This window comes from Micromonospora purpureochromogenes (assembly GCF_900091515.1).
Taxonomy (GTDB): Bacteria; Actinomycetota; Actinomycetes; order Mycobacteriales; family Micromonosporaceae; genus Micromonospora; species Micromonospora purpureochromogenes.
In genome coordinates this window covers 2,708,771-2,765,374 of sequence record NZ_LT607410.1, presented here as the reverse complement: position 1 = coordinate 2,765,374, position 56,604 = coordinate 2,708,771, and the positions used below count along the sequence as shown (strand labels likewise).

The 56,604-nt window shown below is 73.5% G+C and carries 51 protein-coding genes (1 of these 51 running past the window's edge); 20 read left to right on the top strand and 31 right to left on the bottom strand.

What is annotated here, in order from left to right; translation table 11 throughout:
• A protein-coding gene (locus GA0074696_RS12870; protein ID WP_157745878.1) for a hypothetical protein crosses the window boundary here: on the bottom strand, positions 1-96 show its start. Its footprint begins 798 nt before the window's first position; the window shows 96 of its 894 coding nt (coding positions 1-96); its start codon is at positions 94-96; its stop codon lies beyond the left edge, outside the window.
• A gap of 37 nt (positions 97-133) precedes the next feature.
• Entirely contained in the window at positions 134-1,006 is an 873-nt protein-coding gene (locus tag GA0074696_RS12865) for a hypothetical protein (protein WP_088961333.1), read from the bottom strand.
• 87 nt (positions 1,007-1,093) lie between these two features.
• On the opposite strand from GA0074696_RS12865, the gene GA0074696_RS12860 reads away from it, so the two are divergent.
• A complete protein-coding gene (locus GA0074696_RS12860; RefSeq protein WP_231925348.1) occupies positions 1,094-2,062 on the top strand; it encodes a hypothetical protein in 969 nt (322 codons plus the stop codon).
• 36 nt (positions 2,063-2,098) lie between these two features.
• On the opposite strand, the gene GA0074696_RS12855 is transcribed toward GA0074696_RS12860, so the two are convergent.
• The gene (locus tag GA0074696_RS12855) at positions 2,099-2,884 is read right to left on the bottom strand and encodes a poly-gamma-glutamate hydrolase family protein (protein WP_088961332.1); all 786 of its coding nucleotides are present in this window, start codon (positions 2,882-2,884) and stop codon (positions 2,099-2,101) included.
• On the bottom strand, positions 2,881-4,227 hold the full coding sequence (gene murD, locus GA0074696_RS12850; RefSeq protein ID WP_088961331.1) for a UDP-N-acetylmuramoyl-L-alanine--D-glutamate ligase: 1,347 nt from the start codon (positions 4,225-4,227) through the stop codon (positions 2,881-2,883). Before murD ends, GA0074696_RS12855 begins: the two co-directional genes overlap by 4 nt.
• A 92-nt stretch (positions 4,228-4,319) precedes the next feature.
• On the opposite strand from murD, the gene GA0074696_RS12845 reads away from it, so the two are divergent.
• A complete protein-coding gene (locus GA0074696_RS12845) occupies positions 4,320-5,669 on the top strand; it encodes a hypothetical protein (protein ID WP_088961330.1) in 1,350 nt (449 codons plus the stop codon).
• A gap of 23 nt (positions 5,670-5,692) precedes the next feature.
• Here GA0074696_RS12845 and GA0074696_RS12840 read toward each other — a convergent pair whose 3' ends face one another.
• The 4 genes from GA0074696_RS12840 to GA0074696_RS12825 all read right to left on the bottom strand — a co-directional run bounded on the left by GA0074696_RS12840 (position 5,693) and on the right by GA0074696_RS12825 (position 9,562).
• The gene (locus GA0074696_RS12840) at positions 5,693-7,426 is read right to left on the bottom strand and encodes a PucR family transcriptional regulator (protein ID WP_456238174.1); all 1,734 of its coding nucleotides are present in this window, start codon (positions 7,424-7,426) and stop codon (positions 5,693-5,695) included.
• A 71-nt stretch (positions 7,427-7,497) separates the two neighbouring features.
• Positions 7,498-8,076 carry a hypothetical protein gene (locus tag GA0074696_RS12835; RefSeq protein WP_088961328.1) on the bottom strand — a complete coding sequence of 193 codons (579 nt, stop codon included), beginning with the start codon at positions 8,074-8,076 and terminating at the stop codon, positions 7,498-7,500.
• A gap of 38 nt (positions 8,077-8,114) precedes the next feature.
• Positions 8,115-8,924, bottom strand: a complete 810-nt coding sequence (locus tag GA0074696_RS12830) for a TrmH family RNA methyltransferase (protein WP_088964527.1) — start codon at positions 8,922-8,924, stop codon at positions 8,115-8,117.
• A 68-nt stretch (positions 8,925-8,992) separates the two neighbouring features.
• Positions 8,993-9,562: a dihydrofolate reductase family protein gene (locus tag GA0074696_RS12825; protein WP_088961327.1), complete on the bottom strand. Its 570-nt coding sequence runs from the start codon at positions 9,560-9,562 to the stop codon at positions 8,993-8,995.
• Positions 9,563-9,682: 120 nt separating this feature from the next.
• Here GA0074696_RS12825 and GA0074696_RS12820 point away from each other — a divergent pair, with 120 nt between their 5' ends.
• Positions 9,683-10,297 carry a dTMP kinase gene (locus GA0074696_RS12820; protein WP_088961326.1) on the top strand — a complete coding sequence of 205 codons (615 nt, stop codon included), beginning with the start codon at positions 9,683-9,685 and terminating at the stop codon, positions 10,295-10,297.
• On the opposite strand, the gene GA0074696_RS12815 is transcribed toward GA0074696_RS12820, so the two are convergent.
• Positions 10,294-10,773, bottom strand: a complete 480-nt coding sequence (locus tag GA0074696_RS12815; protein WP_088961325.1) for an SRPBCC family protein — start codon at positions 10,771-10,773, stop codon at positions 10,294-10,296. The genes GA0074696_RS12820 and GA0074696_RS12815 overlap by 4 nt on opposite strands.
• 158 nt (positions 10,774-10,931) lie before the next feature.
• Between GA0074696_RS12815 and GA0074696_RS12810 the strand changes: the two genes are divergently transcribed.
• Positions 10,932-11,351, top strand: a complete 420-nt coding sequence (locus GA0074696_RS12810; protein ID WP_088961324.1) for a GNAT family N-acetyltransferase — start codon at positions 10,932-10,934, stop codon at positions 11,349-11,351.
• Between the two features lie 62 nt (positions 11,352-11,413).
• On the opposite strand, the gene GA0074696_RS12805 is transcribed toward GA0074696_RS12810, so the two are convergent.
• The 4 genes from GA0074696_RS12805 to GA0074696_RS12790 all read right to left on the bottom strand — a co-directional run bounded on the left by GA0074696_RS12805 (position 11,414) and on the right by GA0074696_RS12790 (position 16,381).
• The gene (locus GA0074696_RS12805) at positions 11,414-13,579 is read right to left on the bottom strand and encodes a transglycosylase domain-containing protein (protein ID WP_088961323.1); all 2,166 of its coding nucleotides are present in this window, start codon (positions 13,577-13,579) and stop codon (positions 11,414-11,416) included.
• Positions 13,580-13,850: 271 nt separating this feature from the next.
• Positions 13,851-14,642, bottom strand: coding sequence for a hypothetical protein (locus GA0074696_RS12800; RefSeq protein ID WP_088961322.1), 792 nt, complete (start codon positions 14,640-14,642; stop codon positions 13,851-13,853).
• A gap of 153 nt (positions 14,643-14,795) precedes the next feature.
• Positions 14,796-15,902, bottom strand: a complete 1,107-nt coding sequence (locus GA0074696_RS12795) for an SPFH domain-containing protein (RefSeq protein ID WP_088961321.1) — start codon at positions 15,900-15,902, stop codon at positions 14,796-14,798.
• 5 nt (positions 15,903-15,907) lie between these two features.
• Positions 15,908-16,381, bottom strand: coding sequence for an NfeD family protein (locus tag GA0074696_RS12790; RefSeq protein WP_088964526.1), 474 nt, complete (start codon positions 16,379-16,381; stop codon positions 15,908-15,910).
• A 90-nt stretch (positions 16,382-16,471) separates the two neighbouring features.
• Between GA0074696_RS12790 and GA0074696_RS12785 the strand changes: the two genes are divergently transcribed.
• The gene (locus tag GA0074696_RS12785; protein ID WP_088961320.1) at positions 16,472-17,785 is read left to right on the top strand and encodes a serine hydrolase domain-containing protein; all 1,314 of its coding nucleotides are present in this window, start codon (positions 16,472-16,474) and stop codon (positions 17,783-17,785) included.
• Between the two features lie 67 nt (positions 17,786-17,852).
• On the opposite strand, the gene GA0074696_RS12780 is transcribed toward GA0074696_RS12785, so the two are convergent.
• Positions 17,853-18,665 carry a DUF3097 domain-containing protein gene (locus tag GA0074696_RS12780; protein ID WP_088961319.1) on the bottom strand — a complete coding sequence of 271 codons (813 nt, stop codon included), beginning with the start codon at positions 18,663-18,665 and terminating at the stop codon, positions 17,853-17,855.
• A gap of 382 nt (positions 18,666-19,047) precedes the next feature.
• Here GA0074696_RS12780 and GA0074696_RS12775 point away from each other — a divergent pair, with 382 nt between their 5' ends.
• Positions 19,048-19,842, top strand: coding sequence for a hypothetical protein (locus GA0074696_RS12775; protein WP_088961318.1), 795 nt, complete (start codon positions 19,048-19,050; stop codon positions 19,840-19,842).
• A gap of 64 nt (positions 19,843-19,906) precedes the next feature.
• On the opposite strand, the gene GA0074696_RS12770 is transcribed toward GA0074696_RS12775, so the two are convergent.
• The 4 genes from GA0074696_RS12770 to fabG form a co-directional block, all read right to left on the bottom strand.
• Positions 19,907-20,686, bottom strand: coding sequence for an HAD-IIA family hydrolase (locus GA0074696_RS12770; protein WP_088961317.1), 780 nt, complete (start codon positions 20,684-20,686; stop codon positions 19,907-19,909).
• 34 nt (positions 20,687-20,720) lie between these two features.
• Positions 20,721-21,752 (bottom strand): ferrochelatase, encoded by a 1,032-nt coding sequence (locus tag GA0074696_RS12765; RefSeq protein ID WP_088961316.1) that lies wholly within the window; start codon positions 21,750-21,752, stop codon positions 20,721-20,723.
• 69 nt (positions 21,753-21,821) lie between these two features.
• Entirely contained in the window at positions 21,822-22,589 is a 768-nt protein-coding gene (fabI, locus tag GA0074696_RS12760) for an enoyl-ACP reductase FabI (protein ID WP_088961315.1), read from the bottom strand.
• A 40-nt stretch (positions 22,590-22,629) separates the two neighbouring features.
• Entirely contained in the window at positions 22,630-23,334 is a 705-nt protein-coding gene (gene fabG / locus GA0074696_RS12755) for a beta-ketoacyl-ACP reductase (protein WP_088961314.1), read from the bottom strand.
• Between the two features lie 465 nt (positions 23,335-23,799).
• On the opposite strand from fabG, the gene GA0074696_RS30740 reads away from it, so the two are divergent.
• Complete coding sequence (locus tag GA0074696_RS30740; RefSeq protein ID WP_157745877.1) at positions 23,800-23,958, top strand: hypothetical protein; 159 nt, start codon at positions 23,800-23,802, stop codon at positions 23,956-23,958.
• Positions 23,959-24,021: 63 nt separating this feature from the next.
• On the opposite strand, the gene GA0074696_RS12750 is transcribed toward GA0074696_RS30740, so the two are convergent.
• Genes GA0074696_RS12750 through GA0074696_RS12740 form a run of 3 tightly spaced genes read right to left on the bottom strand, consistent with a single transcriptional unit; the run spans position 24,022 to position 27,061 of the window.
• Positions 24,022-24,972 (bottom strand): VWA domain-containing protein, encoded by a 951-nt coding sequence (locus GA0074696_RS12750; protein ID WP_088961313.1) that lies wholly within the window; start codon positions 24,970-24,972, stop codon positions 24,022-24,024.
• Positions 24,969-25,973: a DUF58 domain-containing protein gene (locus GA0074696_RS12745; RefSeq protein WP_088961312.1), complete on the bottom strand. Its 1,005-nt coding sequence runs from the start codon at positions 25,971-25,973 to the stop codon at positions 24,969-24,971. Before GA0074696_RS12745 ends, GA0074696_RS12750 begins: the two co-directional genes overlap by 4 nt.
• Entirely contained in the window at positions 25,952-27,061 is a 1,110-nt protein-coding gene (locus GA0074696_RS12740; protein WP_088961311.1) for an AAA family ATPase, read from the bottom strand. Before GA0074696_RS12740 ends, GA0074696_RS12745 begins: the two co-directional genes overlap by 22 nt.
• A gap of 238 nt (positions 27,062-27,299) precedes the next feature.
• On the opposite strand from GA0074696_RS12740, the gene GA0074696_RS12735 reads away from it, so the two are divergent.
• The 3 genes from GA0074696_RS12735 to GA0074696_RS12725 all read left to right on the top strand — a co-directional run bounded on the left by GA0074696_RS12735 (position 27,300) and on the right by GA0074696_RS12725 (position 29,813).
• Positions 27,300-27,530 carry a hypothetical protein gene (locus GA0074696_RS12735; protein WP_088961310.1) on the top strand — a complete coding sequence of 77 codons (231 nt, stop codon included), beginning with the start codon at positions 27,300-27,302 and terminating at the stop codon, positions 27,528-27,530.
• Positions 27,531-27,552: 22 nt separating this feature from the next.
• Complete coding sequence (locus GA0074696_RS12730; RefSeq protein ID WP_231925347.1) at positions 27,553-28,071, top strand: PH domain-containing protein; 519 nt, start codon at positions 27,553-27,555, stop codon at positions 28,069-28,071.
• 377 nt (positions 28,072-28,448) lie between these two features.
• Entirely contained in the window at positions 28,449-29,813 is a 1,365-nt protein-coding gene (locus GA0074696_RS12725; RefSeq protein ID WP_407940579.1) for a PH domain-containing protein, read from the top strand.
• A gap of 105 nt (positions 29,814-29,918) precedes the next feature.
• On the opposite strand, the gene GA0074696_RS12720 is transcribed toward GA0074696_RS12725, so the two are convergent.
• The gene (locus GA0074696_RS12720) at positions 29,919-31,013 is read right to left on the bottom strand and encodes a phosphatase PAP2 family protein (protein ID WP_088964524.1); all 1,095 of its coding nucleotides are present in this window, start codon (positions 31,011-31,013) and stop codon (positions 29,919-29,921) included.
• 159 nt (positions 31,014-31,172) lie between these two features.
• On the opposite strand from GA0074696_RS12720, the gene GA0074696_RS12715 reads away from it, so the two are divergent.
• Together GA0074696_RS12715 and GA0074696_RS12710 are read left to right on the top strand one after the other, a co-directional pair.
• The gene (locus GA0074696_RS12715) at positions 31,173-31,577 is read left to right on the top strand and encodes a thioesterase family protein (RefSeq protein WP_088961308.1); all 405 of its coding nucleotides are present in this window, start codon (positions 31,173-31,175) and stop codon (positions 31,575-31,577) included.
• Positions 31,574-32,404 carry an MBL fold metallo-hydrolase gene (locus GA0074696_RS12710; RefSeq protein ID WP_088961307.1) on the top strand — a complete coding sequence of 277 codons (831 nt, stop codon included), beginning with the start codon at positions 31,574-31,576 and terminating at the stop codon, positions 32,402-32,404. Before GA0074696_RS12715 ends, GA0074696_RS12710 begins: the two co-directional genes overlap by 4 nt.
• A 25-nt stretch (positions 32,405-32,429) precedes the next feature.
• Here GA0074696_RS12710 and GA0074696_RS12705 read toward each other — a convergent pair whose 3' ends face one another.
• A complete protein-coding gene (locus GA0074696_RS12705) occupies positions 32,430-32,876 on the bottom strand; it encodes a MarR family winged helix-turn-helix transcriptional regulator (protein WP_088961306.1) in 447 nt (148 codons plus the stop codon).
• A 79-nt stretch (positions 32,877-32,955) separates the two neighbouring features.
• Between GA0074696_RS12705 and GA0074696_RS12700 the strand changes: the two genes are divergently transcribed.
• Entirely contained in the window at positions 32,956-34,182 is a 1,227-nt protein-coding gene (locus GA0074696_RS12700; RefSeq protein ID WP_088961305.1) for a multidrug effflux MFS transporter, read from the top strand.
• 91 nt (positions 34,183-34,273) lie between these two features.
• On the opposite strand, the gene GA0074696_RS12695 is transcribed toward GA0074696_RS12700, so the two are convergent.
• Positions 34,274-35,206, bottom strand: a complete 933-nt coding sequence (locus GA0074696_RS12695) for a PfkB family carbohydrate kinase (protein WP_088961304.1) — start codon at positions 35,204-35,206, stop codon at positions 34,274-34,276.
• 337 nt (positions 35,207-35,543) lie between these two features.
• Between GA0074696_RS12695 and GA0074696_RS12690 the strand changes: the two genes are divergently transcribed.
• On the top strand, positions 35,544-36,665 hold the full coding sequence (locus tag GA0074696_RS12690) for a lytic polysaccharide monooxygenase auxiliary activity family 9 protein (protein WP_231925345.1): 1,122 nt from the start codon (positions 35,544-35,546) through the stop codon (positions 36,663-36,665).
• Between the two features lie 116 nt (positions 36,666-36,781).
• Here the strand turns inward: GA0074696_RS12690 and asnB are convergent, their stop codons facing one another.
• Positions 36,782-38,743 carry an asparagine synthase (glutamine-hydrolyzing) gene (gene asnB, locus GA0074696_RS12685; RefSeq protein ID WP_088964523.1) on the bottom strand — a complete coding sequence of 654 codons (1,962 nt, stop codon included), beginning with the start codon at positions 38,741-38,743 and terminating at the stop codon, positions 36,782-36,784.
• Between the two features lie 110 nt (positions 38,744-38,853).
• On the opposite strand from asnB, the gene GA0074696_RS12680 reads away from it, so the two are divergent.
• The 3 genes from GA0074696_RS12680 to GA0074696_RS12670 all read left to right on the top strand — a co-directional run bounded on the left by GA0074696_RS12680 (position 38,854) and on the right by GA0074696_RS12670 (position 45,160).
• Complete coding sequence (locus GA0074696_RS12680) at positions 38,854-40,335, top strand: aminopeptidase P family protein (protein ID WP_088961302.1); 1,482 nt, start codon at positions 38,854-38,856, stop codon at positions 40,333-40,335.
• A gap of 292 nt (positions 40,336-40,627) precedes the next feature.
• Positions 40,628-42,736, top strand: coding sequence for a hypothetical protein (locus GA0074696_RS12675; RefSeq protein WP_088961301.1), 2,109 nt, complete (start codon positions 40,628-40,630; stop codon positions 42,734-42,736).
• 336 nt (positions 42,737-43,072) lie between these two features.
• A complete protein-coding gene (locus tag GA0074696_RS12670) occupies positions 43,073-45,160 on the top strand; it encodes a hypothetical protein (RefSeq protein WP_088961300.1) in 2,088 nt (695 codons plus the stop codon).
• A 77-nt stretch (positions 45,161-45,237) separates the two neighbouring features.
• Here the strand turns inward: GA0074696_RS12670 and pulA are convergent, their stop codons facing one another.
• From pulA to GA0074696_RS12645, 5 genes are all read right to left on the bottom strand, one after another.
• Positions 45,238-50,736, bottom strand: a complete 5,499-nt coding sequence (gene pulA, locus GA0074696_RS12665) for a pullulanase-type alpha-1,6-glucosidase (RefSeq protein ID WP_088961299.1) — start codon at positions 50,734-50,736, stop codon at positions 45,238-45,240.
• A gap of 150 nt (positions 50,737-50,886) precedes the next feature.
• Complete coding sequence (locus GA0074696_RS12660) at positions 50,887-51,576, bottom strand: cellulose binding domain-containing protein (RefSeq protein ID WP_088961298.1); 690 nt, start codon at positions 51,574-51,576, stop codon at positions 50,887-50,889.
• 108 nt (positions 51,577-51,684) lie between these two features.
• Complete coding sequence (locus tag GA0074696_RS12655) at positions 51,685-52,353, bottom strand: cellulose binding domain-containing protein (protein WP_157745876.1); 669 nt, start codon at positions 52,351-52,353, stop codon at positions 51,685-51,687.
• A 192-nt stretch (positions 52,354-52,545) separates the two neighbouring features.
• Positions 52,546-52,935: a hypothetical protein gene (locus GA0074696_RS12650; RefSeq protein ID WP_088961296.1), complete on the bottom strand. Its 390-nt coding sequence runs from the start codon at positions 52,933-52,935 to the stop codon at positions 52,546-52,548.
• A gap of 37 nt (positions 52,936-52,972) precedes the next feature.
• On the bottom strand, positions 52,973-53,629 hold the full coding sequence (locus GA0074696_RS12645) for a hypothetical protein (RefSeq protein ID WP_088961295.1): 657 nt from the start codon (positions 53,627-53,629) through the stop codon (positions 52,973-52,975).
• A gap of 31 nt (positions 53,630-53,660) precedes the next feature.
• On the opposite strand from GA0074696_RS12645, the gene GA0074696_RS12640 reads away from it, so the two are divergent.
• Positions 53,661-53,840 carry a hypothetical protein gene (locus GA0074696_RS12640; protein WP_172894627.1) on the top strand — a complete coding sequence of 60 codons (180 nt, stop codon included), beginning with the start codon at positions 53,661-53,663 and terminating at the stop codon, positions 53,838-53,840.
• A gap of 15 nt (positions 53,841-53,855) precedes the next feature.
• On the opposite strand, the gene GA0074696_RS12635 is transcribed toward GA0074696_RS12640, so the two are convergent.
• Positions 53,856-54,236, bottom strand: coding sequence for an ArsC/Spx/MgsR family protein (locus GA0074696_RS12635; RefSeq protein ID WP_088964522.1), 381 nt, complete (start codon positions 54,234-54,236; stop codon positions 53,856-53,858).
• A gap of 101 nt (positions 54,237-54,337) precedes the next feature.
• Between GA0074696_RS12635 and GA0074696_RS12630 the strand changes: the two genes are divergently transcribed.
• On the top strand, positions 54,338-55,060 hold the full coding sequence (locus tag GA0074696_RS12630) for a dienelactone hydrolase family protein (protein ID WP_088961293.1): 723 nt from the start codon (positions 54,338-54,340) through the stop codon (positions 55,058-55,060).
• A gap of 398 nt (positions 55,061-55,458) precedes the next feature.
• Complete coding sequence (locus tag GA0074696_RS12625) at positions 55,459-56,007, top strand: DUF1062 domain-containing protein (protein WP_088961292.1); 549 nt, start codon at positions 55,459-55,461, stop codon at positions 56,005-56,007.
• Positions 56,008-56,604 lie beyond the last annotated feature (597 nt).

The window sequence follows — 56,604 nt, the reverse complement described above, 5'->3', positions numbered from 1 at the left end:
CGGCAGGCTGTAGACGAACGCCCGCAGCCGGACCGAACGGATCACGCTGACCGCCCAGACCACGGCCGTCACCAGGAGCACGGCACTCCACGTCATGGCTGGCCCATCTCCGCTCCACCGCCCGCCGGCACGGTCAGTCCTGGAAGGTCGCGACGTTCGCGCACAGGTCGAACACCCGGGTGAGCCGGTCGATGTCGGCGCGGTTGACCGAGAACTGGTTCTCGCTGATCTCACCGTGCGCGCTCATCCTGGCCTCCCAGCAGCTCGAGCCGTCCCAGAGTGTCAGATTGACGTGCAGGTGCGGGCTGACGACACCCAGTGGCAGCAGCCCCACCCGGACCCCGGCCCGGCGCTGCTTCTCCACCAGCTCGACCAGCTGGTCGGAGAGCGTGGCGTAGGCGAAGACCCGGGTGATCCGCACCCCGCGGGCCAGAGCCGCCAGGTTCGCCTCCCAGTAGCGCCGCCCGATCTCGCTGCGCCACCAGCTCAGCTCGCCGCTGGCCCGCGGCGTCAGGTTGGTGAGCCCCTGCAGGCTCCGGGTGCAGTCGCGGGTGGCGCCGATCAGGTCCTCGTCGTCGTCGCCCCGCCGGACCACCCGCCCCACGGCGAGCTGCTCGGCCTCGATCCGGAACTGCTCGTAGCGGCGCTGCGCCTCCTCGGCGACCCGGGTGCCCGCGTGCCGCTCGACCGCCTCCCGGACGGCGACGACGATCTCCGGCGCGCCCTGCACCAGCCAGGGTGGCCCGTCCAGCAGCGTACGCAGGTGGAACCGGCGCTCCGCGCGGGCCAGCGAGTCCACCAGCAGCGAGATGGTGATGCCCATCAGCCCGGCCAGCAGCGACTCGACGCCGCTGGCGGCGTTGGTGAGGTCGAGCGTGACGGAGAGCGCGATCGACAGGGTGATGCCGATCAGCGCCACCGGGTCGGTGTGCGCCACCAGCCGGACCAGTCCACTGGCCGACCCGGTACGGCCGGTGGAACGTCGACGGAGCACGTCGCCAGTCATCGGCAGCCCCCGATCTCGTCGGTGCGCCCAGCGTAGTGCCGATCCACAAGAGCCCCTCGGGGCCACGGCCGTCGGTACGATCCGCTGGTGCGGATCGCGGACGTGGCGCTGCCGAACTGCCCGGCGGACGCATCGCCCGCGCAGCTCGCCCGAGGGGTGCGGGCCTGGGTGGAGTCCCCGCCGCTGCGGGCGCTGGTCGCCCGGTTCGGCGGCGAGTGGCCGGCCGGCGACCTGGCGGCCGTGCTGGCCGGGCTGGACGACTTCTCCGCCCGGCACTGGGATTTCCGGGGCGGCCGGGAACGCCCCGAGGCGCGGGAACCGACCCTCGACCCGAGCACCGCCGCGCTGGTGCACGCCACCGCCGAGGCGCTCGGCCTGGTCCGCCCCGTGCGACCGGCCCGCCCCCGGTACGCGCACCTGGTGGTCCTGGGCGGGTTGGCGCACGCCTGCCTGCGGCGCGTGGCGTACGCGGCCCACCTGGTGCGGCACGGGCCGGCGGTGGACGGGGAGGTGGCCGTGCTCGGCAGCTTCCGGCCGCTCTCCGAGGTGGAGCGGGGCGTGCTGGCCGGGGCGGGGATCGCCGCCGACACCGAGGTGGACGCGCTCGACGCGGCGGTCCGCGCGGTCCTCGGGGTGGCCGCGCCCGACGAGGAGGACGGGCACGACGCCGGCCACCCGCACCACTCCTGGTCCGCGCGGACCTACCGACGGGACGGGCTGCCGCCGTTCCGGGTGCTCGCCGCCCCGTCCAGCGAGCCGGAGCGGCGGCGCGCGCACACCGCCGACACCCAGCGGTTCTGGGCCGGGCACGTCCGGCTCTCCCCCGGCGACGCGCTGCTGGTGGTGACCGCGCCGATCTACGTGCCGTTCCAGCACTGCGACGCGCTGCGCACCCTGGCGGTGCCGTACGGCTGCGCGGTCGACACCGTCGGCGTCGACCCGGCCCTACCCGACCTGGTCCGGCTGCCCGAGCCGACCCTCACCCCGGGGCGCTACCTCCAGGAGATCCGTTCGGCGATCCGCGCGATGCGAGCCCTGCACGAGGTGCTCGGCTGACCTATGCCGAGTACAGGGCCGCTCGGATCAGGGACGTCAGGCGTCGGCGTGCAGCGCGAGTGCCGTCCGGGTCGCGGAGACGAAGTCCCAGAACAGCGGCCGGGTGGTGTGCTTGCGTCCGTCCCAGGTGTTGGTGCGGAACATCGCCTCGCGCAGCGGCGTCGTCAGCTCCAGTTGCGCGCCCGCCCGGGACGCCGTCCGGTTGCAGATGTTCTGCGGGCTGGACCCGTCGATGGCGCGGTTGACCCGCCGGGCGACGGCGATGTTCACCTTCGCCAACTCCCGGCGCAGCAGGTCCCGCAGCCCGGCGTCCAGCCCGCCGATCACCACCGCCCCGGTCCCGTCCGGCTCACCGGCCTGCCGGGTCGTGCAGCCGTGCAGGGCGACGGCGTGGCGGACCCCACCGCAGATCGACTCCGCCCACGGGTCGTCGCAGTTCGCCGAGGTCACGTGCAGGGCGGCGTTGCCGGAGTCGAGCAGCCCCTCGAACATCCAGTAGTGGTGCCACCCCTTGCCGTCGGTGCTCGGCTCCAGCGTCGCCGGGTGGTAGCCGGCGACCGCGAGGCACAACTCCGACGTGCCCACCTCGATACCGCCACCGTGCGGCGCGAGGACCGCCGTCCGCGTCGTCCCGGTCGCGCAGCCGGGCTGCTCGTCCGGGGCGCATCGATGGCAGCAGCGCACGGCGTACTCGACGCCCTCGACGAGACCCGCGGTGGCGTACAGCTCGGTGTTGGAACCGTACCGGTCGGTGGGGTGCGCGGTGGGCCGGCTCGGGCGGGGACGGTCGGGATCCCCGGTCCGGTCCTCGGCGGAGGTCACCGCGCGGTGTCGGCGACCGCTTGGGCGAAGACCTCGGAGCGGTGCTCGAAGTTGCGGAACCGCCCGTAGCTGGGCGCGGCCGGCGAGAGCAGCACCACCCCGCCGGGCGGGGTCAGCTTGCGGGACAGCCCGACCGCCGCGACCAGGTCCTCGGCGAGCTCGGTCCGCACCGCCGGCAACCCGGCCAGCGCCTCGACGATGCGCGGGCCGCTGTCCGGGATGCCGATCACGGTGATCTCCCGTTCGGCCAGGTGCGCGGCGAGTGGGCTGTAGTCCAGCCCCCGGTCGGTGCCGCCGACGATCACCGTCAACGGCCGCCCCTCGTACGCGTCGATCGCGTGCATTGCCGCGTACGGGCTGGTGGCGAGGGTGTCGTCGACGAAGGTGAGCCCGGACGGGTCGGCGATCTCGGTGAGCCGGTGGGCCAGCCCCTGGAACTCGGCGACCGCCACGGCGAGGGTGTCCTTGCGGGCCACCACGTCCACGTCGAGCGCGTCGAGCACGGCCAGCGCCACGCAGAGGTTGCCCTCGTTGTGCCGGCCGACCAGCGGCAGCACGGCGCGCGGGAAGAGCGGCTGGTCACCGAGGTGGAACCAGGGCGTGCCGTCGGGGCCGCTGGCAACGTTGGCGGTGTCCGGCCGGCCGGCGCGCACGGCGGCCCGGTCGCCCAGTTCCAGGGCCAGCCGCGGGTCGGCGCCGTTGACCACCACGGTCCGCGGGCCGTACGCCAGCAGGTTGAGCTTGTCCCGGTAGTACTCGGCCTCGCCGCCGTGCGCGTCGAGGTGCTCGGGGAAGAGCGCGGTGACCACGGCCACCCGGGGCGAGTCGGTCAGGTCGGTGCACTGGTAGCTGGAGAGCTCCAGCACGTACAGGTCCGCCTCGGGCAGGTCCAGGGTGGGCACCCCGATGTTGCCGCCGAAGACGTTCGGCCGGTCCACCGCGGCGAGCAGGTGGCTGATCAGGCTGGACGTGGTGCTCTTGCCCTTGCTGCCGGTGACCCCGATGGTCCGCTCGGCGTGGTCGGCCATCCAGAGCGCGGTGCCCTGGGTGATCGTGGCCGCCCGCGCCCGCAGCTCCACCATCCACGGGTGGGTGTTCGGCACGCCCGGCGAGCGGACCACCACGTCGGCGGCGGCCAGCCGGTCGAAGCCGGCCTCCCCGGTGATCAGCGGCGCGGCCTCGGCGAGCGGACCCTCCCAGGGCAGGGTGAGGAAGTTGGCGCTGTCGTCCACGGCGACCAGGCCGGCGGGGCCGTGCGCGGCAATGGCGGTCACGGCGGCCCGGCCCTCGCGGCCGGCCCCCCAGACGGCGACGGTACGTCCGCGCAGGTCAGACAGGCGCACGGGCTCTCTCCTCGAGGGTCTCGACGGCGTGGCAGGGGGCACGGTCCGGCGCAGCCGGACACGGCCGGACGAACCAGGGCCTAGTATGGCGTGTGCCCAACGAGCAGCTCCGGCGGATGGACGCCTTCACCTTCCCGTCCTACTCGATCGACCTCGCCACCGGCGAGGCGTTGTTCGACTACAAGCTGACCGGTCCCGACGGTGAGCAGCGGTTCACCGAGGTGATCACCCTGCCGCTGCCCGCCGATCCGCCGTCGGACGAGACCGTGGCCACCCTGGGTCGGGTCCTGGAGCTGCTGCACGTGGTCGCCGGGGTCAGCTACTACAAGGCCGCCGCGCCGCGCCGGCTGGTGCTGCCGGCGCCGCTGGGCGCAGCCGCCGCCGAGCTGGTCACCGCCGTCTACACCAAGGGCCTGGCCGAGTACGCCTACCGCAACCAGCTGCCGCACGTGCTCGAGCTGCGCCCGGAGCTGCCCTCCGGCACCGTCTCCCCGGCGCGCGAGTACGACGACTCCGACCGTCGCCCGCTCTCAGCCGTCGGCGGCGGCAAGGACTCCATCGTCAGCCTGGAGGCGCTGCGCCGGGCCGGCTTCGACCCGGTGCCGTTCTCGGTGAACCCGAACCACGTGATCGTCTCGGTGAACGAGGCGTCCGGGCTGACCCCCCTCGCGGCCCGCCGGCGGATCGACCCGGTGCTGCTCGACCTCAACGCGGCCGGCGCGCTCAACGGCCACATCCCGGTCACCGCGATCAACTCGCTGATCGCGGTGGCCACCGCCGTGCTGCACGGACTCGGGCCGGTGGTGATGTCCAACGAGCGCTCCGCGTCCGACCCGAACCTGATCTGGAACGGTCACGAGATCAACCACCAGTGGTCCAAGGGCGTCGAGGCGGAGGGGCTGCTGCGGGCGGCGCTGGCCGAGCACGCCGGTCTCACCGAGCCGTACTTCTCGCTGCTGCGCTCGCTGTCGGAGCTGCACATCGCCCGGCTCTTCGCCGGCATCGACCGGTACGACGCGGTGGTGACCAGCTGCAACGCCGCGTTCAAGCTGCGCGACGCGAGCGAGCGCTGGTGCCGCGACTGCCCGAAGTGCCGGTTCGTCTTCCTCGCCATGGCGCCGTTCATGCCGCGCGAGCGGGTGGTGCGCATCTTCGGCGGCGACCTGCTGGCCGACCCGGCGCAGATCCCCGGCTACCGGGAGCTGCTCGGCGTCGACGGGCACAAGCCGTTCGAGTGCGTCGGCGAGGTCGAGGAGTCGGTGGTGGCGCTGAGCCTGCTCGCCGAGCAGGAGCAGTGGCGCGACGCTCCGGTCGTCCGCGCCCTGGTCGACGCGGTCCCGGAGACCGCCTGGTCGGCGGCGGCGGGCTCGGACGTGTTCACCCCCGGCGGCCCGAACTTCGTCCCCGCCCCGTACGCCAAGGCCCTCACCGCCCTGACCTGACCCCATACCCCCGGCTGCCCGGTTCAGGGGGTGCGGATGGCGTCGAGGGCGAGCAGGGCGACGTGCAGGGAGAGGCAGGCCTCGACCGAGTCGAGGTCGACGTCGAGGATGCGGGCGATGCGGGCCAGCCGCTCGTAGAACGCCGGCCGGGACAGGTGCGCCGCCGCGGCCGCCGCCGACTTGTTGCGGCCCTGTTCGAGGTACGCCCGCAGCGTGCCGAGCAACTGGTCGCGGGGGTGCCGGGCGTCGTGGGCGAGCAGCGCGCCGAGTTCCCGCTCGACGAAGGTCTGCACCCGGGGCTCGTCGCGCAGCAGGTGCAGCAGCCCGGCGAGCCCGACGTGGGGTAGCCGGAAGATGGGCAGGTCGCGGCGGTCGCGGCGGGCCGCGTCGGCGATCTGCCGGGCCTCGATCAGCGACCGCCGGGCCTCCCGCAGGCCGCCCACCCCGGACCCGGCGGCGACGATCACCGCGTCCGGCGGCACGGCGCCGGCCACCGCGGGACGGGCCGGGGCGGCGTCGAGCCGGATCCGGCGCAGGGCGGCGGCGAACGCGGTCAGCGCCCGCTCCTCCGCGGCCGGGTCGGGCAGGGCGAGCAGGGCGCCCACCGCCTGGTCGTCGACGGCGCTGGTCAGCCCGGTCAGCTTCGCCTCCCGCAGCGCCTGCCCCACCGCCTCGGCGAGATCCCGCAGCCGCGCCGGGCCGGCCTCCGGGGACTCGGCCGCCACGGTGCTCTCCCCGGCGCCCTCGGCGGGGTCGTCGAGGCGGTGCCGGACCACCACCCCGACCAGGTGCCGGCGTTCCAGCGTGACGCCGAGCGCCCGTGCCCGCAGCGCGACCTCGTCGACCGGGCGGGAGTGGTCGAGCAGCGCGGTGAGCAGGGTGCGGTGGATCTGCCGTTCCAGGCCCTCGGCGTCGCGGCGGATCAGCCGGCCCAGCGCCAGGGTGGAGGCGGCCCGCTCCACCAGGATCGTCAGCCGGGTCGGCGGGGTGCCCGCCGGCCGACCGCCCAGCGTGCTCCCGGCGGCCAGGTCACCCCCACCGGGCCAGCGCAGCAGCAGCCGACCCCAGTCCTGCCCCCGCGCGCCGACGGTGGTCACCAGCCAGCCGCTGTCGGCGTCGTACGCGGTGCGCCCGGCGGGACGGATCCGCCGGGAGTGCTGCTCCCAGCCGTCCAGCAGCAGCTCGGCGCTCTCCCCCGCCGGGTCGTACGCGAGCACCTGCCGGGACAGGTTCTCCAGCACCAGCGGGCAGCCGGCCAGCTCGGCCGCCTGCCGGACCACCTCGGCGGGGCCGGCGCCCTCGACCGACAGCTCGGTGAAGCGCTGGTGGATCTCCTCGGTGGCCCGCAGCTCGGTGAGCTGGGCGTCGACGATCAGGGCGTGCACCGCCTCGGTGATCCGGACGAACGGGGTGGCCCGGCGCAGCTCGACCAGGGGCAGGCCGCGCCGCTCGGCGGCGGCCGCCATCACCCGGGGCACCCCGCTGACGTACCGGCGGCCCAGCTCGACCACCAGCCCGGAGACGCCGACGTCGGCCAGGTCGCCGATGAAGGCGCGCAGGCCGGTGTCGTCGGCGGGCAGCCCGATGCCGGTGGTGAGCACCAGCTCACCGCCGCCGAGCAGGGTGGCGATGTCGGGCACCTCGGCGACGTGCACCCAGCGGACCGGCGCGTCCAGGCCGGCGTCCCCGGCGACCAGGCGCGGCGCGCCGTGGCGGACGGGATCGAGGGCGAGGACCTCACGGACGGTAGGGAACACGCGCGACACGCTACCGTCCGTGACCCCGGTCCCGATACCTGCTGGTCAGCGGGGCGGCAGGCCCCCGACGGTCACCAGCTCGCGGTCCAGCCGTACCAGCCACCGCCGAGGGGCCAGAACATGGGCGACTCGAAGGAACCGTTGTGCAGGGAGCGGCTGGGGCCGCCCGGCAGGTAGGCGAAGCCGGCGTCGTTGAAGAAGGCCCCGTTCCTCTCGTAGAAGATGACCCCGCCGGGCACGAGATAGGCGGTGGTGATCCGGTAGCTGCCGATCCGGGCCGGCGCCTCCACCCGGTCGAACCTCGTCGCCGCAGTCGACTCGGGGAGGCGGGTCACGACCGTCTCGAAGGCGCCTCGGCTCAGCTCCCAGCGGGAGTGCAGCGGGGCCCGCGTCACCAGCAGCGCCAGGGTGACGGCCGCCAGCACCGGGGCGACGAGCAGCCACCACGGCCACGTCCGGCCGGCCCGGTGTGACAACTGCGCCCCGACGGTCCAGAGCACTGCCGCCACGGCGAGCACGGTGAGGGCGATCAACGCGACGATCACCGAGAAGCCAGGAACGCTGAACGCCCAGAGCAGGGTCAGCGCCCCGCAGCCCCCGACGGCGTGGGCGGCCCACACCACACCACGGGTGCTCGCGGCCAGGCTCACGCCGCGACCCTACCGGCCCGGTGGCCGGCGGTGGGGGCTCAGAGCGGGTCGTCGCGGCCCAGCTCCCAGCAGGCCACCGCCGTGGCGGCGGCGACGTTGAGGGAGTCGACGCCGCGGCGCATCGGGATCACCACCCGGGCGTCGCTGGCCTCCATCGCGGCCCGGGTCAGCCCGGCGCCCTCCGCGCCGAGCAGCAGCGCGGCGCGGGCCCGCTGGGCGGCGTCCAGGCGCTGGATGGGCACCGCGTCCGGGGCCGGGGTCATCGCCAGCACGGTGAAGCCGGCCGCCCGTACCTCGGCCAGCGCGTCGGGCCAGGGCTCCAGCTTCGCGTACGGGACGGCGAAGACCTCACCCATGCTGACCCGTACGCTGCGCCGGTAGAGCGGGTCGGCGCAGGTCGGCGAGAGCAGCACCGCGTCCACGCCGAGCCCGGCCACCGCCCGGAAGATCGCGCCGAGGTTGGTGTGGTTGTTGACGTCCTCCAGGATCACCACCCGGCGGGCGGTGGCCAGCACCTCGGCGGCGGCCGGCAGCGGCTTGCGACGGAACGAGGCGAGCACGCCCCGGTGCACGTGGAAGCCGGTGGCCCGCTGGAGCACGTCCGGGGTGGCGGCGTAGACCGGCGCGTCGCCGGTGTCGAGGTCGGCGAGCTGGTCGACGCGCTTGGCGTCCACCAGGTACGACCGGGCCGGGTAGCCGGCGCGCAGCGCCCGCCGCAGCACCAGCTCCCCCTCGGCGATGAACAGCCCGTGCGGGGGCTCCCAGCGGGTACGCAGCTCGACGTCGGTCAACGCGCGGTAGTCGGCGATCCGGTCGTCGTCGGGGTCGGTGATCTGGTGGACGGGCACGGCGACGATTCTGCCGGGTGCCCGTGCTGCGGCGGCCGGGGCGGTCGCCGGGGCGACCCGGGCCACGCTCACCCCGCCGCGGGCGCGTAGCGCAGCAGCACGCTCCGGCCGTCGAAGACGCGCGACCCGGCCAGCCGCAGGTCCAGGCGCTCCGGGCCGCCGGGGAAGACCGGCCGGCCGCCGCCGAGCACGACCGGGTGCACGATCACCTGGTACTCGTCGATCAGGCCGAGCGCGGTCAGCGCGGCGCCGGCGCCGGAGCCGCCGGTGAGCAGCAGGTCCCCGCCCGGCTGCTCCTTGAGCGCGGTGATCTCCTTGGCGAGGTCGTCGCCGCCGACCACCCGCGCGTCCCACTCGGCTCCGGTGAGCGTCCGGGAGACGACCACCTTCGGGGTCCGCCGCCAGATCGGCGCGAAGGCCAGGTCGTGCGGGTCCGTCGACATCGACTCGGCGCGCGGCCAGTACCAGGACATCATCTCCCAGACCTTCCGCCCGTAGGCGAAGGCGCCGGCCCGCTCGGTCAGCTCCAGGGAGTACGCGGACAGCTCCGGGCCCATCGACGGCCAGTCGAACTCGCCGTTCGGGCCCTCGATGAAGCCGTCGACGGACTGGTGGACCCAGTAAACGACCTTGCGCATGGTCTCTCCTCACGTCCGGGCGCCTCCGGTGGGCGCTCTCACCGGTGGGTCGGAGCGGAGCGCCGGTTCCCGACAGCCCGGCGGAGAATTTCTTGCCCGGGCCGGCTAGCGTGCCGGGGCATGGCCCGTCCCGTGATCATCGCGCTGCTCGGGGTCGACGGCTCGGGCAAGTCGACGCAGGCCCGGGCGCTGGCCCGGCGGCTGTCCGAGCGGGGTGTCCCGGCGACGTACTTCGAGAACGCCGGCGGCCGCCCGCTGTGGAACCGGCTCGCCCACCGGCTCGGGCGGCGCGACGGCATGCACCTGTTCGGCCGGCGCCTCTACCCGGCGCTGGAGGCGGCCGTGCGCTGGCTGGCCGTGGCCCGGGCGGTCGCCGGGGTCCGGCTGACCGGCCGGGTGGGCGTGATGGACCGCTGGACCTGGTGCCAGTACGTGATCATGCGAGCCCGTGGCGACCGGGGCGTCCGGCTGGTCCGGGCGGCGTACGCGCTGTTCCCCCGTCCCGACCTGGTCTGCTTCCTGGCGGTGTCGCCCGCGCTGGCGCAGCGGCGGGTGCACGAGCGGGGCATCGACACCGAGGAGTCGGGCCACCTGGCGGCGCTGGACGCCGCCTACCGGGCGCTGCCGGAGTTCCCCGACTTCCGGGTGCTCGACGGCGGGGCCGACCCGACGGCGGTCGCCGCCGCCCTGGACCGGCTGGTCCGACCGCTGACCACCGGTACGCGACGCGGCTAGGCGATCGTCCTGCCGCCTCCCGGCCCCGGCCCGCCGCGCTCCCGCTCCAGCACCGCCTTCAGCCTGGCCAGGTCCTTTCGGTTCGCCCGGCGCATCGCCGCCGCCAGCACCGGGGCGGTCACCGTCGCGAAGCCGCGGGGCTCGCCACGGTTGCGCAGGGTCATCCGGGTGCGCGCCCGGCCCTGCGCTTCCCAGCGATAGGTCGTCTCCATGGGAAACGGGCCCTGCGCGGTCCGCATGACGAGCCGCTCGCCGGGGACCAGCTCGACGATCTCGTACGTGTAGGCCAGCCGCCGACCGAGGAAATGCGCGACGAAGGCGAGGCGGGAACCGACCCGCAGTGGCGGAGGCGTGCGCCACTCCACCGACTCGATGTTCACGTACCAGGTGGGAGCGTTGCCGGGGTCGCCGGCGTACGCCGCCACGTCGGCGACCGGCCGGTCGATCACGATCTCCGTCACCACGTCCACTGCCATGGCGGCACTCCCCTCGGCGGACATCCCTCGTCCGGGCCCACGGTGGCGGTCCGCGGCGCGGGCGGACGCCCCTCATTCTGGCCGCCCTCGGGTCACCGCGCCCGCGCTAACGGCCAACCCACGACTCGGCTGGACAGCACCCGACCTAGGCTTCGATCATGGAGTACCGACTGGTCGACCGGCTGCCCACCGTCGAGGAGTTCGTCGCGGTGACCCGCGCCGTCGGCTGGGCCGACGCGTACGACCCGGCGGCGATCCCCGCCTCGCTGGCCGCCTCGCTGCACGCGGTGGTGGCGGTGGAGGGCGACCGGGTGATCGGGCTGGGCCGGCTGATCGGCGACGGGGCGATCTACTACTACCTGCAGGACCTCGCCGTGGTGCCGGAACGGCAGCGCCGGGGGGTGGGGGCCGCCATCCTCGGTCGGCTGGAGGAGTGGATCGCCGGCCGCGCCTCGGCGCGCACCTTCGTGGGGCTCTTCGCCACGGGCGGGTCGGTCGCCCTCTACCGGCGCTTCGGCTACGCCGTCCACGAAGACATGACCGGCATGTTCCGGGTCGGCCCGCGCCGCACGTCCTGAACCGGCGACGGCCACCGTCCCCGGGCGGGAACGGTGACCGTCCACGATGGTGCGGCCGGGCGTCAGCCCCGGCGGTTCTGCAGCCAGCGCAGGATGTCGGAGGGGATCTCCCGCTCGCGCCGCGGCTCCTCCGGGCGGGGCGCCGGCTTCGGCTCGGGGCGCTGCGGGTTGCCGGCCAGCTCGCGGCTCGGCGCGGTGAAGTCGCGGACCGGCTGGCCGTCGACTGCGGCGCGGATGGTCCGGGCGACCGCGTCGATCACCTCGCTCTGCACCGCGGCGCCGACGGCGTCGCTCGGGTCGTCCGGGTTGGCGGCGATCCCGGCGACCGCCACCTGCGGAGTGAACCCGACGAAGGTCTCGGTGGCGTTCTTCTCCGAGCTGCCGGTCTTGCCGGCGACCGGGCGACCCACGATCCGGCTCACCCCGCTGGCCGTACCGCCGTTGCACTGCCCGTACGCGGACTGCTGCCCGACCGGGCAGCGCGCCGCGTCGGTGGCGGCCCGGGCGACGTCGGCCTCCAGCACCCGCTTGCAGGACGGCTGGCCGACCGGCACCTTGGTGCCGTCCGGCGCGGTCACCGACACCACCGGGGTCGGGGCGCAGTACGTCCCCTCGGCGGCCACCGTGGCGTACGCGTTGGCCAGGTCGAGCGGGGTGGTGGCGGCCACACCGAGGGTGAAGGCGCCCCAGTTGGCGGCGTCGTTCGCGGCGAAGGCGGCGTCGGACTCGGCCCGGAAGGTGATGCCCAGCCGCTGCGCCATCTCCACCACCTTGTCCTCGCCGACCTGCTCGGCCAGCCAGACGAAGTAGGTGTTCACGGAGCGGCCGAAGCCGTCCCACATCATCCGGTAGCCGTCCATCCGCTCCGGGTTCGCGTTGGCCGGGCACCACCTGCCGTCGCAGCTGCCCTCGCCCTCGGCGGCGTACCGGGTGGGCAGGCGGCTGGGGGCGTCGAAGCCGGTGGCGAGGGGCTTGCCGGCCTCCAGCGCGGCGAGCATGGTGAACATCTTGAACGTCGAGCCGGCCTGGTAGCCCTCGACGCTGCCGCCGCCGGAGATCAGCGGGTTGACCGTCTCGTTCTCCGCCACGCCGTACCGGCGGTTGACCGCCATCGCCAGCACCCGGCCGGTGCCCGGCTCGACCGCCGCGATCGGCAGCGCGCGCGCGTCGTCGTCGGCGTAGACCTTGCGGGCCTGGCTGACGGCGGTGGCCTGTACGTCCGGGTCGAGCGAGGTGACCACCCGGTAGCCGCCCCGGCGCAGCGCCTGCTCCCGCTCCTCGGCGGTGGCGCCGAACGCGGGCTGCTCCAGCCACCACCGGCGCAGGTAGTCGCAGAAGAAGCCGGCGTCGTCGGTCCGGGTGGCCACGCAGCCGTTGGGCTGGGCGGTCGGCCGCAGGGTGGTCTTCTCGGTGCGGGCCTGCGCCGCCTGGGCCTCGGTGATCGCGCCGGTGGCGACCATCGCGTCGAGCACGTACCCGCGCCGGGTCAGCGCCGCCTCGGCGTCGCCGTCGATCGGGCTGTACTCGTCGGGCGACTGGACCAGGCCGGCGAGCAGGGCGGCCTCGCCGAGGGTCAGGTCCGCCGGGGCCTTGCCGAAGTAGCGCTGGCTGGCCGCCGCGACGCCGTACGCCCCGGAACCGAAGTACGCGATGTTCAGGTAGCGGTTGAGGATCTCGTCCTTGCTGAGGGAGTCCTCCAGCGCGGTGGCGTACCGGATCTCCTGGAGCTTGCGCCCGACGGTCTGCTCGGTGGCGGCCTGCCGCTCCTCGGCGGTGCGGCTGGGATCGGTCTTGAGCACGTTGCGGACGTACTGCATGGTCAGCGTCGAGCCGCCCTGCGCCGAGCCGCCGGTCAGGTTGGCGACCACGGCGCGGGCCAGGCCGCGCAGGTCGGCTCCGCCGTGCGAGTAGAAGCGCCGGTCCTCGGCCGCGACGATCGCCTGCCGCATCACCGGGGCGATCTCGGCCAGCGGCACGTCCGTGCGGTTCACGTCGTAGAACGTGGTGAGCAGCGTCGTGCCGTCGTTGGCGTAGAGGTAGGACCGCTGCGGGGTGGCCGGCGTGCGCAGGGCCGCCGGCAGCTCGTCGTACGCCCCGAGGGCCGCCTTGGCGGTCACTCCGGCGAGCAGGTTGCCCGGCAGCGCGGCGACCGCGAGAACGAGGCCGGCCAGCAGGCCGGCGAGCAGCACGGTGAAGAGCCGCGACAGCGGCGACCGGGGTCGGGGCATGGTGTCCAGGATTGCCAGCGATTCGTGAAGCGGGCCACCCCGGCACGCGATTGTCAGCTAACTCACCGTGACCTGCCAGCCTTCTCTCCGCCCCACACCCCTCCCGTCCCCACTCGGCCCTGCCGTCCCCGCTGCACCGCCGCGCCCCCCGCGCCCCCTTGACGGCACTCCCGCCCCACCCAGCCGGCGCATTTCCGGACGCAAGCCTCTTGATCAACCCGTCGAGGCTCGTGGGCGCGGGCACGGGCGCGGAAGCGCGGGCGCGGGCGGGTCAGGCGGCGGGGAGGGGGCCCTGGGGGCCGCCGGTCGAGGTGGGGACGCTGGCGGTGGCGGCGTCGCGGGCGATCGCGGCGGGGACCAGCCGGCCGGAGCGGTAGCCGATCCCGATGCCCGAGATCAGGACGAAGATGGCGCCGAAGGTCTGCAGCGAGCCGATCAGCGCGCCGCCGAGGCCGACCAGCGGGGCGGCGATCATGAGCATCACGCCGTCACCCATCGAGAACATCCCGGAGCGGGCCACCGACCAGCCGGTGAACAGCCAGCCGGCGCTGTAGAAGGTGGCGCCGACCAGGACCAGCATCCGGGCGGTGGTGCCGAAGACCGGGGTCTGCTCGGCCAGCCCGGCGAAGGGCAGCATCAGCACGGTGCCGGCGATGCTGACCAGCAGCCCGGTGACGGCCACCTTGCGGTCGCGGGTGGCGGCGAGCAGCCCGGTCAACGCCAGCAGGGCGAGCAGGCCCAGCCAGACCGCGGCCACCCAGCCCACCAGGTAGAGCGGCCGGCCGTCGGCCGGGTACGGGTCGTTGCCCACCCCGCCGTCGCTGGCCAGCGCCACCACGCCGTACAGCACCGCGTACGCGGGCAGCAGCCACACCGACGCGCGGGCGAAGCGCCGCAGCGACCACGCCCAGCTCGCGTTGGTGGCCGGCGCCGCGGGGCCCGGGTCGCCCACGAAGGGCAGCACCCCGAACCCCCCACCGGTACGGCGGGTGCCCAACGGGCCGGCGGGATCGTGCGCGCCGGGGACGGGGGTGCTGGAGAAGAGCCGCTTCGCCGGGTCCATGGTTCACCTCGCTCGCTCCGACGGGCGGCGCGGGGACGCATCCGGCGCCCCGGCTCCTGGCCACCACCCGTCCGTCAGACCGATCGTGGCAGGCGCCGGGACGGGGCATGAGTGTTTCTCGCATTTGCCGTCCGGCTCCGGACGGCGCTTGGATCAGCCGCGTTCGCGCCGGTCGGCCGGGTCGTTGAGCAGGCTCTCCGGCGAGACCGGCTCCGGGGCGGGCAGCCCCTGCGGGGCCTTGCCGCCGGTGGCCTGCGCCTCGGCGACGCGTACCTCGTCGTGGATCTGCTGGGCGGCGGTGGCCGCCGCCTGGGCCGCCTCCGCGGCCTCGCGCTCGACCTGGCTCGCGGTGTCCGACGCCTCCGGGGTCGGCACGTCGCCGACCATCTGGCTCAGCCCGCCGAGCGCGCCGCCCATCCCCTCCAGGGCCTTGGTCAGCTCGGCCGGCACGATCCAGACCTTGTTGGCGGTGCCGTTGGCGATCTGCGGCAGCGCCTGGAGGTACTGGTAGGCCAGCACCTTCTGGCTCGGGTTGGCCTGGTGGATGGCGTCGAAGACGGTACGGATCGCCTTCGCCTGACCCTCGGCCTGGAGGATCCGGGCCTGCCGGTCACCGTCGGCGCGGAGCACCGCGGACTGCTTGTCACCCTCGGCGGTGAGGATCTGCGACTGCTTGTGCCCCTCCGCGGTCAGGATCGCCGCCCGGCGGTCCCGCTCGGCGCGCATCTGCTTCTCCATCGAGTCCCGGATGCTCGCCGGCGGCTCGATCGCCTTGATCTCCACCCGGGTGACCTTGATGCCCCAGCGTCCGGTGGTCTCGTCGAGCACCCCGGAGAGGTGTCGGTTGATCTCCTCGCGGCTGGTCAGCGCCCGCTCCAGGTCCAGCGAGCCGATCACGTTGCGCAGCGTGGTCACGGTGAGCTGCTCGATGGCCTGGATGAAGTTGGCGATCTCGTAGGTGGCCCGGACCGCGTCGACCACCTTGTAGTAGAGGACCGTGTCGATCGACACGACCAGGTTGTCCGAGGTGATCACCGGCTGCGGCGGGAAGCTGACCACCTGCTCGCGCATGTCGACCTTGGTACGCACCGCGTCGATGAACGGGACCAGCAGGTTCAGGCCCGGGTTCAAGGTGCGCTTGTACTTTCCGAGCCGCTCCACCACGTCCTGACGCTGCTGCGGCACGATGCGTACCGCCTTGACCAGCGTCACCACGACGATCAGGGCCACGGCCACCAACAGGACCGCTGCAAACTCCATACCGCTCACCTTTTCGCTTCCGGCAGCTCGCCGGGGGAGGAAATGTCGTCCTGCCACACCAGGGCGGTGGCGCCCCGGACCTTGATCACCTGCACCCGCTCACCGGGCTCGAACGACTGCGTCGCGTCGTACGCCCGGGCGCTCCACAGCTCACCGTCAATCTTGACGAGGCCGCGCCCGTCGTCGACCCGCTCCAGCACCAGCGCGGTGGCGCCCTCCAGCGCCTCCACCCCGAACGCCTGCTCGCCGCTCTCCAGCGCGCTGCGCGCGTGTCGGGCGATGACCGGTCGGACCAACGCCACCGAGAGCACCGACACGGCGGCGAACACCAGCGCCTGCACCGGGACCGGGGCGCCCAGCGCGGCGGCCCCGGCGGCGGCGAAGGCACCGGCCGCGAACATGATCAGAAAGAACGTCGTCGTGAAGATCTCGGCGACGCCCAACAGCACACCCAGTACGACCCACACCACGGCGTCCACCATTCAATCGTGACACGCCGACGCACGCCGCGCCGTCCCCCATGATCAGTAAGCTCGCCGGGTAGGCCGCGACCGACCGAGGAGAACGCCGTGCCCCTGCTGCCCGAGACCGTCCGCCGGGCCGACGCGCTGGTCGCGCAGGCACAGTCCACCGGCCGCGCGCCGTCGCTGGTGCTGGGTGTCGTCCGCGACGGGACGCTCGCCCACCTCGCCGCCGCCGGCGACCATCCGCGTCCCGACGCCGACCTGCAGTACCGGCTCGGCTCGATCAGCAAGACCATGACGGCCACCCTGGTCATGCAGGAGCGCGACGCCGGCCGGCTCGCCCTGGACGACCCGCTGGAGCGGCACCTGCCCGGCACGCCGGTCGGCGCGCTGACCCTGCGCCAGCTCCTCGGGCACGCCGGCGGGCTGCAACGCGAGCCGGACGGGCAGTGGTGGGAGCGGACCGAGGGCGGCGACCTGGCCACGCTGGTCGCCGGGCTGACCCCCGAGAAGATCGCGTACCCGCCGCACCGGGCGTACCACTACTCCAACCTGGCGTACGGGCTGCTCGGCGGGGTGCTGGAACGGATCACCGGCACGCCGTGGGCGGAGCTGACCCGGAAGCAGATCCTGACGCCGCTCGGCATGCACCGCACCACCTACGACGCCACCGAGCCGTACGCCCGCGGCTACGTGGTGCACCCCTGGCACGACACCCTCCGCGAGGAGCCGCGTACCGACACCGGGGCGATGGCGCCGGCCGGGCAGCTCTGGTCCACCGTGGCGGACCTGGCCCGCTGGGCGGCGTTCCTCGCCGACCCCACGCCGGCCGTGCTCGCGCCGGAGACGCTGACCGAGATGTGCGCGCCCGTGGTGATCAGCGACCTGGACTCGTGGACCGGCGGGCACGGCCTCGGGGTGGAGCTGTACCGGGAGGGCGACCGGGTCTACGTCGGACACGGCGGCTCGATGCCCGGGTACGTCGCCGCGCTGGCCGTGCACCGCCCGAGCCGTACCGCCGTGGTCGGCTACGCCAACGCGTACGGCCTGCGCTCGACCCACCTCGGCGGGCTCGCCCGGCAGCTGCTCACCCTGGTGCTCGACACCGAGCCGGCGCCGGTGACGCCGTGGCGGCCGGCCGCCGCGCCGCCCGCCGAGGCGGTCGCCGAGCTGACCGGCCGGTGGTGGTGGATGGGCGTCGAGTTCGAGTTCCGCGTCGACGCCGCGGGCGAGCTGCGGGCGGGCCGGGTCGGCGAGCCGGTGCTCCGGTTCACCCCCGAGGGCCCGGACCGCTGGCGGGGCCGCAGCGGCGCCCAGGACGGTGAGCTCCTCACCGTCGTCCGGGACGAGGCCGGCCGCGCGGTCGCCCTGGACATCGCCACGTTCGTCTTCACCCGCACCCCCGACCAGGAGCCCTGAGGTCGTCGGGTGTGCCGTCGCCGGCCCGGCGACACCGGCGGGCGGACGAGCGGGAGCCAGCGGGCGGTCAGCCGGGCTCGGTGACGAAGTCGATCAGGCGTTCCATCGCGTTGATCAGCGGCGTCTCCACGTCGGCGAAGCTGTCGACGCGGGACAGAATGTGCCGCCACATGTCCGCCGGCTCGGCCACCCCGAGCGACGCGCAGACGCCTTCCTTCCAGGGCCGCCCCGGCGGCACCACCGGCCACGCCGCGATACCCAGCGCCGCGGGCTTCACGGCCTGCCAGACGTCGACGTACGGGTGGCCGGTGACCAGCACGTGCGGCGAGGTCACCTTCGCCACGATCCGGCTCTCCTTGGAGCCGGGCACCAGGTGGTCGACCAGCACCCCGAGCCGCCGGGTCGGTCCGGGGCCGAAGTCGCGCACCTCGGCGTCGAGGGCGTCGATGCCGTCCAGGGGCTCGACCACCACGCCCTCGACCCGCAGGTCGTCCCCCCAGATCCGCTCCACCAGGGCGGCGTCGTGCACGCCCTCCACCCAGATCCGGCTCGCCTTGGCCACCTGCGCCCGGACGTTGTCGAGCGCGATCGAACCGGAGGCGGTCCGCCGGCGGGCCGCCGGCACCGGGGCGCGGGTCGGACGGCGCAGCGTCACCGGCCGGCCGTCGAGCAGGAACGCCGCCGGCAGCAGCGGGAAGTTGCGCCGCCGACCGTGCCGGTCCTCCAGCACCACCGCACCGGACTCGAACCCGACCACCGCGCCGCAGAAGCCGGAGTCGGCGTCCTCGACCACCAGGTCCGGCTCGGCGTCGACCTCCGGGGTCACCTTCCGCCGCCGCCAGTCTCCCGCCAGCACGTCCTCGCCGTATCGCCGCGCCATGTCGATCAAACTAACCGCCGCCCCGGCGCGCCGCCCGCCGACGCGCCGCTGCACCCGCCCGGCAGCCCCCGCCCCGCCGCACCGCCTCCGACCGACCCCATGATCGGGTCGCAATTACCTACCCGACACGCCGGCGAGCGTGTCGGAAAATGCGACCCGATCATGGGGCGGGGTGCGGCACGGCACCCCGCCGCGGTCGTGGCGACGGAGGGCGAGCCGGGTGGACCGGCAGGTGCCGGGAGGGCGGCGCGTCCAAGGCGGGGGAAGCGCCGGAGTGGCGGCGGAGCCGGGCGGGCGGGGGCGAAGCGGGCAGTTCGGGGCAGGTGACGCGGCCGGAGCGGCAGTCGAGACAGGGCAGGCGGGGACCACGTACCCTTTCGGCATGTCCTCCCCCGCAACGGGCGCGGCCACCCTTGCCCCGCGCCGGTCGAGCCGGTTCGTTGCCTGGGTACGCGCTTGGCGCGCCGGCCTGGTGCCGTACGACGAGGTCGCCGAATCCATCGCCGGCGACGAGGAGCACCTGGTCGCGGACGCGCCCGGCACCTGGACCGACGTCCCGCTGCGGGACGCGCTGCCCAGCCTGGCCAAGCTCTCGCCCGACGAGATCCGGTTGGTGCTGCCCGCACCCGGCGACCCGCGCGGCCTGCCCGGCCCCGGCGACTTCGCCGGCGCGGCGCTGCTCGCCGGCGAGGCGGTGGTCGCCGGGCCGCTGGGGCTGATCCCCGAGGTGCGCACGCACACGTCCGGTTCCGGGATGACCTGGGAGACCGTGCTCTGGCGGGTGTACCCGCTGCCGGCCGACGCGCCGAAGGCGTCGCTCGCGGCGCCCGGCGCGGCGGAGGCCGAGGCCGAGCTGGCCACCGCGCTGGCCGAGACGACCGCCGCGCTGACCCGGCTCGACGTGGCCCAGTGGCGGCCCGAGCTGGCCGGGGCCCTCGCGGCGCTGCGCCGCCCGGACGGCGCCACCGACCTGCCCCCCGGTTTCGACCCGCGCGCCCGGCGGCTCTTCGCCCGGGCGGCCGTGCTGGACCGGGTGCTCGCCCTCGCCGGGCACAGCGCGCCGGGCGGGGCGATCAACAACTACGAGGCTCAGCAGCGCGACGCCGCGCTGCGCCCGCTCACCACCGCCTGCCGGCAGGCGCTGGTCGCCGCCTGCAACGCTCCGCTGCGCTTCTGACGGCGTACCCGTGCCGGCCGACGGACGTCCGGCCGGCGTGCGGCCGGTCCACGACGCCGGCCGGTCAGATCTCGTCGATGAGGTCGGCGACCGAGTCGACGATCCGCGACGGCCGGTACGGGTAGCGCTCGGCCTCGATCCGGCTGCTGATCCCGGTGAGCACCAGGATGGTCTCCAGCCCGGCCTCCAGTCCGCAGAGGATGTCGGTGTCCATCCGGTCGCCGATCATCGCGGTGGTCTCCGAGTGCGCGTTGATGGTGTTGAGCGCCGAGCGCATCATCATCGGGTTGGGCTTGCCGACGAAGTACGGCTCCACCCCGGTCGCCTTCGAGATCATCGCGGCGACCGAGCCGGCGGCCGGCAGCGCGCCCTCCACCGACGGGCCGGTGACGTCCGGGTTGGTGCAGATGAACCGGGCCCCGTCGTTGATCAGCCGGACCGCCTTGGTGATCGCCTCGAAGCTGTAGGTGCGGGTCTCCCCCAGCACCACGTAGTCCGGCGCGAAGTCGGTCAGCACGTACCCGACCGCGTGCAGCGCCGTGGTCAGCCCGGCCTCGCCGATCACGTACGCGGTGCCGCCCGGCCGCTGGTCGGCGAGGAACTGGCCGGTGGCCAGCGCCGACGACCAGATCGCCTCCTCCGGCACGTCGAGTCCCATCCGGACCAGCCGGGCCTGGAGGTCCCGCGGGGTGTAGATCGAGTTGTTGGTCAGCACCAGGAACGGCTTGCCGGAGGCGCGCAGCCGCTTGACGAACTCCGGCGCGCCCGGCACGGGCTGGCCCTCGTGCACCAGCACGCCGTCCATGTCGGTGAGCCAGCTCTGCACCGGCTTGCGGTCCTGCATCGTCTCGTCCCAGGGGTTGTCGGGGTGGGTGGTGTCAGGGGCGGCGGGCGGCCGGCACGCAGCACGGCGTGGGACAGGTGTCCCACATCGGCAGCTCGCCGAGGCGGCGGCGCAGCCGCTCCCCGTCGGGTGTGGTGCGCTCGGCCACCAGCTCGCGGACCATCGCCACGAAGCGCGGGTCGGTACCCGGGGTGCCCGCCCGGACGAAGTCCAGGCCCAGCCGCTTTGCCGTCTCCAGCGCCTCGGTGTCCAGGTCCCAGACCACTTCCAGGTGGTCGGAGACGAAACCGATCGGGCTGACCACCACGCTGGTCACGCCGGACTCGGCGAGCGCGGTCAGGTGGTCGTTGATGTCCGGCTCCAGCCACGGCACCTGCGGCGGGCCGGACCGGCTCTGCCAGACCAGGTCGTACGGCAGGTCGGGCGCGGCGGCGGCGTGCACCAGCCGGGCGACCTCCGCCAGCTGCGCGGTGTACCGGCCGCCGTGCGGACCTGCGGTGGCCGCCGCCGAGACGGGGATGGAGTGCGCGGTGAAGACCACCCGGGTGGTGTCCCGCTTCGCCGGGTCGAGCTGGGCCAGCGCCGCCTGCACCGCGTCGACGTGCGGCTCGATGAAGCCGGGGTGGTCCCAGAACTGGCGCAGCTTCTCGATCACCGGGGCGTCGGCGCCGACGGCGGCCCGGGCCGCGGCGATGTCCTCCTGGTACTGCCGGCAGGACGAGTAGCCGCCGTACGCGCTGGTGACGAAGGCCAGCGCGCGGGTGACCCCGTCGTCGCGCATCCGCGCCACCGTGTCGGCGAGCATCGGATCCCAGTTGCGGTTGCCCCAGTAGACCGGCAGGTCGACGCCGTTCGCGGCGAAGTCCGCCCGGACCGCGGCGAGCAGCTCGCGGCACTGCTGGTTGATCGGGGAGACCCCGCCGAAGTGCAGGTAGTGCTCGGCGACCTCTTCGAGCCGCTCCGGCGGCACGCCCCGGCCCCGGGTCACGTTCTGCAGGAAGGGCAGCACGTCCTCGGGACGCTCCGGGCCGCCGAAGGAGACCAGCACCAATGCGTCGTACGCCATGGTCCCATTCTCCCCGACGGCCGTGCCGGCCCGGCGGCCACCCCGCGGGCACCGGGTTTCGCCGGTGGCTCAGGCGCCGATCGCGTGGTAGCCGCCGTCGACGTGGACGATCTCGCCGGTGGTGGCCGGGAACCAGTCGGACAGCAGCGCCAGGCAGGCCCGGGCGGCCGGTTCCTGGTCGGTGAGGCTCCAGCCGAGCGGGGCCCGCTCGGTCCAGGCGTCCTCGAACTGGTCGAAGCCGGGGATCGACTTGGCGGCGATGGTGCGCAGCGGGCCGGCGGCGACCAGGTTGCTGCGGATGCCCTGCTTGCCCAGGTGCAGGGCCAGGTAGCGGGAGGCGGACTCCAGACCGGCCTTGGCCACGCCCATCCAGTCGTAGACCGGCCACGCCTTGGTGGCGTCGAAGGTGAGCCCGACCACGGCGCCGCCGGCCGACATCAGCGGCAGCGCCGCCATCGCGAGGGACTTGTACGAGTACGTGGAGACCTGGAGCGCGGTGGCCACGTCCTCCCAGGGGGCGTCGAGGAAGCCGCCGCCGAGGCAGCTCTGCGGGGCGAACCCGATCGAGTGCACCACCCCGTCCAGGCCGTCAACGTGCTCGCGCACCTTGTCGGCCAGGCCGGCCAGGTGCTCCGGGTTCGTCACGTCCAGCTCGATCACCGGGGCCGGCTCGGGCAGCCGCTTGGCGATCCGCTCGACCAGGGAGAGCCGGCCGTAGCCGGTGAGCACGACCTGTGCGCCGTTCTCCTGGGCGAGCTTCGCCACCGAGAAGGCGATCGAGGCGTCGGTGATGACACCGGTGACCAGCAGCCGCTTACCGGCGAGCAGTCCGGACATTCGGGGATTCCTCCGTACGTTTTCTCGGGTGGGGCGGTCGTCAGTGGCCCATGCCCAGGCCGCCGTCGACCGGGATGACGGCGCCGGAGATGTAGCCGGCGGCGTCCGAGGCCAGCCAGGTGACCACGCCCGCGACCTCGTCCGGCTCGGCGAACCGGCCGGCCGGGATGGCCTTGCGGTACTCGGCGCGACGCTCGTCGGGCAGCTTGGCGGTCATGTCGGTGTCGATGAAGCCGGGGGCGACCACATTGGCGGTGATGTTGCGGCTGCCCAGCTCGCGGGTGATCGAGCGGGCCACGCCCACCAGGCCGGCCTTGCTGGCCGCGTAGTTGACCTGGCCGACGCCGCCGTAGAGGCCGACCACCGAGGAGATGAAGATCATCCGGCCCCACCTCGCCCGGAGCATCTTCGTCGACGCCCGCTTGGCGCAGCGGAAGGTTCCGGTGAGGTTGGTGTCCAGCACGCTGGTGAACTGCTCCTCGGACATCCGCATCAGCAGCGTGTCGTCGGTGATGCCGGCGTTGGCGACCAGCACCTCGACCGGCCCCAGCTCCGCCTCGACGGCGGTGAAGGCCGCGTCCACCGACGCGGCGTCGGTGACGTCACACCGGACGCCGAAGAGCCCCGCCGGGGCGTCGCCGCTGCGGTGGGTCACCGCCACCCGGTCGCCCTGCTTGGCGAACGCCTGCGCGATGGCCAGGCCGATCCCCCGGTTGCCGCCGGTCACCAGCACGGTACGGGCCACGGGTCCCCCTCTGCTCAGCTGATCTCTGCGTCGGGTCGGAGCCTAGGCGCTACCGGTAGGTAAGCGCTAACGCCCGGACCGGCGCCGACCCCGGCCCGAGGGGTGGGCACGGCGCGGCGAACCCCTCGGACGGGCCCCCACCGGCCCTTCGGCCGGGTCGGTCGGGACGCTCGGCCGGGTGCGCGGCGGCAGCGTCCCCGTTGTACGATGATCGGCGTTTGCGGGTCGGCGTCCGGCCCGCGTTCCGGGCCCCGCCGACCGCAGGAGGTGATCGCTGTGCGAGATAGCGATCCTCCCAGTCGTGGCCGGGCCCTCCGTCAGCCCCGCTGAGCCACGACTCAGTCGGTCGAGCTGACCCAGCTCCCGCTCCCCGCACCGCCCGCCCCGGCCATTGCCGGGGTGGCCGGCCAGCGCCGTCCCGCTCCCGGGCCGGCCCACGGTGGAGCCGCCCGGTCACGACTTCGTGTGCGCGTCCTGCTCAACCCCTGCGGTCCGCCCCCGCACGCGCGGACCGTCCAGCCGCCACCGGAGCCGTCCATGAGCCGTTACGTCGCCCCGCTGGGCTTCACCCTCGCCGCCGTCTGGGTGGCCGTCGTCTTCGTCCTGGCCGGCGGCGGTCACTGACCACCGCCGGCCGTCCGGCCACCCGTCCCGCCCGGGACGGCGCCCGCGCACCCTTGGCGGGTCTCAGAGCATCCGGGACGACCAGAGCAGGCTCAGCCCGCCGGCGCAGAGCGCGAGCAGCAGCGCCACCCCCGCGTACCACTGGGTGATCTCGCGCGGCGCGGTGCGGAACCCGATCGAGCTGCCCATGTCCTGGTAGACCTGCTTCAGCTCGGAGACCGAGGCCGCCTCGTAGAAATAGCCCTCGGTGGTCTCGGCCAGCTGCGCCAACGCCAGCCGGTCCACCGGCACCCGCTGCGGCTGACCGTTGATGTCGACCTGCCCCGAGTCGGTGCCGAAGGCGATGGTGGAGACCGGCACGTTGGCCGCCTGCGCCGCCGCGGCGGCCTCCTCCACCGACCGGCCCGACGTGCGGAAGCCGTCGGAGAGCAGCACGATCCGGGCCGGCGGGATGCCGGCCGCGCCGTCGGCCGGAACCGAGCGGATCGCCTCCAGGCAGGTGAAGACGGCCTCGCCGGTGGCGGTCGCCTCGGCCAGGGTCAGCCCGTCGATCGCCGCCGTCACCGCCTCCCGGTCCTTGCTGGGGGCGACCAGCACGTTCGCCGACTTGGCAAAGGAGACCAGCCCGAGGTTGTAACTCTCCGGCAGCTCCCCGACGAACTGCTTCGCCGCCTCCTGCGCGGCCTCCAACCGGTTCGGCGCCACGTCGTCGGCCTGCATGGACAGTGAGACGTCGATCGCCAGCATGACGGTGGCCCGCTCCAGGGGCTCCCGGGTGTCCATCGCCGGGCGGGCCATCCCCGCGGCCAGCGCCACCAGGGCGAGCAGGAACGCGGTGGCCGCGGCGTGCCGCCGCCAGCCCAGGCCCTTCGGCGCCAGGGTCCGCAACAGGTCCACGTTGGTGAACCGCATCGCGTACGCCCGGCGGTGGCGCTGCCGCCAGACGTAGAGCGCGGCGAGGGCCAGCACCGGCAGCAGGGCCAGCAGCCACCACGGTTGCAGAAAACGGATCATCGCGTCGTCCCCCGGGTGCGGGCGTGCCGCTGCGCGGCCACGAATCGCACCATGTCCAGCAGCCAGTCTCGATCGGTACGCAGGCGCAGGTGCCCGGCGCCGGCGGCGCGCAGCTCGGTGGCGATCGCCTCGCGCTGGGCGGCCGCCGCCTCGGCGTACCGCCGGCGCAGCCGGGGATCGGCGGTCTGCACCTCGTGCAGCTCCCCGGTCTCCGGGTCGACCACCGGCAGCACCCCCACGTCCGGCAGCTCCAACTCGCGCGGGTCGACCACCTCGATCGCCAGCACGTCGTGCCGGACCCGCAGCTTACGCAGCGGCCGGCCCCACTGCGGCGGCGGCGCGAGGAAGTCCGAGATCACCACCGCCAGGCCCCGCCGCCGTGGCGGGCGGTTGAGCAGGTCGACCAGCGCGCCCAGGTCGCTGCGCCCGGGCCGGACCGGGGTGTGCGCGACGGCCCGCAGCAACGCGTGCGCCTCCCGGCGACCCGAGCGGGCCGGCACCCGGGTGAGCACGCCCGGCCCGGCGGGCGGCGGCGGGGCGGCGCGCCAGCGGCCGGCGGGCGGCGCCGTCTCCGCGCCGGTGCCGATCACCGCGCCGATCCGGTTGCCGCCGCGCACCGTCAGGTGGGTCAGGGCGGCGGTCGCCGCGATCACCACCTCCCGCTTGAGCCAGCGCCCGGTGCCGAAGTCGAGGCTCGCCGACAGGTCCACCGCGAGCCAGGTCTCCAGCTCCCGGTCGGCCACCGTCCGCCGCACGTGCGGCATCGTCGTCCGGGCGGTGACCGGCCAGTCCATCCGGCGTACGTCGTCGCCGGGCCGGTACTCCCGCGACTCCCCCGCCTCGCTGCCGGGGCCGGGCAGCAGTCCGGCGTAGTCGCCCTGGAGCAGGCCGTCGAGCTTGCGGGTGACCAGCAGCTGCAACCGGGTCAGCACCGCCTCGGTCCGCTCGCCGCCGGCGTCGGCGGGGCGCACGGGTGAGGTCACGGCCGCTGCCCGGGCCAGCCGGCGCCGGGCGGCGCGCTGACCGGCGGCACCAGGGTCGCCTGCTGGCGGGGCGCCACCGAGGGCAGCGGGATCGTCGACATGACCCGGTGCACCACGTGGTCGGCGGGCACGTCGTCGGCGAGCGCGTCGTAGCTGAGCACCAGCCGGTGCCGCAGGATGTCGGGCGCGATGTCCTGCACGTCCTGGGGCAGCGCGTAGTCACGGCCGCGCAGCAGGGCCAGCGCCCGGGTGGCCCGGACCAGGCCGAGCGAGGCGCGCGGGCTGGCGCCGTACTGGATGAGCCGGGCGACGTCGGGCATGCCGTGCTCGGCCGGGGTACGGGTGGCCAGCACCAGCCGGACCGCGTAGTCGACCAGCGCGTTGTGCACGAAGACCTGGTCGGCCTTCTGCTGCAGGGCGATCAGGTCGTCGGTGGTGAAGACCTGCGCCGGCTCCGGCGGGGCGACGCCCATCCGGTAGACGATCTCGCGCTCCTCGGCGTCGGTCGGGTAGCCGACCACGATCTTCATCAGGAACCGGTCCCGCTGCGCCTCCGGCAGCGGGTAGACGCCCTCCTGCTCGATCGGGTTCTGGGTGGCCATCACCAGGAACGGGTTCGGCACCCGGTGCGTCTCGCCGCCGATGGAGACCTGCCGCTCGCTCATCACCTCCAGCAGCGCGGACTGCACCTTCGCCGGAGCCCGGTTGATCTCGTCGGCGAGGAGGAAATTGACGAAGACCGGGCCCAGCTCCACGTCGAACTTCTCGCTGGACTGCCGGTAGATCCGGGTGCCCATGATGTCGGCGGGGACCAGGTCCGGAGTGAACTGCACCCGGGCGAAGTCGCCGCCGACCACCTTGGCCAGGGTCTCCACCGCCAGCGTCTTGGCCACCCCGGGTACGCCCTCCAGCAGGCAGTGACCCCGGGCGAGGAGCGCGACGAACATCCGCTCCACCATCCGGTCCTGGCCGACGATCACCCGTTTGATCTCGAACAGCGCCCGTTCCAGCAGGCTGGCATCCTCCGCCGGGGTGCTCACCGGCATGGGCGTCTCGGGGGCCGCCCCGTTCGGGGTCGGGGCGTCGGGCGTGGTCGGCTGGGCCACCGGTCCTCCACAGCATGATCGGTCGTCGCGGCGTGGTGCGTATCAAGACTCGCATGCCGGGCTGAGAGCCGATGGAGGGAGAAGCCGATTTCCGCCGCGCCGTCCCGTTCGCCGAATCGCTGAACGAGGGTGGACACACAGGGGTCCGGCGCGTGTACGATTCACCCCGTCGCCGGGCGGCTCCCCCCGTGGTCGCCCGGCGCTCAAACTTCCGGCACCCCGGCCTAGACTGCCCCGGGTGACCGACTCCAGCACCGCCGACGAGGCACCGATCTGTTCGGCCCGTGGCTGCCGCGCTCCCGCCGTCTGGGCGCTGCGCTGGAACAATCCCCGCCTGCACGACCCGGAGCGGCGCAAGACCTGGTTGGCCTGCCCCCAGCACCGGACCTCCCTCGGCGACTTCCTCGACGCGCGCGGCTTCCTGCGCGAGGTCGCACCACTGCCGGGATCGCATACGCTCGAACGGTGAGCGCGCAGAGCGGATCTTCCCGGTGACCGGCGCCGAGCCACCTCAGCGTCCGGTCAGCGCCCTGGAACCCTGGCCGGACACCGTCCGGTGGCAGCGGATCTCCGGCGACCTGATCTGGGTGGAACTGCTCCGGCTCGCGATACTGCTGGCCGTGGTGCTGGCCGGTCTCGGCCTCGGCTGGGCGCTCAGCGGTCACTGGGCCTTCGGCGTCGCGTTCGGGCTGGTGCTGCTGCTCGGCGCCTGGCGGGCGGTGGCGATCGTCCGGGCCGTCCGCGCCTGGGGCTACGCCGAGCGCGAGAACGACCTGCTGGTCCGGCACGGGCTGCTGGTCCGGCGGCTCTCCATCGTGCCGTACTCGCGGATGCAGTTCGTCGACGTCAGCGCCGGGCCGCTGGAGCGGGCGTTCCGCCTGGCCACCGTGCAACTGCACACCGCCGCCGCGGCCAGCGACGCCCGGGTGCCCGGCCTGCGGCCGGAGGAGGCGGCCCGGCTGCGCGACCGGCTCACCGCGCTGGGCGAAGACCGCGCGGAGGGGCTGTGAACGACGGGCCGCGCGGGCCGGAACCGGCCCGGCCCGACACCGGGCCGGCCCCGTCGGAGCCGCCCGCGCCGGCCGCCCCACCCGGATCCGAGCCGGTCTCCGGCCCATTCGGATACGGCCCCGTCTCCGGCCCACCGGTCCACGGTGCTGTCTCCGGCCCACCGGCGCACAGCCCGACGTCCGGCCCACCGGTCCATGGCCCTACGCCCGGCCCACCGGAGCACGGTCGGACATCGGGCCACCCCGGATACGGCGCCACCTTCGGCCAACCGGTGCCCGGCCCGACACCCGGCCCACCCGGACACGGCCCAGCGCCCGCGCCGCCCGGATACGGCCCGCCGCCCGGATACGGTCCTGTGCCCGGGGGCCACGGCCCCGTGCCCGGCGCACCGCCCCACGCCCCCACACCCGGGTACGCCCCCGCGCCCGGCCCGGCCGGGGAGGAGCCGCGGCAACGGCTGCACCCGCTCAGCCCGGTGCTGCACGGGGCGAAGTCACTGGTCGTGGTGATTGCGGGCCTGTCCTGGTCGACCCTGTCCCGGGTGGGCTTCGGGGTGTTCACCGTCATGGTGGTGGTGCTCGCGCTGGGCGCGACCGTGCTGGCGGTGATCAGCTGGTGGAACACCGGCTACCACATCGTCGGGCGGGAGCTGCGGGTGCACGAGGGGCTGCTCTGGCGGCGTACCCGGGCGATCCCGCTGGAGCGGTTGCAGGCGGTGGAGGTGGTCCGACCGCTGCTCGCCCAGCTCACCGGCCTGGCCGAGCTGCGGCTGGAGGTGGTGGGCGGCGGCAAGACCGAGGCGCCGCTGGCGTACCTCGGCGTGGCCGAGGCGGCGGCGTTGCGGCAGCGGCTGCTCGCCGTGGCGGGTCGGGCCGCCGGCGGGGAGGCCGCGCCGGCCGTCGCACGCGTCGGGGTGCCGCCGGAGCCGGTCGGCCGGCCGCTGCACGCCGTCCGCAACATCGACCTGCTGGTCAGCCAGCTGCTCACCCCGCAGGCGTTCCTGCTCCCGTTCGGCCTGGCCTTCGTGGCGGGCCAGTTCCTCTCCGAGGGCTCCTGGTCGTTCATCGCGGTGGCCAGCACGCTGACCGCGATGGCCGGCGTGATCCTGCAACCGGTGCGCCGGGTGCTCGACGACTGGAGCTTCCGGCTGGACCGGGAGGAGGACCGCCTGCGCGTCCGCAACGGCCTGCTGGAGACCCGGGTGCAGACCGTGCCGCTGGACCGGGTGCAGACCATCGGGGTGACCTGGCCGCTGCTCTGGCGGATGAAGGGCTGGTTGCGGCTGCGGCTGGAGGTGGCCGGCTACTCCGGTGGCGAGCAGGACGACCGGAACCGGCCGGACCGGCTGCTGCCCGTCGGCGACCTGCGTACCGGCGAGGAGATCGTCGCCGAGGTGCTGCCCGGGGTGCGGCTGACCGCCCTGCCGCTGACGCCCCCGCCGGCCCGGGCCCGCTGGCTGCGGCCGCTCAGCGTGCGGGTGATCGGCGCCGGGCTGGGCGAGCGCGTCTTCGCCGTCCGCTCCGGGCTGCTGACCCGGCAGCTGGCGATCGTGCCGTACGCCCGGATCCAGAGCGTGCGGGTGGTGCAGGGGCCGGCGCAGCGGCGGCTGCGGCTGGCGACGGTGCACGCCGACACCGCGGGCGGTTCGGGTGCCGCGGCGCACGACCGGGACCTGGCCGAGGCGTGGGCGCTCGCCGCGGAGCTGATCGCCCGCGCGCACGCCGCACGGCGCGCCCGCTGACGATCCGGCGAGTGGTCGCGGCGCGTTCCCGCTGACAATCCGGCGAGTGGCGTGACGCGTCCCCGCTGACGATCCGACGAGTGGCGCGGCGGATTCGCCGACGGTTCAGCGGGCGGCCCGCTGCTCCGCCTGCTGCCCGGCCGACGCGCCCGCCGGCTCGGCCACGGCCGACTCGACGGCGACCGGCTCGGCCGTGGCCGAAGAGACCGCCGCCGGGGAGGCCGTGGTCGGCGGGGCCGCCAACGGGCGGCGGGCCCGGTGGGCCGCCCACCAGCGCTCGGCGAGCCCGACCACCAGGAAGGTCACCCCCACGTACGCCCAGCCGACCAGCACGTCGATCACGTAGTGCTCGCCGCAGTAGACCAGGGTGAAGGTCATCGCCAGCGGGTACGCCAGCAGCAGCGGCCACCACCGCTTCCGGGTGGCCCGGAGGAAGAACACCACGACGAACAGGGCGAACGCGGTGTGCAGCGACGGCATCGCGGCGACCGGGTTGCTGGCGATCTGCCCGGCGTTGAGCAGGTTGCCGGCGCCGTGCATGCCGAACGCCTTCCAGCCCCGGGTGGAGATCCGGGCGACCTCGGTGAGCAGGCCGTTCTGCGCCGCCCACCAGGGCGGGGCGGCCGGGTAGAGGAAGTAGGTGACCAGCCCGGCGGCGCAGAGGAATCCCCAACGCCGCATGAACGCCGCCCACCGGCTGCGGTCGCGCAGCCAGAGCACCGCGGCGGCGGCCAGCGCCACCACGAAGTGGGAGAAGTACACCCAACTGGCCAGGACGTCCCACCAGTGCACGTCGGGCCGGTAGAGGTGCTCCTGGAGCCAGACCGTCGGCACCTCGCCGCCGGTGGCCCAGCCGAACATCACCCGGTCGGCGACCACCAACTCGTAGGCGTGCGGAGTCGCCCCGTTGTCGGCGAAGCCCCGGGAGAGGTTGTACGCGGCCAGCAGCAGCACCACCGGCACCCAGTCCCGGGCGAAGTGCAGGTGGCTGCGCCACGGGCGGGACGAGTTCCAGGCGATCGTCGCCGCCCAGATCCAGACGAACGCGTACGCCGGGTCGGTCGGCAGGCCGATGGCGAGCCAGGCGGCGACGAAGGCGACGCCCCAGACCGCCATCGCGATCGCGCGGCGACGCCCGCCGTCGGCGGGCGCGGCCGGTCCGGTGGGGGCGGGGGGCTGGGGGTCAGTCACGACGTGCATCGCGGTCAAGGTTAACGGCGGCTGACGCGGACCACCGGGCCGGCTGCCTCCCCCGGCCCGGCCCGGCCACCGCGGACCACCGCGCCGGCCGCCGACGGCGGGTGGTCCGGTTCGCCGTCGTCGTCGCCGGGGCCGCCGCCGAACACCTACGCTGAGCCCATGCAGGAGCACCCGGACACCCCCTTCCCGACCGGGCTGACCGCCCGGGTGGAGCTGACCGTCACCGACGCCGACACCGCGCAGGCGGTGGGCTCCGGCGACGTGCCCGTGCTCGGCACGCCCCGGTTGCTCGCGCTGGCCGAGGCGGCCACCGTGGCGGCCACCGCCACCCACCTGCCGGCCGGCTCGACGACCGTGGGCAGCCGGGTGGAGCTGGAGCACCGCGCGGCGACACCGGTCGGGCGGACGGTGGTGGCCCAGGCCCGGCTGGCCGAGGTCGCCGGGCGGCGGCTGGTGTTCGAGGTCACGGTCACCGACGGCGACGAGACGGTGGCCGAGGGCCGGGTGGAGCGGGCGCTGGTCGACCGGCAGCGCTTCGTGGCGCGCGCGGCGCGGGTGTCATGACCCTCCGGTTCGTGGAGGTCGCCGACCGGGTCCACGTGCTGCGCGAGCCGCTGCTCGACGTCAACGTCACCCTGGTCGTCGGTGACGGGGAGGCGTTGCTGGTGGACAGCCTCTCCACCGCCGGGCAGGCCGCCGAGCTGGCGGCGGCGGCCCGGACGGTCACCGGCCACCCGTGGACGCTGGTCAACACCCACCACCACTACGACCACTGCTTCGGCAACGCCACCCTCGCCGCCGACCCGCCCCGCCCGGTGTACGCCCACGAGCTGGCCGCCGCCGCGCTGCGCGAGCGGCCGGACGCGCTGCGCCGGGAGGCGTACGAGGAGCTGCGGGGCGAGCGGCCGGAGTTCGCCGCCGAGGTGGCCGGGACGGAGCTGCTCGCCCCGACGCACACCGTGCTCACCGAGGCGGTGCTCGACGTCGGGGGTCGCCGGGTGGTGCTACGTCACCCGGGGCGCGGGCACACCGACGCCGACCTGGTGGTACACGTGCCCGACGCCGACGTGCTGGTCGCCGGGGACCTGGTGGAGCAGAGCGGGCCGCCCGCCTTCGAGGACTCGTACCCGTTGCAGTGGCCGGACGCGGTGGCCGAGCTGCTGCGGCTCACCACCCCCGCGACGGTGGTCGTGCCCGGGCACGGCGACCCGGTCGACGCCGAGTTCGTCCGGGCCCAGCACCGCCAGCTGGTCGACCTGGCCTGGCTGATCCGCGCCGCCCACACCGGCAGTGCCCCGCCCGAGCGGGTCGCCGCCGAGGCGCCCTTCGGTGCCCGCCCCGCCCTGATCGCCGCCCGCCGCGGGTACGCCCAACTCAACGGCACCCCCTGACGCCCGGCCGCGCGCCGGGCGCCGGTCAGTTCGTGGCGCGGAGGGTGGCCAGGAGGCGGTCCAGGGCCGGAACGGCGGCGCGGACGGCGGCGCGATCGGCGGGGTCGAGAGCGGCCAGGGCGGTGGTGAGCAGGTCCGTGCGGTGCCGCGCGTGGTCGGCCATCCGGGTGCGGGCCGCCTCGGTGAGGTGGAGCCGGACCACCCGGCGGTCGGCCCGGTCCCGCTCCCGCGCGAGCAGGCCGGCGGCGGTCAGGTCATGGACCAGGGTGCTCACCGTGTTCGGCGCGGTGCCGAGCCGCCGGGCGGTCTCCCGGCCGCTGATCCCGGGGTGATCGCGGACCAGCAGCAGCAGCTCGACCTGCGCCTCGGGCAGCACCGTGCGGTTGGCGCGGCGGGTGGCCGACCGGCGCAGCAGCCGGTGCAGCTCGCCCACCAGCGCGCCGAGGCGCGCCGTGCCCTCGTCGGTCGACATCCGGGTCACCCACCTCACAGGGCAATAGTTCTGAGTACAGAGCTAAGGTTACCGGGCTGCTGAGCCGCCCGGGGGGACCGTGACACACACCGCACAGCCGACCGCGCCCGCCGGGGCCGCCACCGCCGCGCCGAGCCGGCGCCAGGGCGCGATCCTGCTCGTGCTGCTCGGCACGCTCACCGCCATCGGCCCGCTGTCGCTGGACATGTACCTGCCGGCGTTCCCGGCGATGACCCGGGAGCTGGGCGCCACCCAGGCACAGGTCCAGCTCTCGCTGACCACCTGCCTGATCGGTCTGGCCCTCGGGCAGCTGGTCACCGGCCCGCTCAGCGACCGCTGGGGTCGCCGCCGGCCGGTGCTGGTCGGGGTGCTCGCGTACGCGGTGCTGGCGTTGGTCTGCGCGGTCGCGCCGAACGCCACCGCGCTGGCCGCGGCGCGCTTCGCGCAGGGCTTCGCCGGCGGCATGGGCGTGGTGGTGGCCCGGGCGGTGGTCCGCGACCGCCACGCCGGTCGGGCCGCCGCGAAGTACTTCTCCCGACTCACCCTGGTCTTCGGCGTGGCACCGGTCGCCGCGCCCGGCGTGGGCAGCCTGGTGCTGCGCGTCGGCTCCTGGCGGGCGGTCTTCGTCACCCTGGCGGTGATCGGGCTGCTGCTCGCCGCCGCCGTCGCCTGGCGGCTGCCGGAGACGCTGCCCGCCGAACGACGCAGCACCGGCGGCCTGGCCAGCACCGCCCGCACCATGCGGTCGCTCTTCGCCGACCGCGCCTATCTCGGGTACGCGCTGACCCAGGGCTTCGCCTTCGCCGGGCTGTTCGCGTACATCTCCGGGTCGTCCTTCGTGTTCCAGGACGTCTTCGGCCTGTCCGGGACGGCGTTCAGCCTGCTCTTCGGGCTCAACGCGCTCGCCCTGGTGGCGATGGGCCAGGCCAACGCCCGGCTGCTCGACCGGTTCAGCCCGCGCCGGCTGCTGGTGACCACCCTGGTGGTCGGCACGGTGGCGGCGCTCGGCGTGCTGACCGGCGCACTCGCCGGCAGCCTGGTGCTGGTGGCGGTCACCCTCTTCGTCTTCGTCGGCTCGCTCGGCATGGTGATGCCGAACAGCACCGCCCTGGCGCTGGACTCGCACGCCCGGCACGCCGGCACCGCCGCCGCGCTGATGGGCGGCATCCAGTCGGTGGTCGGCGCGCTCGCCGCGCCGGTGGTCGGGCTCGGCGGCGAGGGCAGCGCGGTGCCGATGGCGGCGGTGACGGCCGGGGCGGCCGCCCTGTCGCTCGGCGCGGTGCTCAGCCTGACCCGCTCCCGCTGAGCCACGGTCGACCCGAGCACGACGGCCGGCCCGGCCATGACCGGGGGCCGCCCCGACGTCGGGCGGCGGCACGGCGAGCGGCAGCGCCGGCTCAGTCGACGAAGCGGGCCAGCACCTCGGCGCGGGTGGGCATCGACACCGCGCCGCCGGGCGACTCGCAGACCAGCCCGGCGACCCGCAGCGCGAACGCCACCCGCCGGTGCCAGTCGGTCGGCTCGGCCGGCTCCCCGTCGACCAGCAGGTCGGCGATGAGCGCCGCCATCACCGAGTCGCCCGCGCCGGTGGCGTCGACCGCGCGCACCTTCGGCGCGGGCACGCGTACCGGGTCGGCACCGGCCGCGACGATCGCACCGGCCGCGCCCAGGGTGACCACGACGGTGCCCGCCCCCAGCTCGCGCAGGTACGCCGCGACCCCCTCGACCGGCTCGCGCGGGTAGAGCAGCGCGGCGTCGGCCTCGCTCAGCTTGACCAGGTGCGCCCCGGCGGCGAACTCCGCGACCACCTCCCGCAGCCCGTCCAGCGTCGACGGCCCGTCCAGCAGCCGAGGCCGCACGTTGGGGTCGAACACCCGCAGGCCGGTGGCGAGCGACCAGGCGCGCCGCGCGGCGGCGAGCACCGGCGGGCAGAGCAGCACGATCGACCCGCAGTAGAGCACGTCGGCGCCCTCGATCAGGGCCAGGTCCAGACTGTCGGCGGTGAGCAGACCGTACGAGGGCGGCTCGCCGTAGAAGCGGAAGTCGGGCTCGGCCCCGGCGTGCGTGGTGACCGCGAGGGTGGTGGGCACCCCGACGGCGACCGCGCCGGCCAGCCCGACGCCGGCGTCGGCGAGGAAGGCGCGGATCCGGCCGGCCAGCACGTCGTCGCCGAACGACCCGACGAACTCGGCCGCGCCGCCGAGCCGGGACACCCCGACGGCGACGTTGAGCGGGCCGCCGCCGATCTCCTGCCGGAAGACCGGCCGGCCCTCGCACTCGGCGTCGAGCAGGTCGACCAGCGCCTCACCGAGCACCACCGCGTATCCCACGTCGCCTCCCAGCGTCCGTCGCTTCGTACCAGGCTGGCACAGTGCCCGCCACGGCGGGCGCGAAGCCCCGTCTCCACGCATCGAGCAACGACTATTGCGCCGGTGGCCGGGGCGTGGTGGGATGACGCGTGCCGGGCCGGTGCGGGGGCTGCCGCACCACCGGCGTCGAGCTGGAGCCGACGCGAGGGCACCGGTCCGCGGGACGCGGACCGAGGGCGGTGCGCGGCCATCCGGCCCTCCCCGATTTCCGGGCCGCCGGCCGTGGCGCCGCGATCGTCGCATCCGCTCGTCACAGCGGGGCCGGCCGTCAGGCCGCCCCGCGGGTCAGGAGAACCTCGTGCTCCGTTCCCGTACGGCCGCGCTGCTCACCGCGGCCGCCACCCTCGCCCTGGGCGCCGTCGCCCTGGCCTCCGGTCCAGATCCGGCCGCCGCGCACGGCGCGGCGATGACTCCGGGCAGCCGGACCTACCTGTGCTGGAAGGACGGCCTCAGCCCGACCGGCGAGATCCGGCCGGTCAACCCGGCCTGCTCGGCGGCGGTCGCGCAGAGCGGCGCCAACTCCCTCTACAACTGGTTCAGCGTGCTCCGCTCGGACGCCGGCGGCCGGACCGTCGGCTTCATCCCCGACGGCAAGCTGTGCAGCGGCGGCAACCCCGGTTTCGCCGGGTACGACCTGGCCCGCACCGACTGGCCGGTCACCCACCTGACCGCCGGGGCGCGGCTGGACTTCCGCTACAGCAACTGGGCCCACCACCCGGGCACGTTCTACTTCTACGTCACGAAGGACAGTTGGAGCCCGACCCGGCCGCTGGCCTGGAGCGACCTGGAGGAGCAACCGTTCCTGACGGTCACCAACCCGCCGCAGAACGGCTCGCCCGGCACGAACGACGGGCACTACTACTTCAGCGGCAACCTGCCGTCCGGCAAGAGCGGGCGGCACATCGTCTACTCCCGCTGGGTCCGCTCCGACAGCCAGGAGAACTTCTTCGGCTGCTCGGACGTCGCCTTCGACGGGGGCAACGGCGAGGTGACCGGGGTCGGTTCCGGCGGCGGCACGACACCGCCGCCGAGCCCCACCACGCCGCCGCCCGGCCCGACCACTCCCCCGCCCTCGCCCACCACGCCGCCGCCGAGCCCGACCACGCCGCCGCCAGGCGGCGACTGCATGGCGGTCTACAAGGTGCTCAACTCCTGGCCCGGCGGGTTCCAGGGCGAGGTCATGATCATGAATCACAGCGCCCGGACGTACGGCGGCTGGGTGGCCGGCTGGACGTGGCCCAGCGGTCAGTCGATCAGCAGCCTCTGGAACGGCACGGTGAGCTCCTCCGGATCGGCGGTGACGGTCGCCAACGCGGCCTGGAACGGCACGATCGCCTCCGAGGGCACCACCACGTTCGGCTTCACCGCGACCACCACCGGCGCCAACACCCTGCCCACCGTCACCTGCTCCGGCCGCTGACCCCCGACAGGGCCGCTGAAACGATCAAGAGGTTTGCGTCGCCGGGGCGGACTCCGGTCGACGCAAACCTCTTGATCAACGGCGGTGGCGGGCGCGGGGCGCGCCGGGCCCGGCCGTCAGCGGACCATGGAGCCGACCACGGGCTTGGTGAGCAGGGCGGACTGGTTGCGCTGGATGCCGGGGTCGAGGGTCTTGGCCACGAAGATGGCGTGCCAGATGCAGAAGATCAGCACGGTCCACACCTTGCGGGAGTGGTCCGCCTCCTCCCGCTTGTGCTCGTCCAGCAGCCGCATCGCGTACGACAGGTCGATCAGGTCGCCCGCGCCGGAGGTGGCCAGCACGTGCCGGGCCCACTCGTACATCTCGCCGCGCAGCCAGACCCGGGTCGGGGTCGGGAAGCCCAGCTTCTTCCGGTTGACGATGGCCGGCGGCACCACGCCCTGCAACGCCTGGCGCATGGCGTACTTGGTGGCGTCCGAACGGGGCGGGAGCTTCAGGTCGACCGGGATGCCGGCGGCCACGTCGAAGACCGCCCGGTCGAGGAAGGGCACCCGCACCTCCAGCGAGTGGGCCATCGAGATCCGGTCGGCCTTGACCAGGATGTCGCCGCGCAGCCAGGTGTAGAGGTCGACGTACTGCATCTTGGTGACGTCGTCGAGCTCGGTGCACTCCGCGTAGATCGGCGCGGTCACGTCGGTGTAGCGGACCGAGGGGTCGTAGCGGCGCAGCAGGTGCTGCTTCTCCTCCTCGGTGAACATCCGGGCGTTGCCGTAGTAGCGCTGCTCGATCGGGGTGGTGCCGCGCTCCAGGAAGCTCTTGCCCTTGACCCCCTGCGGAATCGCCTTGGAGACCGCGCGCAGGCCCTTCTGCACCCCGCCCGGCAGGCCGTTGACGGTGCCGAGGGAGAGCGGCTCCCGGTAGATCGTGTACCCGCCGAAGAACTCGTCCGCGCCCTCGCCGGAGAGGACCACCGTGACGTGCTCGGCGGCCTTCTTCGCCACGAAGTAGAGCGGCACCAGCGCCGGGTCGGCCACCGGGTCGTCCAGGTGCCAGACGATCTTCGGCAGGGCGTCGATCATGTCCTGCGGCCCGATCTTGGTCGGGATGGTGGTCACGTCGAGGTGCCGGGCCGACTCCTGGGCCACGTCGATCTCGGAGTAGCCGGGCACGTCGTACCCGACGGTGAAGGTGAGGATGTTCGGGTTGAACTCCCGGGCCAGGGCCACCACCGCGGTCGAGTCGATCCCGCTGGACAGGAACGAGCCGACCGGCACGTCCGAGCGCATGTGCATCCGGACGCTATCCCGCAGCGTCTCCCGGATCTCCTGGTAGAGCCGCTGCTCGTCATCGACGGGGGCGGGGTGGAACACCGGCCGGTACCACCGGCGCACGTCGATGCGTCCGCCCGGGCTCCAGGTCAGGTACTCCCCCGAGCCGATCCGCCGGATCCCCTTGTGCAGGGTGCCGGGCTCCGGCACGTACTGCAGGGTCAGGTAGTGGCTCAGGTTGGCCGTGTCGATGCCGGCGTCGCCCTCGTAGTTCGAGTGCGCGAAGGGCAGCAGCGCCTTCTTCTCCGAGGCGAGGTAGAGCCCGTCGGCGGTCTCCAGGTAGTGCAGCGGCTTGATGCCGAAGTAGTCGCGGGCGCCGAAGGCGCGCCGCTCCTGCCGGTCCCAGATGACGAAGGCGAACATGCCGCGCAGCCGGGTGAGCACCTGCTCGCCCCAGTAGTGGTAGCCGGCGACGATCACCTCGCCGTCGCCTGCGGTGGCGAACTGGGCGCCGTAGGTGCGCACCAGCTCGTCGCGCAGCTCGATGTAGTTGTAGATCTCACCGTTGAAGGTGAGCAGGTAGCGACCGTCGGCGTACGGCAGCGGCTCGTGGCTGGAGGCCACGTCGATGATCGCCAGGCGCTTGTGCGCGAACACCCCGTCCGCGTACCGGCCGGAGGCGTCCCCGACCACCTCGACACCGGTCTCGTCCGGGCCGCGGTGGTGCAGGCATTCCAACGCCCCGGCGATGTTGTCGCGGTGAGCGGCGGCGTCGCCGCGCGCACTGAAGAAGGCCAGGAGTCCGCACATGGTGGTCATCTTTCCACGCGCGTGAAGCGGCCGTCGCGGCACCGCAGGCTCTTCCGCCCGGGACCGGCCGGGTACCGTCTGGACCAGCGACGAGGCGGAAGGAGCGGACCATGACCGAGGACCGGACGAGCGGAAAGCCGGCGGACGGCACCGAATCGCACGACCCGGATTTCCCGCAGGCGTTCCTGGACTTCATGCGCCAGGGCTGGCGGGACACCACGCTGCCGGTCGGCCCGCGTCCCGAGGTGCCCAACCACGCCAAGCGCCGGGCCGCGCTCTCGGCGGCCTTCCCGGGCGAGACGCTGGTCATCCCGACCGGCACCGAGAAGGTACGCGCCAACGACACCGACCACCCGTTCCGGCCGGGCAGCGACTTCGCCTACCTGACCGGCGACCACGACCCGGACAGCGTGCTCGTGCTGCGCCCGAACGGCTCCGGGCACGACGCGACGCTGTACATGCGTCCCCGGTCCTCCCGGAAGACCGACGAGTTCTTCCGCAGCCGGCACGGCGAGCTGTGGGTCGGCCGGCGGCACACCCTGGCCGAGAAGTCGACAGAGCTGGGCCTGCCCACCGAGGACCTCACCGAGCTGGACGCGGCGCTGGCCGGGCTGGCGCCGGGGCGTACCCGGGTGTTGCGCGGTTTCGACGCCCGGGTGGACGCGGCCGTGCGGCCCTGGGACGGCCCCCGCGCCGACGGCCAGCCCGCCCGCGACCGCGAGCTCGCCATCGCGATCTCCGAGCTGAAGCTGGTCAAGGACGAGTGGGAGATCGCCCAGCTCCAGGAGGCCGTGGACGCGACCGTACGCGGCTTCGAGGACGTGGCCCGGGCGCTGCCGGCCGACCGCGGGGTCTCCGAGCGGCTGCTGGAGGGGATCTTCGCGCTGCGCGCCCGGCACGACGGCAACGACGTCGGGTACGGCTCGATCGTCGGCGCCGGCGAGCACGCCACGATCCTGCACTGGGTGCACAACCACGGCGCCACCCGCCCGGGTGAGCTGCTGCTGATGGACATGGGCGTGGAGAACCGCAACCTCTACACCGCCGACGTCACCCGGGTGCTGCCGGTCGACGGCCGGTTCACCCCGTTGCAGCGCCAGGTCTACGACGCGGTGTACGCCGCCCAGCAGGCCGGCATCGACATCATCAAGCCCGGGGTGCCGTTCCGGGAGGTCCACCTGACCGCGATGCGGGTCCTCGCCGAAGCGCTCAAGGACCTCGGCCTGCTCCCGGTGAGCGTGGACGAGGCGATGGACCCGGCGTCGACGGTCTACCGCCGGTGGACGCTGCACGGCACCAGCCACATGCTCGGCATCGACGTGCACGACTGCGCCAACGCGCGCAAGGAGCACTACCGCGACGGCCCGCTCGGCGAGGGCTACGTGCTGACCGTCGAGCCGGGGCTGTACTTCCAGCCCGAGGACGAGCTGGTCCCCGAGGAACTGCGTGGCATCGGCGTGCGGATCGAGGACGACATCCTGGTCACCGCGACCGGCGCGGTGAACCTGTCGGCCGGTCTGCCCCGCCGCTCGGACGAGGTGGAGACCTGGCTGGCCGAGCAGCGCGAGGCGGGTCCGCGCCTGCCCGGCTGACCCGGTACGACCCCCGGCGGGCCCCGCCGTCGGTGTCTGCGACGTTTCCGTCGTCGCGGCACCGGTGGCGGGGCCCGCCGCTGTTTGCGCTGACCACGGCCTTCTTCACGGCCTGCGCCCCGGTGTGCCCGCCCGGCCGATGTGAGGGAAATGCGGGCTTTTCTCGGATACGTCCGCCTCGCGAGGAATCCTCTCATACGGTGTGGATAACAGGCTGCAACCTATTTGTAGCTGCTCGTGCCGCTCAGGTGGTACGAGCCCGTCTGGTAGCAGGAAAGGGCGGAAGGCTCTGATGTCCAACGACGTAACGACTCCCGACGGCGGGGCCCCTACGGCCGCGCCGTCGATCAGGCGACGCAAACTGTGGGTCGCCACCGGCGTGGCCGGCCTGACCGGCGTCGTCGGTCTGGCGGCACTGGGCGGGCTGGCTGCCCGTGACGACAAGTCCGACGACCCGCAGCGGGCCAGCGACTCGCAGGCGGCGCCGAAGCAGAACGTCAGCGATGCCGGCCCGGCCGCGGGGGAATCCGACAAGGACAAGGACAAGGGGAACGACGACCGGGCCGGTAGCGACCGGGACTGGGATCGTGACGAGCACGGGCGGGTGCGGGATGTGCCGTGTGACGACGAGGAGCTGATCGAGGCTGTCGATCTGGCGAACCGGGATCACGGTGGCACGTTGAAGCTGGCCCCGCACTGCACCTACGAGCTGGAGGGCTACGACCGGAAGTCCGGCACGGGTCTGCCGACGATCCGGCAGGAGATCACCATCAAGGGTGAGGACTCCACGATCAAGCGGGACTCCGAGCAGACGTTCCGGCTGTTCCGGGTCGCCGACGGCGGTGACCTGACCCTGAAGGACCTCACGCTCAAGGGCGGCAACGCCTCCGAGTTCAAGTACGGCGACCAGGGCCCCGGCGGACCGGGCGGACCCGGTGGGCCGGGCGGACCCGGCGGGCCGGGTGGACCCGGCGGACCGGGTGGACCCGGGCAGCCGGGTGCGGCCGCGCCGCAGGGTGGCGCAGGGGTGGCCCAGCCGGCGCAGGCGGCCCCGGCCGCGAACGGCGCCGCCGTGGCCCCGGCCGCGGACGCAGCCCCGGGTGGCCCGCAGGGCCCCGGTGACGGCAAGGACGGTGACCGCAAGGACGGTGACGCCGACGGTGGTGCGTTGCTGGTCGAGCGGGGCGGTAGCGCGCACCTGAAGAACGTCACGCTGACCCGCAACAACGCCGAGGGCAACGGCGGCGCGATCGCCAACTTCGGCCGGGTCGACCTCGAGGACAGCGAGGTGGAGAACAACCACGCCCAGGAGAACGGCGGCGGCATCTTCAACGTCGGCGTCCTCAAGGTCACCGGGTCCTCCGACCACGATGACTGGTCCGGCCACGACAAGGGCGAGGCCGGCAACGACAAGGGCGAGTCCGACCGGGACAAGGACAAGGACAAGGACAAGGACAAGGACGAGTCCGCCCGCGACGAGAACAAGGACCACAAGGACAAGGACAAGGGCGAGTCCGCCGACGGCCAGGGTGGCTCCGCCGACGGCAGGGACGAGGACCGTCGCGAGTCCCGCATCGCCAACAACACCGCCGGCAAGAACGGCGGCGGCATCGCCAACGGCCGCGGCAAGCACAAGGACCACGACAAGGACAAGGACCACGGCAAGGACAACGACTCCTGGTCGGGTGTCCAGGGCCGCGACGAGGCCGGCAGCGTGGAGATCTTCAAGACCACCATCGAGGGCAACCAGGCCGGCGAAAACGGCGGCGGCGTGTTCAGCTCCGGCGGCTTCGTCAAGATCGTCCTGTCGACCATCAAGCAGAACACCGCCTGCGACAGCGGCGGCGGCATCTACGCCAAGGACACCAACCTCGACCTCGAAAAGGTCACCGTCGCCAAGAACCACGCCAAGAAGGACGGCGGCGGCATCGTCAACACCGGCGGCACGGACAAGAAGAACAACGGTCACGACTGGGACAAGGGCAAGGACGACAAGCACGACGACGAGGCCAGCGCCACCATCGCCGACAGCAAGATCGTCGACAACACCGCCGGCCGCTTCGGCGGCGGCATCTTCAACGGCGACCAGGACGTCAAGATCGAGGACGGCTACCAGGACAAGCACGACGGCGAGGACGACAACGCCCGACTGACCCTGCGCAACACCGAGATCAAGGGCAACACCGCCCTCAACGGCGGCGGCATCTTCAACAACAAGGGCACCGTCACCCTGACCAAGACCCACGTCACCAAGAACACCGCCACCGACTCGTCCAAGAACCACCGAGTCGCCGGCGGCATCCTCAACAACGAAGGCACCGTCAAGCTCGACGACAAGTCGACCGTGACCAACAACGACCCCACCAACTGCGCCGGCACCGTCGAAGACTGCTTCAACTAAAGCCGACGCACGACCAGGGAGTCCCTTCCCGCCGAGGCGGGAAGGGACTCCCCCACCCCTACCGGTACACATGCGTCCCGGAGGCCGGCCGCCCGTCACGCGCTTTCGTCCTCCGCGACGCCCTTCGCCACCGGTGACACCTCTGCTGCACCGCCGTCCGCCGTGCTGTCGGCTGCACCGCCCACATACCTAATGTGGGCTTTTTTCGTATAAGCCCACGAGGTGAAGAAGGTTCTCATACGTTGTTGTTCAGCAGCTACAACCGATTTGTAGCGAAGGCCGCCTCGCTGTGGCGAAGCGACCTTGTCGGGTACAAGGAGAGGGCAGAGAGCTCCGATGTCCAACTACCTTCGCAATAACGATGACGCCACCCGCGAGACAGCCTCCCCGCTTCGTCGTCGCCGGATCTGGCTCGCCACCGGCGTTGTGGGCCTGACAGGAGCGGTCAGCCTCGCAGGGGTCGCCTACGCGACCACCGGGGCCACCGGCGCCCACCGGTTGACCGACCTGAAGTGGTCCACGGCTCAGCAGCTCACGAAGGACGACGGCCAGGACCGCGACGTCGAGGAGCGGGGCGAGGACCGCAAGGACCGCGACCGGGACTGGGATCGTGACGAGCACGGGCGGGTGCGGGATGTGCCGTGTGACGACGAGGAGCTGATCGAGGCTGTCGATCTGGCGAACCGGGATCACGGTGGCACGTTGAAGCTGGCCCCGCACTGCACCTACGAGCTGGAGGGCTACGACCGGAAGTCCGGCACGGGTCTGCCGACGATCCGGCAGGAGATCACCATCAAGGGTGAGGACTCCACGATCAAGCGGGACTCCGAGCAGACGTTCCGGCTGTTCCGGGTCGCCGACGGCGGTGACCTGACCCTGAAGGACCTCACGCTCAAGGGCGGCAACGCCTCCGAGTTCAAGTACGGCGACCAGGGCCCCGGCGGACCGGGCGGACCCGGTGGGCCGGGCGGACCCGGCGGGCCGGGTGGACCCGGCGGACCGGGTGGACCCGGGCAGCCGGGTGCGGCCGCGCCGCAGGGTGGCGCAGGGGTGGCCCAGCCGGCGCAGGCGGCCCCGGCCGCGAACGGCGCCGCCGTGGCCCCGGCCGCGGACGCAGCCCCGGGTGGCCCGCAGGGCCCCGGTGACGGCAAGGACGGTGACCGCAAGGACGGTGACGCCGACGGTGGTGCGCTGCTGGTCGAGCGGGGCGGTAGCGCGCACCTGAAGAACGTCACGCTGACCCGCAACAACGCCGAGGGCAACGGCGGCGCGATCGCCAACTTCGGCCGGGTCGACCTCGAGGACAGCGAGGTGGAGAACAACCACGCCCAGGAGAACGGCGGCGGCATCTTCAACGTCGGCGTCCTCAAGGTCACCGGGTCCTCCGACCACGACGACTGGTCCGGCCACGACAAGGGCGAGGCCGGCAACGACAAGGGCGAGTCCGACCGGGACAAGGACAAGGACAAGGACAAGGACAAGGACAAGTCCGCCCGCGACGAGAACAAGGACCACAAGGACAAGGACAAGGGCGAGTCCGCCGACGGCCAGGGTGGCTCCGCCGACGGCAGGGACGAGGACCGTCGCGAGTCCCGCATCGCCAACAACACCGCCGGCAAGAACGGCGGCGGCATCGCCAACGGCCGCGGCAAGCACAAGGACCACGACAAGGACAAGGACCACGGCAAGGACAACGACTCCTGGTCGGGTGTCCAGGGCCGCGACGAGGCCGGCAGCGTGGAGATCTTCAAGACCACCATCGAGGGCAACCAGGCCGGCGAAAACGGCGGCGGCGTGTTCAGCTCCGGCGGCTTCGTCAAGATCGTCCTGTCGACCATCAAGCAGAACACCGCCTGCGACAGCGGCGGCGGCATCTACGCCAAGGACACCAACCTCGACCTCGAAAAGGTCACCGTCGCCAAGAACCACGCCAAGAAGGACGGCGGCGGCATCGTCAACACCGGCGGCACGGACAAGAAGAACAACGGTCACGACTGGGACAAGGGCAAGGACGACAAGCACGACGACGAGGCCAGCGCCACCATCGCCGACAGCAAGATCGCCGACAACACCGCCGGCCGCTTCGGCGGCGGCATCTTCAACGGCGACCAGGACGTCAAGATCGAGGACGGCTACCAGGACAAGCACGACGGCGAGGACGACAACGCCCGACTGACCCTGCGCAACACCGAGATCAAGGGCAACACCGCCCTCAACGGCGGCGGCATCTTCAACAACAAGGGCACCGTCACCCTGACCAAGACCCACGTCACCAAGAACACCGCCACCGACTCGTCCAAGAACCACCGAGTCGCCGGCGGCATCCTCAACAACGAAGGCACCGTCAAGCTCGACGACAAGTCGACCGTGACCAACAACGACCCCACCAACTGCGCCGGCACCGTCGAAGACTGCTTCAACTGACCGCCGGTCACCACGGGATCCACACACAGGTCCGGCCCCCTGCCACCTCGGTGGCAGGGGGCCGGACCGTCGTCGGGTCAGCTCTGGACGAAGACCGCCACGCTGCGCGCCGGCACGCTGAACGTGCCGGTCGCGCGGTCGAACGAGGCCGTCCGGAGGACCGGGTCGGCCGAGTTCACCAGCACCGGGTGCAGCGCGACGTCCGCGCCCCGCAGGCCGGTCACCGTCTGCTTCGCCGTCTCCGGCGTGCCGTTGAAGACGACGGTCAGCGACTTCCACTTCCCGTCCAGCCCGCGGGCGTCCAGGGTCATGGTCAGCACGCCCGGCGTCTCGTTCTCGCCCGAGAGCGGGAAGCCGACGCGCCGCTGCACCTGGCCGGCGCTGGCCAGCCCGAACACCGGCGAGGACTCCCGGATCCGCAGCAGCTCCGTGTACCGGGCGTCGGCCAGGTTGATCGCGGCGCAGTCCGGCACCAGCTTCGGATCGGCCAGCAGCGGCTTCGCGTACGGCCACTTGTCCTTGTTGTCCTGCTCCGGCGGGAGGCCGGCACCGAACCCGTTGCCCTGCGCGCAGTCCCAGCGGATCTGGTTGAACCAGTCACCGGAGTTGTACGAGTTGCGGTCCAGCGACTTCGAGCGCAGCCGCTCGGAGCCGGCGGTGACGAAGCCCGCCCCCTGCCCGAAGGTGGTGGTCGCCAACGCCAGCACCTGCATCCGCGACCGGTCCGTCGCCGAGGTGCCCTGCGGCAGCTTGTACGCCAGCGCGTCGTACAGGATCTCGTTGTCGTGCGCGTCGACGTACGTGATGGCCTCGCCCGGCGCGGCGGTGTAGCCGGCCGGCGAGCCGTTGTAGTCCACCTGGGCGCCGGTGACCTGCCGGCCCGACGAGTCGGTGAACCGGTAGCCCCGCAGGTTGCCGGCGAGTCCCACCTTGATCAGGTCCTGGTGGTGCAGCAGCCGCGCCTTCTGCTCGGCCGCCGTCCCGTTCACGGTGTCGCCGTTGGGGTCGGTGTAGAGACCGGAGGCGAAGCCCTGGATGCGCGGGTTGCCGTCGAAGGGACCGCCGCCGCGCACCGCGTCGCGGAGCCGGTCGTTGAAGGTGCCGATGCCGGTCCCGGCCATGTTGGCCTGGGTGGCCTGCACGAACCGGGCGTCGTTGGCGACCTCGCCGAAGTTCCAGCCCTCGCCGTAGAGCAGGATCTTCTTGCCGTCCACGCCGTCACGGGCCGGGGTGAGCTGGTCCAGCGCGGCCCGGACGGCCAGGATGTTCGCCTTCGGGTGGTGACCCATCAGGTCGAACCGGAAGCCGTCCACCTTGTACGCCCGGGCCCAGGTGACCAGGGAGTCCACCACCAGCTTGCCCATCATGGCGTGCTCCGGGGCGGTGTTGGCGCAGCAGGTCGAGTTGGCGACGCTGCCGTCCTCCAGCAGCCGGTGGTAGTAGCCCGGCACCACCTGGTCGAGCACCGACTTCGGGTCGGTGCCCGAGGCGGAGGTGTGGTTGTAGACCACGTCCAGCACCACGCGCAGCCCGGCGCCGTTGACCCCGGCGACCATCTGCCGGAACTCGGTGGTCCGTTTCGCCCCGGCCGGGTCGACGGCGTAGCCGCCCTCCGGCACGGTGTAGTGCAGCGGGTCGTACCCCCAGTTGTAGCCGTCGGACTCGGCCACCTTCGCCACGCAGGCCTGCTGCTGGTCGGAGTCCGGCGGCAGCTTCGCCAGGTCGCAGTCGGGCTGCTGCTGGGCGGCCCGCTTCTCGGGAATGGTGGCGAAGTCGAACGAGGGCAGCAGGTGCAGGTAGTTGACCCCGGCGTCGCCGAGTGCCTTCAGGTGCTTCATGCCGGCCGTGTTCGGGTCGGTGAAGGCGAGGTAGGTGCCCCGCTTCTCCGCCGGCACGGTGGCGTCGGCCATCGAGAAGTCCCGCACCGACAGCTCGGAGATCTGCGCCTTCGACGCCGGCACCGCCGGCGGCTTGCGCAGGTTCGCCCAGCCGGCCGGGGCCAGCGCCGGCTCGGACAGGTCGACGATCTGGCTGTGTGTCGAGTCCGGCGCGAGCGCCACCGAGTACGGGTCGGTCACGGATGCGGTGACCAACTTCTGCGCCGCCGGCTGCCACGCCTCGACCTGGTAGCGGTAGTACTTGCCGGCCCAGGCCTTCGTGCCGCGCACCGACCAGACGCCGGTGCGGTCGTTGCGGCTCATCGCCACCGTCCTCGGCTCGGCCGTGGGCGAGTCGAAGAGCTGGAGCGACACCGTCCGGGCGGTGGGCGCCCAGACGGCGAGGGTGGGCACCCGGCCGGCGAAGGTGGCACCCAGCTTCGCGTCGGTGGCCCGGGCGTAGACGTCGTCGAGCACGCCCGGGATCTGCACGCCGGTCGCGCCGAGCAGCACGCCCTCGGCGTCGCGCTCGGTCACCACCAGCTGCCCGCGCAGCGCGGCCGGGACCTTGGCCAGGTCGGCCCGGTCCAGGCTGAAGGTGCGGTACGACCACAGGTGCGGGAAGGCCGCGCGCTGGGCCTCGGTGAGCCCGTTGCGCTGCGCCCGTAGCGGCAGCGAGGTGTACGTCCCGGCCAGCTCGCCGTCGGCGATGCTCAGCCCGCCGGCCGGGGCGGCCACCAGGGCGTACTGCTTGCCGTCGGTCGGACCGGTCAGCCACGCGACGGTGGACCGGTCGATCCAGTGCGCCTTCTGCTTGCTGATGTCCAGGTCCCTCGCGGGACCGGAGGAGCTGGGCGGCAGCAGCCGGCCCTTCACCCCGGCGAGCAGCCAGACCTCACGCCCGGCGCTGGCGAAGTCCAGTCGCTGGTCGTCGGGCTGATCCTTGGTGTCGCCGGAGTGGATGATGTAGTTCAGCCCGGTCGCGCCGGCGGCCAGCGGCACCCGGAAGACCGCCCCGTAGGCGTCGATCCTCTCCGGCTTGAGCGGGTTGGACCAGTCGGTCGGGTTGGCGGCGCCGTCCCAGAGGTGCAGCCCCCAGCCGGCGTAGTCGTTGTCGGCCTTGCGCCAGTGGATGACCGCGGTGCTCTCGTCGACCGCCGGGTCGGGCTCGCCGGTGGCGGCCTGCCGGGTCGGGTAGAGCGTCGGGTCGCCCTGCTTGACCCAGACCTCGCCGGTCTGCGTCACGTCGATGGTGCGGTCGTTCGCGACGTCCTTGTTGCCGTTCTTGTCGACGACCAGGAAGCCGACCGACTTCGCGCCCGGCTTGAGCTTGACCCAGGCGAACCGGCCGTAGGAGTCCTCACCGGCGAACGGCTGCCCCTTGGGCCACTCGGTGGCGTACGCCGGGTCGATGTCACCCCAGGTGTAGAGGCCCCAGTCGTCGTACCCGCCCGCCGGGCGCTGGTAGTGCACCACCGCCCAGTCCCGGGCGGCGCTCTGCGCCGGGGTGCCGACCACGCCGTTGGCGTGGGTGCCGGCGGTCCGCCCCTTGCCGTCGCGGACGACGGCCTTGTACTCGACCTTCGTCCCGCCGGGCAGGCCGGTCAGGTCGTGGTGGACGGTGTACGGGGCGGTGTGCGCGCTGCCCAGCAGCGTCCACCTGCCGCCGGGCACCCGGGCGGCGAAGGTGACGGTGGCCAGCGGATCGCCGGTGACCTGGGCGGTGACCGCGGCCCGGGTGGCGACCGGGTCGGCGCCGGGCGCGGTGAGGGTGATGCTCGGCGCGGCGGCGGCCTGGGGGATGGGCCGACCGGCCTTGAGCACCACGGCCGCCATCGGCGGCACGGTCAGGCTGAGCTTGCCGTCCGCGCCGGCGGTGGCGGTGCCCGCGCCACCGTAGACGCCGGTGAAGGCGGTGCCGGCGGACCAGGTGTCGACGGAGACCGGCTGCGTGGTGGTGGCGTTGTTCACGGCCACCACGTACTCGGTGCGGTCGGCCGGGGCGATCCGGGAGAAGGCGAAGACGCCGGCGCCGTCGGCCGCGTACCGGGTGACCTGGATGCCGTCGCGCAGCGCCGGGTGGGCCTGGCGCAGCGTGCCCAGCTCGGCGATGGTCCGGTAGAGCGGGTGGCCGGTGTCGTACTGGTCGTCGGCGTGGGTGCGGGCGGTGCCGATCAGGTCGTCGTCGAGGTAGTCCGCCACCTTGGTGGCGAACATGTCCTGCCGGGCGTCCTTGTCGCCGCCGGGGCCGGTGAAGCCCTGCTCGTCGCCGGAGTACACGACCGGCTGGCCGCGGGTGAGGAACATCAGCTGGTGAGCGAGCTGGTCGCGGCGCAGCTGGGTGGCGTCGTCACCGCCGGAGGCGGCGATGAAGGAGCCGATCCGGCCCATGTCGTGGTTGCCGAGGAAGGTGGTCAGCCGGTTGGCGCCGGTGTCCCGGGCGGCGTACAGGTCGTCGCGGGCGTACACGTCGGCGAGGGCCTTGGCGGAGCCGTCGGCGGCGGTGTAGCCGCGCGCGGCCTCCTGGAAGGAGAAGTCCAGGGTGGCCGGTAGGCCACCGCGCCGCACGTAGGTCGAGGTGATCTCCTGGTCGGCGCTGTAGACCTCGCCGAACATGAAGAAGTCCTTCTTGCCGGCGGCGTCGGCGGCCCGCTTGATGCCCCGGCTGAACTGCGGCCAGAAGTCGAGGTTGACGTGCTTGACGGTGTCGAGCCGGAAGCCGTCGACGTCGGTGCTGGCGATCCAGTCGCCGTAGGCCTTGGTCAGGCCCCGCACCACCTCGGGACGCTCGGTCCACAGGTCGTCCAGGCCGAAGAAGTCGCCGTACTCGCTGTCCTCGCCGCCGAAGGTCGAGTCACCCCGGTTGTGGTACATCGTCGGGTCGTTCAGCCAGGCCGGCACCTTCACCTTGGCGTCGGCAGGGGTGGCGAAGGTCGGGGTGTACGGGCCCGCGTCCGCGGTGACCGTCGGGAAGTCCCGGGTGCCGTCGGCGTAGTTGCGGTCCTCGAAGGCGCGCCCCTGCGCGTCGGTGTACGGCGAGGTCTTCTTGTCGACGTACGCGTACTTGTCCTCGCCGTACTTGATGACATCGGCGGTGTGGTTGACGATGACGTCAAGGTAGACCTTGATGTCGCGCTGGTGGGCGAGCTTGACCAGCTTCCGCATCTCCTCGTTGGTGCCGAAGTGCGGGTCGACCTGGGTGAAGTCGGTGATCCAGTAGCCGTGGTAGCCGGCCGAGACGTCCGCGCCGCTGCCCTGCACGGGGCGGTTCTTGAAGATCGGCGCGAGCCAGATGGCGGTCGTCCCCAGGCCCTGGATGTAGTCCAGCTTGTCGATGACGCCCTTGAGGTCGCCACCGTGGTAGAAGCCCTTGTCCTTCGGGTCCAGCCCGGTGCGCAGGCGGTCGCCGGTGAGCCCGCCGGCGTCGTTGCGCTTGTCGCCGTTGGCGAACCGGTCCGGCAGGACGAAGTAGAACTGCTCGGCGCGTCCCGTGCCGGCGCCGGCCTTCAGCAGGGCCTCGGTCGAGGGCTCGGCGCCCCACTGGGCGGCGCCGGCCGCGGCCAGGGTGTCGACGGTGGGCGTCCGGTCGGTGGCGTCCGCGCCGAGCTGGTTGACGGCGACCGGGACGCCGACGAGGGCGAGGGTGAGGGTGGAGACCAAGGCGAGCAGTGCCTTGCGAGATATCGGCGGGGGTTTCATCGACGGCCTTCCTCTGGTCGCTGATTCGCCCGCACGCTAGCTCTTGCCGAAACATTCTGCAATACCTTGCAAACCGAGTCGTAACAAAGCAGCGGTCTTGCGGAACCTGCCGTCGTTACGGCCGCCCGAGAGGTGTGGAGGAGGGTGGGATCAGAGCCCGGCGCAGGCGGTGCCGTCGACCGTGCACCCGCTCGGGCGGATGTCGCCGCCGTTGTGTTCGATGTGGAACCGCAGCGGCACGGACGCACCACCGTCGAGGTCCACCCCGCTGGTGTACGTGAAGACGCCGTCCGACATCCGGGCGCTGCCCTGCGGCGCACCCTCCACCCAGGAGGTGACCAGGCGGCTGCCGGCCGGCGGCACCAGGCGCACCGTCCAGGGGCGGGGACGGGCTGCGGCGTTGGCGAGCAGCACCTCGCCGATGAAGCCGCCGTCGAAGGCCTCCATCACCCGGTACCGCCCGGTGACCGGCGACGGGGGCGGGGCCGGCGGCGACGGGACCGGTCCGGGCTGCGCGCCCGCGCCCCCGGCGGCGGATGCGGGGCCCCCGTCGGGCGTCGGAACCGGCGGGTCGCTGCGGCGCGGGGAGAGCCCCGGGACCACCGGAGCGGGCAGCGCGACCGCCGCTTGCGACGGCGACTCCGATGGCAGGTCCGGTAGCGCCACGGTCGCGGGCAGGTCACCGGGGCGGGCACCGGTTCCCGGCTCGCGGCTGCGGGACGCGGTCAACGCGACGACCAGCAGTATCACCATCACCACGACCCCGGTGGCCACCACGACCCACGGCGACGAGGCGAGCGCGGTGGCGCCCCGGGGCGCGCGACGACGCGTACCGGACATACCGCTTCCTCCTCGGTGCCGTCCGGAGAGCGTAGCCACCTTCGGCCATTTCGGACAGTGCACGACACGACCCGACAGCACCCGGACCGTACGACCTGCGCCCGGCGCTCAGCCGATGGTGCAGTCGGCCCCGTTGACGGTGCACTGGCCCGGCTGGTCACCGGTGCCGGTCCGGCCGAACGTCATGGAGACCACAGCGCTCTCCCCCGCCGGAAGGGGCCTGGTACCGGTCAGCACGAACCAGCCAGTGCCCTTGGTACGCACCGACAGCCCCGAGTCCGACGACGCCCGGATCGACTTGACGTTGCCCGTGAACAGCAGCTCCACCCGCCACTCGCGGGCCCCGCCGGTGGTGTTGCGCACCGTCAGCCGGGCGGAGAACGAGTCCCGATCGCTGGAGGTGGCCTGGTAGTCCGCGCTCACCCGGCCGGAGGCGGCGGCCGGTGCGCGGGTGGTCGGCGTCGCGGTCGGCCGGTGGGTGCTGGCCCGCGGCGACGGGGTGCCGCTGGCCGTCCCCGACGGGGTGGCGTCCACGGCGACCAGCGGGGCGTCGCCGGGCGGCGTCACGGACGACGTCACGGAGGGCATCCTCGGCAGGTACATCGGCGGCGCCGGCTCGGGCGCCGGCGGCTGCTCCGGTCCGCGGAAGGAGAGCAGGGCGAACACCAGCAGGACGGCGAGCAGACCGACGCCGAGCAGCACGACGATCCACGGCATCGACGCCAGCACGGCGGGTGCAGATCGCGCCTCGGGCCGTGGGGCCGAGTGGTCGGACATGAGGTCCCCCTTGTCGGAGCAGACGCGCCAGCCTAGCCAGCAAAGATGTCGGATAGCAGAGGGGCCGCCCGGTACGGTCCGTCCGGCTGGTACGGGTCGGAAAACGGCTGGCCGCACGAGACCGGTTCGGGTCCGGTCAGGTCAGCCCCCGCAGTGACACCACCCACCGAACGGTGGCCCGAAAGCTTCTCGTCACGCGACGCGGATGACGGTGCAGATGACCGGACCGTCCTCGGTGGTGCGCAGCAGGTAGCGGTACCGCTGGCCCGGCACCGCCCGGCCCTGGCTGTCCAGGAACTCCCACTCGACGGCGACCATGGTCAGCAGCGCGGAGACCGGCTGCACGTCCTCGATCAGCGCGTTCGCCGCGACCAGCTCCCGTTCCTGGTAGTCCGGGGCGGCGCCGACGAAGGAGAGCGCGACGGCGGCCAGCGTGCTGAAGGAGAAGCTGTAGGTGTCGGCGACCACCAACCCGGGCAGGGCGTAGCAGCCGGCGAGGGCAGGTACGTCGCCGGCGGTGAGCGCCACGCCGTACCGGTCGAAGAAGTCGGTCAGCGTGTCGAGATCGGTGGAGGCTCTCACGGCGTCACCAATTGCCACCGGCGGGCGCCGGCAAACCTCAGCGCGGCGGGATGTGCACCTCGATCTCGGCGCCGAGCTTGGCCTGGCCGGCCAGGTCGAGGTCGTCGCCGCTCCAGAACCGACCCGGGTCGTACCAGTTCGGACGGCGGCCGGCCGGCAGCAGCCCCATCGCCTCGTAGGTCACCGCCACCACCTCGGCGCAGTACGCCGTCTCCAGCGCCCGGTCCCCTGCCAGCACGCCGGAGCGGTCCCGGCGGCCCGGCAGCCGCACCTGCGGCACGCGACCCCGCGCCCAGCGCCAGGCGAGCTGGGCGGTGGAGGGGAAGGGCGTGCCGTCGAGCCGGGCGACGGTACGCAACACCGCCTGCTCCATCGCCGCGTCGGCCGGCGGGTCGAGCTGGCGCAGCCAGGCCCGCTGCCCGTACCGGTTGGCCCAGACGCAGACCGCGTCGCGCAGGTCGTGCAGCTGCACGCCGCGCTGGTGGCTGCCGGTCCACATGTCCGGCAGCGAGCGGCCCAGCTCGGCGTGCCACATCAGGGGCGGCATGTCGTCCAGCACCACGGCCATGCCGACGTGGTTGACCGGGCTGTTCGTGGTGAGCTGGATGGCGCGGTCGGGCACGCTCCGGCCACGGAACACCCACACGTCTCCGGTACGGGTCAGGTCGACGGCCTCGTCCAGGCTGATGCTCATGAGCGTCTACCCTAGGCCGATGGGGCAACGGATGCGGTGGTGGAAGGTACTCGGTCTGGCCGGCCTGGCCGGCGTCGCGGCGTCCGGCGTGGTCATCGCCCGCGCCGAGCGGCGCCGCCGGTCGTACACGCCGGAGGAGATCCGGGACCGGCTGCGCGAGCGGCACGCGCAGGCCGCGGGGAACGGCTCGCCGGCCGGCGAGCAGGCCTGACCCGGCGGGCGCGGCTCAGCGCTCGGGCTCGGCCCCGGCGCGGCGCAGCGCCTCGTCGAGCGCTCCGGGGGTACGCCCGAGCACCGCGCTCCCGTCGTCGAGCAGCAGGATCGGCCGCTGGATGAGCTCCGGATGCGCCACCATCGCCTCGATCCAGCGGGGCTCGCTGGCGTCGTCGCGGGGCCAGTCGGCCATGCCCCGCGCCACCGCGGCCGGTTCCCCGGTGCGGCAGATGTCCCAGGCGCGCGCCTCGAGCCGGCGCAGCACCTCGGTCAGCTCGGCCGCGCTCGGCGGCTGCTCCAGGTACGCCCGCAGCCGGTACGGCACGCGCGCCTCGTCGAGGGTGGTGCGGGCGCAGGTGGACTTCGAGCAGGACGGGTTGTGCCAGATCTCCATGACCGACATGGTGACAGACCACCTGCCGACCTGTCCCATTTCATCCAGAGTGGACAGTCGACGGGGCATCGGAGCAGGGGCTTCCCGGCTACCATCCCGGCATGGCGACGCCCTTCGACCGGACACCGTTCGTCCTGTCCCCGCCGGCCGCCCCCGTCGAGCGGCACGGCCAGGTGGACCTGCACCTGCCGGGGGGTGACGGACCCCGGCCCGCCGTGGTGCTGGTCCACGGCGCACCGCTGCCACCCGGCGCGTCCGACCCGCGCGACTGGCTCCTCTACCGCGGATACGGCGCCCTCCTGGCCGAGCAGGGCCTCGTCGCCGCGGTCGTCAGCTACCGGGTGGACGAGCTGACGGGCTTCCCGGCCGCGGCCGAGGACGTCGCGGCGGCCGTCGCGCAGGTCCGCGCCGATCCCCGGGTCGACGCCGACCGGCTGGTGCTCTGGTTCTTCTCCGGCGGCGGCCTGCTGCTGGGCGACTGGCTGCGCGCCACACCGTCGTGGCTGCGCGGGCTGGTCGGCACCTATCCGCTGCTGGAGCCGCTGCCCGGTTGGGAGGTCGAGGCCCGGTTCCACCCGGTCGACGCCGTGGCGTCCGCCGGCGACCTGCCGATCCTGCTGGTCCGGGCGGGTCGGGACATGCCGCCGGTGCTGGCCGGGATCGAGGCGTTCACCTCGGCGGCGGGGGCAAGTGGCCGTTCCGTGCGGGTCCTCGACGTACCGGACGGCCGGCACGGCTTCGACGCACTGGACCACACCGATCAGTCCCGGGACGCCGTGCGCACGGCCCGCGACGCGGTGGTCGCGCTGCTGCGCGACGCCTAGCCCCTGTCCGGCGGAACATTCGCGTCGCCCGCCTGGGCGGCGGGCATCATCGCACCCGCCCCGATCACCTTGGCGGCGACAAGGCCAGCCCCCGCCGTAACCGCCGGCCACGAGGTACGACAAGCGGGCCTACCTCTTCCACGGCACCGTCACCGTCGCCGCGATCTGGCTCTGGCTTCGTCCATGATCCGCCGGATGGAACCTGGCGGTGAGGCGCTCGAAAACCAGTGGAGCAGCGCCGCTGTGCGCCATTACCGTGCAGCCGAACCAACTCGTCTAGGCAAGGACGTGCCGTTGTACACCCTGTGAGACCTCCCGAGCGCTGATTTGTCGCGCGTCGCGCATGTGCGCCGCGCTCCTTTTTGCTGCGGACTTCTCACTGAAACCGGTGTACTTCTGTGCTCAAAAACTGGGCGGTCGTGCCCACCTGCCTGCCGCTCGTTCGCCGCCGTTGCCACGCGTGCGCGTCCGAGCGCTTCCGGGCAAGCGGTAAATTTCGCGTCAACGCAAACCACAAGCTCATCGACGCCTGGCTCCTCGCGCTCTGTACCGCTTGCGGGGAAACTGCAAAGCTCACGGTCCTGGAGCGGATGACTGTGCGCTCCGTACGACCTGAGCTGCTGGACCGGCTGCATGACAACGACCCTGGCCTGACAGCTGAGCTGCTCCAGGATCCGGTCGTGCAGCGCCGTAATCGCATCGCCCTCGACTGGGACAACGCCTGGCGCCTCGACACCCGCGGATCGGATCACCTGGACCGCGAGGTGATCGACGTCTCGGTCCGCTCCGCGGCGCGGATCCCTGTCCGGCCGGTGCGACTGATCGCTGAAGGTTGCGGTCTTTCGCGGGCCGAGGTCGAGAGACTGATCACGGAGGGGAAACTCGTTTCGGCAGTCCGGCTGAGCGGCAAGCTCTCCGGCGACTTCACCTTCACGCTCAAGCGCTGAGCCCTCCTCGGGACCACGGGCCTGTCCGGCATGATCCGCCGGGCAGGCCCTGGCGCGGCCGGATCGGCACGCGTCGGCGCGGGCAGGCCCCCCGCCGCGTCAGACGCCACGCGGCGACGTTGCGCGGCCCGGCCGGGTGCGAAAGCGTCACCCGGGGCATGGGGCCCGGTAGCCAGCGCCGACACCTCGACCGAGGTCGTCACCCCCACCCTGCCGGTTCGCGGCCCGAATGTCCGGTTCCGGGTGAGGTGGTCGCGGCCCGGATGTCCGGTCTGGGCTGCGGCGTCGGCTGGTCGGGGCCCGCCGGGGGTGGAATGGGTGGCGGGGCGGGGTCGTTGTACATGGCAGACCGCGGTGGCCCCGGCCCGGACGGTAGGCCGGAGGGTCAGGTCCGGCGGAATGCCGGCCCACCCCGGTTGGTTACATCCCCCGGCACATCCGAGCAGGCCCCCGGCCTGTGGAATGCGGAGCCGGCCGGGCTGGTTACATCCCCCGGCACCCTGGCCCCACCCCGGGCCTGTGGAATGCGCAGCCCGCCGGGCTGGTTACATCCCCCCGGACACCCGAGCAGAGCCCTTTCGTGCGGCCGCCGGGATC

Excerpts from the sequence above, each read along its gene's own strand:
- asnB (WP_088964523.1), bottom strand. The coding sequence starts at position 38,743 with ATGTGCGGACTCCTGGCCTTCTTCAGTGCGCGCGGCGACGCCGCCGCT.
- GA0074696_RS12680 (WP_088961302.1), top strand. The coding sequence starts at position 38,854 with ATGACCGAGGACCGGACGAGCGGAAAGCCGGCGGACGGCACCGAATCG.
- GA0074696_RS12795 (WP_088961321.1), bottom strand. The coding sequence starts at position 15,902 with ATGGAGTTTGCAGCGGTCCTGTTGGTGGCCGTGGCCCTGATCGTCGTG.
- GA0074696_RS12765 (WP_088961316.1), bottom strand. The coding sequence starts at position 21,752 with ATGGCGTACGACGCATTGGTGCTGGTCTCCTTCGGCGGCCCGGAGCGT.
- pulA (WP_088961299.1), bottom strand. The coding sequence starts at position 50,736 with ATGAAACCCCCGCCGATATCTCGCAAGGCACTGCTCGCCTTGGTCTCC.
- GA0074696_RS12800 (WP_088961322.1), bottom strand. The coding sequence starts at position 14,642 with ATGGACCCGGCGAAGCGGCTCTTCTCCAGCACCCCCGTCCCCGGCGCG.
- GA0074696_RS12645 (WP_088961295.1), bottom strand. The coding sequence starts at position 53,629 with ATGAGCATCAGCCTGGACGAGGCCGTCGACCTGACCCGTACCGGAGAC.
- GA0074696_RS12810 (WP_088961324.1), top strand. The coding sequence starts at position 10,932 with ATGGAGTACCGACTGGTCGACCGGCTGCCCACCGTCGAGGAGTTCGTC.
- GA0074696_RS12630 (WP_088961293.1), top strand. The coding sequence starts at position 54,338 with ATGGCGACGCCCTTCGACCGGACACCGTTCGTCCTGTCCCCGCCGGCC.
- GA0074696_RS12635 (WP_088964522.1), bottom strand. The coding sequence starts at position 54,236 with ATGGAGATCTGGCACAACCCGTCCTGCTCGAAGTCCACCTGCGCCCGC.
- GA0074696_RS12825 (WP_088961327.1), bottom strand. The coding sequence starts at position 9,562 with ATGCGCAAGGTCGTTTACTGGGTCCACCAGTCCGTCGACGGCTTCATC.
- GA0074696_RS12640 (WP_172894627.1), top strand. The coding sequence starts at position 53,661 with ATGCGGTGGTGGAAGGTACTCGGTCTGGCCGGCCTGGCCGGCGTCGCG.
- GA0074696_RS12780 (WP_088961319.1), bottom strand. The coding sequence starts at position 18,665 with ATGGCGCGGCGATACGGCGAGGACGTGCTGGCGGGAGACTGGCGGCGG.
- fabI (WP_088961315.1), bottom strand. The coding sequence starts at position 22,589 with ATGTCCGGACTGCTCGCCGGTAAGCGGCTGCTGGTCACCGGTGTCATC.
- GA0074696_RS12750 (WP_088961313.1), bottom strand. The coding sequence starts at position 24,972 with ATGATCCGTTTTCTGCAACCGTGGTGGCTGCTGGCCCTGCTGCCGGTG.
- GA0074696_RS12715 (WP_088961308.1), top strand. The coding sequence starts at position 31,173 with ATGCAGGAGCACCCGGACACCCCCTTCCCGACCGGGCTGACCGCCCGG.
- GA0074696_RS12720 (WP_088964524.1), bottom strand. The coding sequence starts at position 31,013 with ATGCACGTCGTGACTGACCCCCAGCCCCCCGCCCCCACCGGACCGGCC.
- GA0074696_RS12815 (WP_088961325.1), bottom strand. The coding sequence starts at position 10,773 with ATGGCAGTGGACGTGGTGACGGAGATCGTGATCGACCGGCCGGTCGCC.
- GA0074696_RS12775 (WP_088961318.1), top strand. The coding sequence starts at position 19,048 with ATGTCCTCCCCCGCAACGGGCGCGGCCACCCTTGCCCCGCGCCGGTCG.
- GA0074696_RS12660 (WP_088961298.1), bottom strand. The coding sequence starts at position 51,576 with ATGTCCGGTACGCGTCGTCGCGCGCCCCGGGGCGCCACCGCGCTCGCC.
- GA0074696_RS12655 (WP_157745876.1), bottom strand. The coding sequence starts at position 52,353 with ATGTCCGACCACTCGGCCCCACGGCCCGAGGCGCGATCTGCACCCGCC.
- GA0074696_RS12865 (WP_088961333.1), bottom strand. The coding sequence starts at position 1,006 with ATGACTGGCGACGTGCTCCGTCGACGTTCCACCGGCCGTACCGGGTCG.
- GA0074696_RS12820 (WP_088961326.1), top strand. The coding sequence starts at position 9,683 with ATGGCCCGTCCCGTGATCATCGCGCTGCTCGGGGTCGACGGCTCGGGC.
- GA0074696_RS12770 (WP_088961317.1), bottom strand. The coding sequence starts at position 20,686 with ATGCAGGACCGCAAGCCGGTGCAGAGCTGGCTCACCGACATGGACGGC.
- GA0074696_RS12705 (WP_088961306.1), bottom strand. The coding sequence starts at position 32,876 with ATGTCGACCGACGAGGGCACGGCGCGCCTCGGCGCGCTGGTGGGCGAG.
- GA0074696_RS12675 (WP_088961301.1), top strand. The coding sequence starts at position 40,628 with ATGTCCAACGACGTAACGACTCCCGACGGCGGGGCCCCTACGGCCGCG.
- GA0074696_RS12805 (WP_088961323.1), bottom strand. The coding sequence starts at position 13,579 with ATGCCCCGACCCCGGTCGCCGCTGTCGCGGCTCTTCACCGTGCTGCTC.
- GA0074696_RS12670 (WP_088961300.1), top strand. The coding sequence starts at position 43,073 with ATGTCCAACTACCTTCGCAATAACGATGACGCCACCCGCGAGACAGCC.
- GA0074696_RS12710 (WP_088961307.1), top strand. The coding sequence starts at position 31,574 with ATGACCCTCCGGTTCGTGGAGGTCGCCGACCGGGTCCACGTGCTGCGC.